Consider the following 56204-nt stretch of genomic DNA (forward strand, 5'->3'; position numbering starts at 1 on the left):
GTTGTCCGGTGACGTCCGGCTCGACCTCGCGTGGCGCCACGACCCGCCCGCGGACGACCCCACCGTCGCGACGTTGGCCGCGCTCGCCGTGGTCAACGGACGGCGGTGGACCATCCGGTTGGCTCCGGCCGCGGCCCGTGACGCCCTCGGCCGGTTGACCGCCGGCCCGGCGTTCGCCGCGCTGGACGATTTCAGTCTCGCCACCCCCTCGCTGGAGGACGTGTACCTCACCCTCGGCGGCAGGTCGCGGGACCTGGAGCGCGCATGATCGTGATTTTCCGGTGACCGTCGTTCCGGACGCGCGCGGGGCACCCGGTGGCGGGGCACCCGGGGTGCCGGCGCCATCGGTCGCGGATGGCCGCCCGGCTCCCGCCACGCGGCCGGTGTCGGCCTCCGCCCCGCCGAGCAGTGCCCCGCCGCAGCTGCCGCCGCCGACGTCGTTCCGCACCGCGTTCGGTGCGGTCTACCGCGGGCAGCTCGCCCGCTCCAAGGTGGGACGGATCCCCCTGTTGTTCGTCGCGTCGTTCCAGTCGGTCGGGATCCTCGTGCTGCTGCGCGGGATCCTCGACGTCGGCGACACCACGGCCGCCGGGCAGGTCGTGGCGGGTTCCACGGTGCTCGTGGTCGCCTTCGTCGCGTTGAACCTGCTGGCCCAGCGGTTCGGGGCGCTGCGGGCGGCCGGTGCCCTGGACTACTACCTCACGTTGCCGGTGCCCGGCGTCGCGGTGGTGCTGGGCACGGCGGCCTCGTACGCGACCTTCGCGGCGCCCGGCACTGTCGTCACCGCGGTGCTGGGGGCGCTGCTCTACGGGCTGCCGCTGTCCGGCCTGTGGCTGCTGCTGCCCGTCGTGGCGCTCGCCGGGATCTGCCTGTCCGGGCTCGGGGCGGCGATCGGCCTGCTCGCCCCTCGGCCGGAGCTCGCGACCGTCGCCGGCCAGCTCGGAATGAGCATCGTGCTGTTCTTCGGTGTGATCCCCTCCGGCCGGCTGCCCGAGGTCGGCCGCTGGGCGCGGGACGCGTTGCCCAGCAGCTACGCGGTGGACGCCCTCGCGGCCGCCTTCCAACCCGGTGTCGACTGGGCGAAGGTGGTCCTCGACCTCGGGATCTGCGCCGCCGTCGGGATGGTGGCGCTGTCTGTCGCGGCGATGGCACTGCGCCGTGTCGGCACGTCCTGAGGGCGTCATAGTTAGCGGGGCCAGCGTAGTAGCAGGACTGCTGCGGGACCGACCGGCGCGGTAGGGTCAACGGCCTGCGGCCGGTCGGCGACAACGCGCTGGTAGGCCGGGGATGCTGGTAGGCCGGGGATGCTGGTAGGCCGGGGACGAGGAGACAGACAGCCAGTGGCAGAAAGCGCGTCATGATGGAGCGGTCGTCGGGCATCCGCGGAGTCGAGCCGGTCGCGCTGTCCGTCCCACCCGGGGACGTCCCACCCGGGGACGGGCCGCACCACCCTGGTCAGCCGACCCTCGATCCGGCGATCGCCGTCCCCGCGGCCGGTGAACCGGCGCCGCCCGGGCGGAACCCGGGCCGGGCGTTCGGTGCTCGTTCGGCGGCCGTCGCCGGCCTGATCTGCGCGGCGGCGATGGCGCTCGCCGGCTTCCCGCTCGGCCTGCTCTGGGCCGCGACCGCGCCGCATCTGGATCTTGCCGTGGCGTTGGACGGGCATGAATCGGCGTTTACGGTCCAGAGCGACATCGACGTCCGGTTCGCCCTGATCTGCGCGGTCGCCGGCGTGATCGGCGGTGCCGTGGCGTGCTGGCGGGTCCGGGACGCGGGATGGCCGGTCCCGGTCGGGCTCGCCGCGGGCGGTATCGGCGGCTCGCTGATCGCCGGCTGGATCGGCCACCTGCGGCGCTCGCCCCAGCTGCTGCACGCGCTGCCGAAGGACGCCTCTCCGCTGCTCACCGACCTGGTGGACATGAAGGTCCGCGCGGGCGGGCTCTACTTTGTCATGCCGGTGACCGCCCTGCTCGTACTCCTCGTCGGGCTGTGGGTGACCTCGCGGGCCCAGTCGGACGCCGCCGAGGACAGGCGGGGTCCGACCGCGCCCGGCGACGCGCCCGGCCACGGGGCTGGGGCTGAGGTCGGGGCTGGGGACTGAGCGTCGATCCCCCGGGTGGCGAACGTCCCACGGTTCGGGCTGGGGTCAGTTCGGGCGGGGGTCAGTTCGGGCTGGGATCGACCCGGCGCAACTCGCTCGATCCGATGGTGGTGATCTTTTCCAGGAGGCCGATCTCCCGGCGGAGCAGCGCCCGTTCGGCCCGCAGTCGGTTGGCCGCGTCCGGCGCGGCGAGCAGCCCCTGACGTTCGGTGACGTCGGTGACGGCGGCGGCGGCGATCACGTACGAAAGGGCGATCGGGTCGTCGGGGAGGTCCGGCAGCGAGATCTGCACGGTGCCGGTGGCGGCGAGCCGGTCGGCGTAGGTTCGGAGCAGACGCTGGACTGCCGGAACGGTGTCGTCGGTGTCGTCGGTGTCGCCGACGTCGTCCGGCAGGTAGTCGACATCCCCGACGAGGTAGGGCTCGCTGTGCCGGTCCACCGTGCGGATCCGGAACCGGTCACCGCCCACCGTGATGAGCGAGAACCGCCCGTCGGAGTGTTCCTGGACGCGCCGCAGCACGGCGGTGCAGCCCACGTCGTGGATCGCCGGCAGGGCCGGACCCACCTCCCGGCCTCGCCGGATGGCGATCACTCCGAACCGTCGGACCTGGTCGGCGGGCTGCTCGAGCAGTTTCCGCACCAAGATCCGGTACCGTTCCTCGAAGATCTCCAGGGGTAGGACCAGCCCGGGGAGCAGGACCGTCCCGAGCGGGAACAGAGGAAGCCGCTCGCTCAACTGCGGTGCCTTCTTCCTGCCCTGCCCTCTCCGGCCCCGGACGGGACCGGAAGCGGCCGGCGGCGGTCGGGCGAGGACCGCCTGGGGCGGGTCCACGACCAGGAGTCGGACGTTTGTCCCAACCCTGTCCCCCGGTAGCCATGGTGTCCATCCACGAAGGGCTGTGATTCTCACCGGGCGCGGGTTCGGGCGCGGGTTCGGGCGCGGGTTCGGGCGGTGGACCGTCGGTGCCTGGGGACCTTCCATCCGGGTTCGTTCGCGGGACAATGGCCCGGTGTGGGAAACCGAGCCGGAGCTACTGGTCGTCTTCCATCGGCCGGACCGGGGCTTCTCGACCGGCACGGGTGTCGACCCACTGGCCGAACTGGCCGTCCTCGGCACCGTGACCTCGGCCTTGCGCCCCCGGCTGGCTCTCGTGGCGCTGCCCCCCTCCCGGGCGCCGGAGGTGGCTGCCCTGCCCGGGGTGTGCGGGGTCTTCATCGATCAGGTTCCCCCGGCGCTGCGGGAGACCCTCACCGCAGCCGAGAGCCTGTTCGTCGACGGCTGGCTGGCGCGGAGGGGCGCCAAGCGCCGCGATCCCGCAGGTGGTGAGCCCTGGGACACGCCGGGGTACCTCCCGCCCGACCGGCCACCCGGGGCGGCGCCGGCCGGATGACCCCGCGCGGCGGCTCAGAACACGCGCGGCGGCTCAGAACACGCGCGGCGGCTCAGAACACGCGCGGCGGCTCAGAACACGCGCCGGGGGACCGACCAGCTTGCACCGGGGCCCGACGAACGCCAGACCATGTGGAGCCGGTCGCCGACGCGGGCGAGCACCTCCAGATGCCCGTCGAAGTTGCTCTGGATCATCGAGACGGCGTCCACCCGGCCCAGCTCCGGTGCGAACGGCCGCGGTCCGCTCCAGCCCGGGGAGGGCGCGCCGTTGTTCCGGTAGAAGTGGATGAGCCCGCGGTCCGCGGCGGGGACGACCACCTCGAAGTTGCGGGAGCCGTCGGGGAAGGCGCTCTGGATGAGCGCCGGATTGCCCGTCACGCCCTCGGCGAAGACGGGGCCGGTGCGCCAGACCGCCCCGTTGTCGCGGGTGAGGTGCACGAGCCGGTTGCCGACCCGGGCGACCGCTTCCAGCATCCCGTTGCCGCCGCCCAGCGTGCCGTGGATGAGGCTGACGGCGTCGACGCGCCCGAGGTTCGCGCCGAACAGCTTCGGAGTGCTCCACGGAAATCCGTGGATGTCATGGTTGCGCCACAGGTGCAGGATGCCGACGTCCGCGGCGGGCACGAGCAGTTCGAAGTTGCCCTTGGTGCCCAGCCGGCTCTGCACCAGCGACGGAACGCCCCCCACCCCCTGGACGAGGCGGGTCGGCGGGTGCCAGGCGAAGGCGCCGGTGGAGTCCCGCCACAGGAAGTACAGCGTCGAGCCGACCCGGACGGCGACCTCGAGGGGTCCCGGCCTGGCCAGGGTGCTCTGGATCATGGTGGCGGCATCGATCCGGCCGAGCTCCTGAGCCGTCTGCCACGGGGCCATCCAGGGGAAGCCAGCCGCGTCGTTGTCCCGCCAGACGTGGGTCAGCCCGGCGAAGGCCGACGGGACGACGGCGTCGAAGTTGCCGATCTGGCCGAGCCCCCTGGCCTGGACGAGCGCCGGGTTGCCGCTTACTCCGTGGCCCCAGCCGATGTGGCTGGGGGTGTAGCGGCACAGCGCGAAACTGTTCGAGCGCATCAGGCAGTCGACGGGCGCGGGCGCGCAGGCGTCGCAGTTGCCGTTCGGGGCGTGGAACGCCCCCCACCGACCGCCGCAGTCGCACTGGGCGCCCGCGTACTCGTCCGGAGCGCCGAAGATGTGGCCGGTCTCGTGGGTGAAGACCCGGTCGATATTGTCCGGTCCCCAGCCGTCGTTGTCGACGGACATCACGAGCCGGGGGCCACCCACCGAGGAGTACGCGAAGTATCCCAGCGGATACTTGGTGAAGAACGCGCAGTAGGCGGACCGGGTGCCGAGCCGGGACCGGAGCGCGTCGACGTAGTCGTAGACGCCGTCGAAGCTGGCCGCGTAGCCGAGCCGGCTCATGGTGGGGTCACGCCACAGCGCCTCGAGGTCGGGCGCGTTCGGGTCCGGTGGGACGGACAGCCGCACGATCTGGATGTCGTAGTGGAAGGTCAGGTCGGCAGCCGGGTTCGTGGTTGCGTACCAGGACAACCCGTTCTGCACCTCAGCTACGATCTTGGTGCGTTCCGCGGCGGTCAGTTGCAGCGCGGTGGTCGGCCCTTCCACGAGGATCAGCCCGACGGCCACCGATCCCTCCAGCGCCGCGCTGGTGGGGGAGGACGCCTGGGCGATCTGCGCGGTGGCCCGGGTGTCCGTGGCCCGGGTGTCCGTGGGCGCGGAGGTCGGGCTCTGGGCCTCGGCCCGCCCGTTCGGCTGGGCATGCGGTGTCGGCTGGGCATGCGGTGTCGGCTGGGCATGCGGTGTCGGCTGGGCATGCGGTGTCGGCTGGGCATGTGGTGTCGGCTGGGCATGCGGTGTCGGCTGGGCATGTGGTGTCGGCTGGTCCGGACCAGGCGAGCTGCCCCGGGGCGGCGGGATGTCGGTGCAGGGCCGGTCCATGTCCCATGGCCGGCCGTCGCGGGGACGTTCCTGCTTGAGCTGCCGGTAGGCGGCGCTGGCCCGCAGGCGGAAGGCGTCCAGCCCGAGCGTCTCGGCGCGGTTCAGCCCGGGCGACACCCCGGTGGTCGACACGACGCTGCCGTCCGCGGGGGGGAGTACCGCCGCCGCCAGCCGGGCGGCGGTGCGCTCCGCCGTCGCCGTGGAGGTGCCCCGAGGCTGGCCCAACACGTGGACCCTGCCGTAGCGGTGCAGCGGCCGTCGTTCGTTGGCCAGGGTGGGATCGGCTGGCGAGCCGTCGCCCTCGGCGGTCTGGTCTACCCCGTCATCCGAGGACGCGTCGGTGGGTGCGATCGCCGCGAACGCCGCACGGAGTGCTCGGCCCGTCTCCCCTCCGGCCGAGATGATGAGCGCGTGTTCGTCGGCCGGTACGTCCCCCGCCATACTTGATCGTTTTCCTTTCGGTGGGGATGGCTGTGCGGAGTTGTATCGTGTTGCGGCTTTGTTGTGCCGGCTTTTGTGAAAACAAGTACGCAGAGTGCCGATCTGGTGCCTTCGCCTGCTTTGTTCAGAGGGATTGCGCCAACATAGCCGGCGGCGGGCGTCCACCCGGCCGGAGCCGGGCAGCCGCCCGGGTGGCTCGGCGTCTCGGCGTCTCGGCGTCTCGGCGTCTCAGCGTCTCAGCGTCTCAGTGCCTCAGCGCCTCAGCGCCGGTCCGGAGCGAACGATGCCTGCGCCGATGGCACGTCGGGCCACATGGCCCCGACGGCGGGCCGTTCCGGCGCACCCATGGCCTCGGCCACCTTGCGCATGATGGCTTCCACCAGCCGGACAGCCTGCGGGGTCGCGAGGTTCAGCACGATCTCGGCATCCCCCGCCACCTGGAATCGCACCGAAACGTCCGCCATGACGACTGCCCTTTCCTCGCGGCTCGCCAGCACATCGCAGGCGTGTTGCCACCGGTGACGTTACGGGGCCGGAACGACCGCCCCCACGGCGCCCGGGTGTGGCACCGGACAGCGTGACCGGCTGGCAGGTCGCTGCGACGAAGCGGGTAGGGTCACGGTGGTGACCTTTCCGTCAGCGACAGTGCGTGACTGTGTGGCCGTGCTTGAGCGTTTCTTCCCTCCGTCCTGGGCCGAGTCCTGGGACGCGGTGGGACTGGCGGTGGGTGATCTGGACGCGCCGGCCTCGGCGGTCCTGTTCGCGGTGGATCCGACCCCCGAGGTGGCGGCCGAGGCCGTCACGGCGGGAGCTCAGCTGCTCGTCACCCACCACCCGCTGTTCCTGCGGGGAGTGCACGGCGTCGCCGAGACCGGTCCGGGCGGGCGGGTCGTTGCCACCCTGATCCGGGCCGGCGTCGCCCTGTACACCGTGCACACGAACGCCGATGTCGCCGCGCCGGGCGTGAGTGACGCGCTTGCCGACGCGCTGGGGTTGCGTGACGTCGCCCCGCTGTCCGCCCCGGCCCCGCTGTCCGCCCCGGCGAACGTCGGGGCCGACGAGGGCGGTGCCGGGGCCGACGAGGGCGGTGCCGGGGCCGACGAGGGCGGTGCCGGGGCCGACGAGGGCGGTGCCGGGGCCGACGAGGGCGGTGCCGGGGCCGACGAGGGCGGTGCCGGGAGCAGCGCCGGTGATGAGGGTGGTGTCGGTGATGAGGGCGGTGTCGGCGGGGCGAGCGTGTGCTGGGGCCTCGGCCGGATCGGTGACCTGCCCGCGGCCGAGTCCCTGGAACGGTTCTGCGCCCGGGTCGTCCGAGCGCTGCCGGCGACGGCGGGCGGGGTCCGGGCGACGGGTACCGCGGACCGGCTCGTCCGGCGGATCGCGGTGTGCGGCGGCTCGGGGGGAGAACTGGTCGCCGCAGCCGAGGCCGCGGGAGCGGACGTCCTCGTCACCGCGGACGGCCGGCATCACCACGTCCTCGACGCCGTCGGTGCGCATGGGGTCGTGGTGGTCGATGTCGCCCACTGGGCGAGTGAATGGCCCTGGCTGAGCCAGGCCGCCACCCGCCTGCACACCGGTCTGCGTGCGAGGGGACGTACGGTGAGCACGTCGGTATCCGCTATCGTGACCGATCCCTGGCGGGTGCACGTTCCGTCCCGGTAGGCGGTGCCGGCGGCGCGGAGGCCCGGGTCACGCGGAGGCCCGGGTCACGGAGGGCGCCGCGTCGGGTCTGGTCAGGTCGGCCAGGTGTAGTCGTTCAGGCGTACCAGTGAGGAATCGATGAAGGCCGATCCAGCAGTTCAGCTCCGCCTGCTCGATCTGCAGGCGCTCGACACCGGTATCGACCGGTCGGTGGCCCGCCGACGCGGTCTGCCGGAGCACGCCGTCATCACCGAGCGCACCGCCGCGCTGACCTCGTTGGACGGTGAGGTCGTCGGGGTGCGGACCGAGCTGAGCGACGTCGCGCGTGCCCAGCGCAAGCTGGAGAACGAGATCGACCTCGTGCGGACCCGTTCGGCCCGTGACTCCCAGCGGCTTGATTCCGGCGCCGTCTCGACGCCGCGTGAGCTGGAGAACCTGCAGGCGGAGCTCGCCTCGCTGACCCGTCGTCAGGGCGTGCTCGAGGACGACGCGCTCGAGAAGATGGAGATCGTCGAGGGCCTGGAGAGCCGGCTCTCCGCGTTGTCCCAGCAGCGATCAGCCCTGCAGGCCGAGCTCGACGCGGCGGTGGCCGCGCGGGACAAGGCCTACGCCGAGCTCGATGCCGAGGTGGCGCGGCTGCGCCATGACCGCGACGCTCTCGTCCCGGAGCTGCCCGAGGCGCTGGTCACGCTGTACGAGCGGATCCGGGCGTCCTCCAGCGGAGTGGGCGCCGCGGCCCTGCTGCGCCGCCGCTGCCAGGGCTGCCATCTTGAGCTGTCGGGCGGCGACCTGCGCGCCGTGGCGGCGGCGCCGGGGGATGAGGTGGTGCGCTGTGAGGAGTGCCGGCGCATCCTGGTCCGTACCCCCGAATCGGGGCTGTAACACCGTCGGCGGGACCCCCGCCTCGGGGGTAGACGAGGGGAGCATGTAGATGGGCACCGTGCGCAGGCTGGTCATCGAGGCCGACGGCGGGTCGCGGGGTAACCCGGGCCCGGCGGGCTACGGGGCCGTGGTCCGCGACGCCGGCTCGGGGAAGCTGCTGGCCGAGCGCGCGGACTCGATCGGGCGCGCCACGAACAACGTCGCCGAGTACTCCGGGCTGATCGCCGGGCTGCGGGCCGCCGCTGAGATCGCCCCGGACGCCGAGCTGGAGGTCCGGATGGACTCCAAGCTCGTCGTCGAGCAGATGAGCGGCCGGTGGAAGGTCAAGCATCCGGCGATGCGGCCGCTGGTGGCCGAGGCGACGGAACTCGCCGCCCGGTTCCCCGCGGTCCGTTTCCAGTGGGTGCCCCGCGCGCGCAACGCCGACGCCGATCGGCTCGCGAACGAGGCGATGGACGCCGCCGCCGCCGGGCGGGCCTGGGAACCCGCGGTCCCGCAGTCCCCGGACCCGGTCCCGCACCACGCGCCGACGACGAACCGGCTCTCCGGCTGGATGGCGCCGCCCGCACCGCCGACGACGACCGTGCTGCTGCGTCACGGGCAGACCCCGCTCTCGGTGGAGAAGCGCTTCAGCGGGACGGTCGAGGCGGCCCTGACCGACGTCGGGCTCGGCCAGGCCGCGGCCGTAGCGAACCGGCTGCGCGACGAGCCGTTCGATCTCGTCGTCAGTTCGCCGCTGAAGCGGGCCCGGCAGACCGCCGAGGCCCTCGGCCGCGACTACGTCGTCGTCGACGATTTGCGGGAGACCGACTTCGGCGCCTGGGAGGGGCTGACCTTCGCCGAGGTGCGTGAGAAGTTCCCCGATGAGCTCAATGCCTGGCTCGCCGACCCGCACGTCCCGCCGCCCGGCGGGGAGAGCCTGATCGCCACCGTGGCCCGGGTAGCGCGGGTGCGTGACCGGCTGCTCGCCGAGCAGCCAGGCGGGCGGGTCCTCATCGTCTCACACGTCACGCCGATCAAGGGGTTGGCCCAGCTGGCGCTGGCGGCGGAACCGGCCGTGCTCTACCGCCTCCACCTGGATCTGGTGTCGATGACGACCATCGACTGGTACTCCGACGGCCCGGCGGTGCTACGCGGGTTCAACGACACCCATCACCTGGCGGGCCAGACGATCTACGGCGAATAGGGGCAGCTCAGGCGGGTTGATGCGGGGTCAGGGCCGAGGCTGCCGGCCCCGCGGCGCTACCGCGCCCGCAGGGCCGCCGCCGCGGCGCTGACCTGTTCCTCCGTCGGCGCCACATACGTGAAGTCCCGGCCGCGGAGATAGTCGAGAAACGCCGGCTCCGGCGGAAGATCGTGCTCCTCCAGATAATAGGCGATCGATGCGCTCCACACCCATTCCCCGTCTGTCAAGAACACGATGGGAACTTGCTTCCCGCGTGACTCGTCCAAACGGTCCACCGAGAGGCCCGCCGCGCGCAGGATGACTTCACCCTTGCAGAGATAGGCGAGAAATGCTGCCCGTTCGCGGCCGGCGGGAAGCTTCGGACGATCGGCGGCGAAGGGGGTGCCGTCCTGGGTGCCGTCGAACAGTTTCGCTATCTTAATGTTGCCGAACACCTCAGGCATTCTGTTTGCCCTCGCCTCTCGGATGAAAATTGATCCAGGAGCCGTCATGGGGAACGGTTTGCACCAGACGACCGTACTCATTTTCGGTCATTGATGTCGTCCACACGTTACCGCGGTCGTCGGCCCAGGCCAGCTCGGTCGGTGCCGTCACCGCGACCCCGAGTTCGTCCGCGACCTTCTGGGCCACGGGGTTGTCGCCCTGCCCGGTCTCGCAGGACAGCAGCCGCACCGGTCGGCCGCGCCAGTTCTCGTCGGCGCGGATGAGCGCGCCGAGCTGCCGGGCGTCGAGCGCGACCTTGCCGACCCGGAATCCCGACGGGTCGCCATGCAGGTCGGCTGTGTAGGTTCCCGGGACCGGCTCGGCGGCCATCGCGGTCCTCCGCATGTCCGTGTCGGACTTCTCGAAGAAGGCGCGTCCATCTCGAGTCGGGAGGCTTTCCCGCCAGATCCTCGTGAGCCGCCACCCCAGCTTCTCCGGTCCGGCCGGCCGATCCTGCTTCCTGGCCGCGTCCATCTCACCGCCGGGCCCGCGGTCGAGCAGCGCGAGCTTGCGTTCCACCGGCGAAGGATCGGCGGACCGCGTGTCCTCTACCGACCGACGGTCGGCCGGCCACGGGGCACGATCATCCGAGGTGTTCCGGCGGTCGAGCGCGTCCAGCTTGGCGTCGATCCTGGAACGTTCCGTCTCCGGCCGCGCCGAGCCTTCAGGGGCCGAGCCTGCGGATGCCAAGCCATCGGATTCGGTGCCGTCGGCGGAAACGGGGGAGCCTGCCTCCGGTGATGTGAGCCGGTCGAGCAGCCGCGCCTTCACCTCGGCCTGGCTCGGCCCAGCCCCCGGTCTCCAGGGAGCGGCCGGCGCATCGACGCTCGCATCCGGCCGTTCGATCGACATTGCCACCTACCGTAGCAGTTTCACCACATCATGGCTAGAAACGACCAGTCAGGTGAGGACGGCGACCCAGCGTTTCGATCCCTCCAGAGATGATCAGCGCCGAGTGTCGGAGGAGGGTTGGTGGTCGGCTCTCTCCAGCCTGGCGATCTGGGGCTGCACCAGGCCGACGACAGCCGCCAGCTGACGCTGACTTAGACCGTGCTCGGTGCGGTATCGCACCACCTTGTTCGCAACGTCGCGGGCGAAAGCCCTGCGGTCCGGTGCGTCACGGAACTCGGCATCCGCGCGGTTGTCCTCAATGACCTGGTCGAGAGGCTTGAGAGCTGCGAGCTTCATGCGTCACCCTCCACGTCGTCGAGACGTTCTTCGGCCGACCTGACGGCTTTTCGGATCGGTGTCGGCCTCGACACCGATGACCAGGTTCGGCCCGATCCGTCGATAGAACGCGCGCCATGGACAGCGGCCCTGTCGTGGACGTAGGCAGGTGATGGGCGATCTTGATATCACTGTGTCGAGTCGCTCGGGTCAGAGGTGCCGGTACACCTCACGTCGATGGGCGACGTGAACGATCGTGACGAGAACGCGGGTGTGGTCGACTTGGTAGATCACCCGATATTCACCAACTCTGATCCGCAGTATCCCGGTGGGTTGGCCGGTGAGGGCCCGGGCCCCGGAGGGGCGGGGTTCCGCCGCGAGTCGTGTCACCGCGATCAGGATCCGTCGAGCGGCGGAGGCGTCGAGCTTGCGCAGCTCTCGCAGCGCCGCAGTCGCCCACTCGACGGTGTGCGCCACGTCAGTTCAGGCCGAACTCGGCGAGGACGTCGGCATGGGGTACGCGAGGCTCCTCGGCGGCCAGCGCCTCTCGGGCGACGGCGAGATCCGCTTCGTCCTCTGCCGCTTCCAGCTCACGGAGATCTTCTATGGAGATTACTGCCGCGACCGCGCGACCGTGACGGGTCAGGACGATCCGCTCCCGGGCGTGCTCCGCCTTGGAGACGATCTCGCCGAGGTGGTCGCGTGCCTCGCTGATCGGCATCTCACTCATCCCCAGATTGTACAAACCGGGGAGCGGTCGGGCCGCTGAGGCGGACGAGGTGGCCTATAAGCCGGGTCCTGTACCGGCTCGCCTCACGGCTCGCCGGCGGCGACCATCTCTCTCGGGCTGCCGTTGCCGGCAGCCTCCAGCGGTCCACCCGCAGGCTCGGGCGGGCAGCCCTCGAACGCCTGCGCGGTCCGCGACCTGTGACGGCCACGGGCCTTCTGACCTTGCTCCGGGCGGGGTTTACCGAGCCGCCCAGGTCACCCTGGGCGCTGGTGCGCTCTTACCGCACCGTTTCACCCTTACCGGCGCCGGGACCGGCACCGGCGGTCTGTTTTCTGTGGCACTGTCCCGCGGGTCACCCCGGGTGGGTGTTACCCACCGCCCTGCCCTGTGGAGCCCGGACTTTCCTCGGCGACGCCGGACCGGCCGGCGCCGACGCGGCCGCCCGGCCAACTCGTCCGCTTCCTTCAGTATAGAGTGCTTCCCGGTCCACGCTTCCTGGGCGTAGGGCTGATCGGGCTGTCGGTGCGCGGAGCCGGCCGATCGGGCGGGATGGCGGCGGGTCGAGGAACAGGAAGATCATGACGGGACCGAAGCAGCCGGGCCAAGGGTTCGGCGACGCGGGGCGTGTGGCCTCTCCGTCCGCCGTTCCGTCCGCGCCCGCGGCGCCTGCGCCGGCCGGGCAGACCCCCGCGGCCTCGCCTCCTGGAACGCCCGCCGGCCAGGTTCCGGTTGGTTCGGTTGGTCGAGCCGGTCCGGGCGGTCCGGGTGGTTCAGGCGAGGTGGCGCCCGTGCCGCACCAGCCGGTCCACCCGGGCGCACCGGATTCTCCCGGCGTCCCGGGTGCGCCCACTGGCGGCGCCCGGCCCCCGCGTCGCGGGGTTGCCTACACCACCTATGCGATCACCGTGCTGGTGCTGCTCATCGCGATCGCTGTCGTGGTCTTCGTCGTGCAGAACGACGCGCGCGTGAGCATCTGGCTGTTCGGTTCGACCAAGCAGATGTCGGTCGCGGGTGCACTGGCCGCCTCGGCCGCCGCCGGTCTCGTCGTTGGCCTACTCATCGGTGTCATTCCTCAGATCAGGCTGCGCCGCGAGTTGCGCCACCTGCGTCGCGCGGCCAGCCGCCGGTAGCTGAGCGGAGTCCTTGGCCGCGGGTCGGCCGGTAGCCGGTTGGTGTAGCCGGTTGGTGGAAGGGACGTCGGCAAGATGCCAGGCGGATCCCACCGCGTCGGTACAGTCCGGGTCGTGACGCCGTTGCGAACAGATCTGCCACCGGGAGCACAACTCCCGCCACGTCCAGCGAACGCACCGGCGCCTGGCACCGTGCTGCCGTCCCACTACGTGCGGTGCTTCGCCTGCGGTGACCAGTCCGCCCACGGACTGCACCTACGGGTCGACGCCGATGCCGGGCTCGCGCTGTGCGCGACGTTCGAGGTGACCGAGCATCATCAGGGAGCGCCGGGCCTCGCCCACGGGGGCCTGCTCAGCTGCGCCCTCGACGAGGCGTTGGGTGCGCTCGGGCATCTGACCCGGACCAGCCTGGTGACCGGCCGGCTGGAGACGGACTTCCTGCGGCCGGTACCCGTGGGCACTGTCCTGCACCTGAGCGCGCGGGTCGAGGGCGTGCTCGGCCGGCGGGTCTACGCCAGTGGCGAGGGACGGTTGAACAGCCCTACCGGACGGGTCGCGGTCCGGGCCCGAGGGCTGTTCGTCGAAGTACCCATGGAGCACTTCGTCACCCATGCCCGGGCCGAGGACATCCAGGCGATCGAGCAGGATCCGGACCTGATCCGGCTACGCGAACATCAAACTATTTTCTGATCTTCGAATCTCCTGATCTCCGAATCTCGGAATCCGCTCACGGGCAGGACTCGTTTGCTCGCTGTGATTCGACCGCGCGGACCGTCACATCTCCGTCACAGATCCGTCACAGATTTAGCTGGCACGGTGGACGTGGCAACCGGGATCGAGTCGTTGGGTCGGCTCCCCGGAACTGATTGGAACCGGCAGGCCAGGCCGATCGGTCGGGATCGACCGCTTGTGCCTCGGCCGGGAGCTCCGGGCCTGTCGGGATGCTCCATCGACCGTTGCCTCGGCCACTGCGTCGGAACGTTCGGAGCTGCGGTCGGCCCCGGCGGCCAATCCTCGCCGGCTGTCGGTCGGCTCGCGGCGGAAAGCTCGACGGAAGGGAGGGCGCGGTGCCGGCGATGTCGCTGCGCTCTGGCGATCCGGAGCGGATCGCCCGGTTCACGCTCACCGCGCGGCTCGGCTCCGGCGGTATGGGAGTCGTCTACCTCGGCATCGACGACGAGACCGGAGGGCCGGTCGCCCTCAAGGTGATCCGGTCGGACTTCACGGCCGATCCCGAGTTCCGCAGCCGGTTCCGTCGCGAGGTCGCGGCCGCCCGGGCGGTCGACGGTGCCTGCACCGCGAGGCTGGTCGATGCCGATCCCGACGCCGAGGATCCGTGGATGGCAACCGAGCACATCCACGGCCAGAGCCTCGCCGAGGCGATCGCCGACCGGGGCGCGCTGGCCATGCCGGTCGTCATGGCGCTGGCGACCGGGCTCGCCGAGGCCCTGAAGTCCATCCACGACGCCGGCATCGTCCATCGGGACCTGAAACCGGGCAACGTGATCCTCAGCGAGGACGGCCCGAAAGTGATCGACTTCGGCATCGCGGCGGCGGTCGACGCGACGGCCGCTACCAGGACGGGGGTGTTGCTGGGCAGCCCGGGTTACATGGCCCCGGAGCAGGTCACTGGACGCGGCGAGATCGGCCCGCCGGCGGACGTCTTCGCCTGGGGCCTGACGGTACTGTTTGCCGCGTCGGGGCGACCCCCCTTCGGCGCCGGCCGGCCCGACGCACTGCTGTACCGGGTGGTCCACGACGAGGCCGACACCGGGGATGTTCCGCCGGCCCTGCGCCCAGCGGTCCGCGCGGCGCTGCTCAAGGAGCCCATGGCCCGGCCGAGCGCCCACGCGTTGCTGCGCGTGCTGATCGGGTCTACTGGCGACCCGGGGCGCGAGACACGCCGGATACTGCGGGACGCCTGGCTCGCTCCACCGGTGGCGACCCGTGTGAGGAGCCTTCTGCCGGCCGTGGAGGAGGATACCCACGACGCCAAGACGCAGATCCGCCTCGATGCGCCGGAGAGCGCCGGCGCGGGGACAAACGGCGCGGGGACAGCGGACCGGGCGCCACTCGGGACCGGTGGTCCGGCGGGCGAGTCCGGGCAGGTTGGCGAGTCCGGGCAGGTTGGCGAGTCCGGGCAGGTTGGCGAGCTTGGGCGGGTCCGCGGGTCCGCGCCCGGCGAGGATGACGGTCCGGCCGGTGGCCGGCCGACTGGAGATGATCATGATGTGGCCGCTTCCGCCGAGGTAGCTTCCGCCGGGGCGAAGCGGCCCCTGTCCGGCCGGCGGGCCCGCGCCCGACGCCACCCGCGCCGGACCGCGGGTCTGGCCGCCCTGGCCGCGACACTCGCGGGCCTGGCCGCCCTGAGCGCATCCGAGGCCGCCAGCGACCTCGGTCCGCGGGCCCCCGGGACGGCCGCCAGCTCCCGGGCGACGGGCGGGGAACTGGAGCCCGGCCCGCACGACGTGCCACCCACCCCGTCGTCGCGTGACGACGTCCCGGCCCGATCGGGACGTACTCCTGGGCCACTGGGGCTCCCCTCACCCTCTGTCATCGTTCCTCCCGCCGGTTTGTCGTCGGGGCGGCCGATCCCCGGGTTCCGGGGCACGGTCGGCCAGCTCACACAGGCCAAGGCGTTCACCGACTTCGTCGCCGCCCACGACACCCAGATCATCTTCCTCGACATCTCCACCCTCGCCGAGGGTAACGAAGGGGCCTTCTACCCCGGACCGGACTTTGGGGGGGACAACCGGCCCAACTTCACCCTCTTCGACGCGTGCGGGGCGCTCGGGCCGGGGGAGCCGCCCGGCTTCGAGCCGGGGAAGGAGTGCTTCGGGAGCACGTACCGCCTTGCCGAGATGGCGCACAGCGGTGCTTCCTTCGGCTACGTGCAGGGTTCCTACCGGCTGCGTGGTTATTTCTGGGTCGACCTGGTACCCGGAATGCACCAGGGATTCGCGAACATCAATCTGCGGGCCGTCGACGTCCGGGATCTTCCGCGTTGACGGACGGGCGGCGTTCCGCCGGATTGGGCCTATTTTCCAGGAAAAAACCAAATAAGGAAGGTTTGTGCATCCGGTGCAGGTCGGGTGCCCGCGGTGTTTGTGCAGCCGGGTTCATGGAGACGAAGAGGAGGCAGACTCAGGCTCTGGAGGGTGTTCGGTGTTCCAAATTCTCTGGATCGTTCTGGCCGGTCTGGTGATCGGTCTTCTGGCCCGTCTGATCGTCCGGGGTCGGCAGAACATCCCACTCTGGCTGACGGTCGGGTTCGGTATCATCGGCGCGCTGGTGGGTAACGTAATCGCGAGCGCGCTCGGCGTGCGCCACACCGGCGGCTTCGACTGGATCCGGCACATCCTGCAGGTTGGTGTCGCGGTCGCGCTAGTCGCGATCGTCTCCCCGATGTGGGCGGCGCGTCGCGGGCAGAGCAGCGGCACCCGGCGCACCGCGGGCCGACTCTAGCCTGGTGCGCACACCCGGGGTCCGGTGCGCACACCAGGCGGTGATGCGGGGAAGCGGCCGGTCAGCGGCCGCTGACCGGCTCGGTCGTGCCCGCGCCGGTTGCGCCCGCTCGGTGGCCGCTCAGTGGCCGCTCAGTGGCCGCGGCTCACCCAGTCGTCGTAGTCGATACCCTCCTCGCCGATGGTCGTGTCGTCGCCGTGACCGGTGTGCACGACGGTGTGCGCGGGCAGGGTGAGCAGTCTGGTACGGATCGAGGCCAGGATGGTCGGGAAATCGGAGTAGGATCGCCCGGTCGCCCCGGGACCCCCGCGGAAGAGCGTGTCGCCGCTGAACAGGACCGGGTCGCCGTTGATCTCCCCGAACAGGCAGATCCCGCCGGGAGAGTGGCCCGGGGTGTGCAGGACGCGCAGCGCTCCACCTTCGGGCAGGCTGATGAGCTGTCCGTCCGCGAGCGCGTGGTCGGGCGCCCGGTGCGGATAGATCGCCTTCCACAGCACCACGTCGGCGGGGTGCAGCGCGATGGGCGCCCGGACCAGGTCCGCGAGCTCCGTCGCCGCATTGATGTGGTCGTTGTGACCGTGTGTAGCAATGATCGATGTGACCACGCGGGTGCCGATGGCCGCCGCGATCACCGACGGGTCGTGCGCGGCGTCGATGACCAGTACCTCGTCGTCGTTTCCCACGAGCCAGACGTTGTTGTCGACCGTGAACGACTGACCGTCGAGCGTGAAGTCGCCGCGTGTGATCACCCGATCCACCCGAAGCCCGGTATTGACGATCATTGCGTCCCCTCCTCGACCCGATCGGTCTGCCCGCTGCCCGCTGCGCGTGTCGCGGGTGCCGTCGGACGGCGGTGCACCCGGTGGGGTCGACCGTATCCGGCGGTTCCCGGCTCCGGGTGGACCCGCCGCCAACGAAGCTCGCCAGTGAGCAAAGGCTTGGTGAACGATGGTTCAGTAGATGGCGGCCCGGTGAACGACGACTCAGAGGATGACGACGCTGCGCAACACGTCGCCGCGCTGCATCCGGGTGAACGCCTCCTCGACGTCGCCGATCCCGATGGTCTCGGTGACGAAGGCGTCGAGGTCGAGTCGGCCCCGGCGATAGAGGTCGATGAGGATCGGGAAGTCGCGGCTCGGCAGGCTGTCGCCGTACCAGGACGACGACAGGTGACCGCCGCGGCCGAAGACCTCGGCGAGCGGCAGCTCCACGGTCATCGTCGGGTCGGGTACACCCACCAGGACCAGCCGCCCCGCCAGGTCGCGGGCGTCGAAGGCCTGGCGGTAGGTCTCCGGGCGGCCCACCGCATCGATGACCACATCGGCGCCGAAGCCGTCGGTGAGCGCCCGGATGGCCGCCACCGGATCGTCTGCCGTGGCATTCACGACATCGGTGGCACCGAAGCGTCGGGCCCAGGTGAGCTTCCGGTCGTCGACATCGACCGCGATGATCTTCCGCGCTCCCGCGATCGAGGCGCCGGCGATCGCCGCGCCGCCGACCCCGCCGCAGCCGATCACCGCCACCGTCTCACCCCGGGTGACCCTGCCGGTGTTCACGGCGGCACCGAAACCGGCCATCACCCCGCAGCCGATCAGCCCGGCCGCCTCTGGCCGGGCCGCGGGGTCCACCGGCACGCACTGGCCCGCGGCGACCAGGGTCAGCGGCGTGAACGCGCCGATGCCCAGCGCCGGCGCCAGCGGCGTCCCGTCCGCCAGGGTCATCGGATTTCGCGCGTTGCGGGAGTCGAAGCAGTACCAGGCCATGCCGCGCCGACAGGCCCGGCAGGTTCCGCAGGGGGCCCGCCAGGCCAGCACCACGTAGTCACCCGGGGCCAGACCCACCACGCCCTCGCCCACCGATTCGACGGTGCCGGCCGCCTCGTGCCCCAACAGGAACGGATAGTCGTCGTTGATCGCGCCCTCGCGGTAGTGCAGGTCGGTATGGCATACGCCGCAGGCGCGCACCCGTACCCGTGCCTCGCCTGGACCCGGATCTGGAACAACGATCTGCTCCAGCGAGACCGCGGCGCCCTTCTCCCGGGCCACCACCGCTTCCACCGTCTGCGCGCCCATCCCGGATCCCTTCTCCTCGAGTCTCCTCGAGCACTGATCGGAGAGATGAATCCCTCGTCGAACCGGAGCGGTCACCCCCCGGTGTCTGATTTCCTACCTCCGTTGGTGGGGTCCGTCCAACACAGGTGGGGTCCGTCCAACGTGGTCACGCCGCTCATGGCGCGACACGCCGCTTTACGGCCACCCGGCGCCACCGAGAACGGGTCGGTGTCGGTACGCTCCTACCGGTCCGTTTCTGCTCTTTGTAGAAGGAGCAATCCCTCAGTGGTCCGTTTCACCGACACGTCGTCCGTCGCCTCACCGACCCGCCGCTTCTATGGGGAGGTGACGGTCGGTGATCCCCGCCTGTCCGAGGACGGGCGGCTCGAGGCCGGCGGTGAGAGTGTCGATGCGGGGGTGGGCGAGCCCGGACCCACCGGACGGCCGCTGCCGTCGTTTCCCGTCCCGCCCCCGCTGACGTCGCACGGTCCCGCCTGGATCGTCGCGATGTGCAACCAGAAGGGCGGGGTCGGCAAGACCACCAGTACGATCAACCTGGGTGCCGCTCTCGCGGAGTACGGCCGGCGGGTACTCCTCGTCGACTTCGATCCTCAGGGTGCGCTGTCGGTCGGGCTCGGCGTCAACCCGATGCAGTTCGACCTGACAGTGCACGACCTCCTGCTGGGCGGGGACGCCGACGTCCGCGAGGTGATCGTCGAGACCCAGGTCGATGGGCTCGACCTGCTGCCGAGCAACATCGACCTGTCCGCCGCGGAGGTGCTGCTGGTCACCGAGGTCGGCCGCGAGCACAGCCTCGCCCGCGCGCTGGCGCCGATCCTCGACGAGTACGACGTCATCCTCGTCGACTGCCAGCCCTCGCTCGGCCTACTGACCGTGAACGCGCTGACGGCGGCGGACGCCGTCATCGTCCCGCTGGAATGCGAGTACTTCGCGCTGCGGGGAGTGGCGCTGCTGTTGCAGACCATTGACAAGGTGCGCGAGCGGCTCAACTCGCGCCTGGAGCTCGCCGGCATTCTGGCCACCATGTACGACGCCCGCACCCTGCACGCCCGGGAGGTGCTGGCCCGGGTCGTCGAACGGTTCCCGGACGAGGTGTTCCACACTGTGATCAACAGGACGGTTCGGTTCCCGGAGACCACGGTGGCCGGCGAGCCGATCACCACCTACGCCCCGACGTCGGTGGGGGCTGCCGGCTACCGGCGACTCGCCCGGGAACTGATGGTCCGGCACGACACGCCGCCAGCCGTCGGCTGAACCGGGACAACGAGGCGATCGGGGCGAAAAGGTAGCGACGTGCTGTTCCACCTTGCCGAACCCGCGGCGCTTCTCGGGATCCTCCTCGCCTTCCTCATCGGGATCTTCGCCCACGACGCCGCCCAGGTGCTCGTGGCCCGGCTGGTCCGTGACCCGACCCCGATGCGCTCGGGGCGGATGATGACGGGCCTGAAGGACCGGCTCAGCCCGTTCAGCGCAGTCGCCGTCTTCGTCGTCGGCTACGGCTGGGCCGAGTCGGTGCCCATGAACGACGTGTGGCGGCGCCGCCGGTTCCACGTGGCCGCTGCCGTCCTGGCCGGGCCGCTGACGTATCTCCTGCTCGCCCTGGCCTCCCTGGCGGTGTTCCAGCCGCTCGGCGAGCCGGGGCTGGTGCGACTCGGTGACCGCGTCACCGAGGTGACGGTGCCGAACAGCTTCGGTGCCGAGCTCGCGTTGTGGATGGCCGTCACGTTCGGGTCGATGTTCATCATCAGCCTCGTCCCGGTCCCCCCGACAGACGCCGGGCGGTTGCTGTTCCTGCTCGGTCCGACCACGGCTGGCTGGCGCAACGCCCGGTACCAGTTGGCCGAGCGCAACATCGGGTTGGGCATCCTGCTGGCGTTGTTGCTGCTGCCGGTGCTGTTCGTCGGATTCCCCTCGGTCGTCGGCCAGCTCATCGGCCCGTTGCTGCGGGGACTCGCCTCGCTGATAGGCCTCAACCTGGGGTGATGATGATCACGTCGACGCCGCCGGGGCGTAGCGTGGCGCCATGACCCGGTCTCGCGCCGCCCCGGCTGACCAGGCCGCTCCGGCTGACCAGACCGACGGGAAGGCCGCCCCGCGCACCGGCGTGCCGACGGGTCGTGGTGGGCGCACGGAGACCTTCGTCGTCGAACTCGACAACTTCACCGGCCCCTTCGATCTGCTGCTCTCGCTCATCGCCAAGCATCGCCTCGACGTGACCGAGGTCGCGCTCTCCCAAGTCACCGACGAGTTCGTCGCGCACATCCGGCGGCTGGGGGACCGGTTCGACCTCGGCCAGGCCACCGAGTTCCTGGTGATCGCGGCGACCCTGCTCGACCTGAAGGCGGCCCGGCTGCTGCCGGGCGCCCTGTCCGAGGACGAGTCGGCGGACCTGGCCCTGCTGGAGGCCCGCGACCTGCTTTTCGCCCGGCTGCTGCAGTACAAGGCGTACAAGGAGGCTGCGGCGCTCTTCGCCGGCCTCATGGCCCTGGAGGCGCGCCACACCCCCCGGGCGGTACCCCTGGAGCCCCGTTACGCCGCCGCGCTGCCGGAGGTCCAGATCGGCATCGGCCCGACGGAGCTCGCGGCGCTCGCGGCCCGGCTGCGTGAGCCGCCGCTGCCGCCGCTGGTTGCGACCGATCACGTGCACCTGCCCCGGATCAGCGTGCGGGAGCACATGCTCGCCGTCATCGCGATGCTGCGCGAGGTGGGCACCGCGACCTTCGGGATGCTGTGCGTCGGCTGTCGGCAGACCATCGAGGTGGTGGCCCGGTTCCTGGCGCTGCTGGAGCTCTTCCGCGAGGGCCGGATCTCCTTCGACCAGCAGGTCCCGCTCGGCGAGCTGACGGTGCGCTGGATCGCCCTGGATCCGGCGGTCGAGGCGGACGCCCCGCCGATCGGCCACGGGCTGTTCGGATCTGATCGGTACGGTGGGGACGCGCAGGAGGAGTCGCGGGAGGTGGCGTCGTGACCAGGGAGGCCGGGGCTGCCGGGGAGGCCCGGCCGCCGCTGGGCGCGTTGCTCGAGGCGGTCCTCATGGTCGCGGAGAAGCCGGTCGGCGTCGCGGAGCTCGCGACTGGCCTCGGCGCCCCGGCGCTGGAGGTCGAGCGGCTGCTCGCGCAGCTCGCCGAGCAGTATGTCCGCGACGGCCGTGGCTTCCGACTGCGGCACACCGGTGGCGGCTGGCGCTTCTACACCGCGGACGAGTGCGCCCCCTGGGTCGAGCGCTTCGTGCTCGCCGGCCAGTCGGCCCGGCTGTCGCAGGCCGCGCTGGAGACCCTGGCCGTCGTCGCCTACCAGCAGCCGGTGAGCCGGGGGCGGATCTCGGCGGTGCGGGGTGTCTCCGCCGACGGCGTCATCCGCACCCTCACCGCCCGCGGCCTGGTCGAGGAGGTGGGGCACGATCCGGAGACCGGCGCGATCCTCTACGGCACCACCGACTACTTTCTCGAACGGATGGGGCTGCGCGGGCTCGACGAACTGCCGCCGCTTGCCCCCCTGCTGCCCGGTATCGATGAGATTGATGACATTGTTACGTCATGAGTACCAGGTTCCCGTCATGAGTATCGGGCTGCTGTCATGAGTACCAGGTTCCCGTCATGAGTAGCGGTGACCGCCCGGACGGGCCCCAGGACCAGGGCATCCGGCTGCAGAAGGTGCTGGCCGCCGCCGGGGTGGGCTCCCGCCGGCACGGCGAGGAGTTGATCGCTGCCGGTCGGGTCCGGGTGGATGGCACCGTGGTGCGCGAGCAGGGCCGCCGGGTCGATCCCGAAACCGCCCTCATCGAGGTCGACGGTGAGCGGATCGTCACCCGGACGGGCCTGGTCCACTTGGCGTTGAACAAGCCGCGCGGGGTGCTCTCGGCGATGTCGGACGACCGGGGTCGGCCGACGATCGCGGATCTGCTCACGGAGTTCGGCGGCGGGCTGTTCCACGTCGGCCGGCTCGACGCCGACAGCGAGGGGCTGCTGCTCGTCACCAACGACGGAGAGCTCGCGCACCGGCTCACCCATCCCTCGTTCGCCGTCCCCAAGACCTACCTCGTCGAGGTGTCCGGTCCGCTGCGCCGTGACGTCCTGCGCCAGCTGCGCGCGGAGGTCGAACTCGACGACGGCCCGGTGCGCGCGGACTCGGCGCGCATCGTCGACAACGCGAACGGACGGGTGATGGTCGAGGTCGTCGTGCACGAAGGGCGCAAGCACGTCGTCCGCCGGATGATGGACGCCGTCGGCCACCCGGTGCATCGACTGGTGCGCACCCGGTTCGGGGCGGTGTCGCTGGGAACCCTGCGCGCCGGGCGGGCCCGTCACCTCACCCGTCACGAGATCGGCGCCCTGTATCACGGCGTCGGTCTCTAGGCCCGAGGCTTTAGGATCAAGGCCATGGTCGGGTTGGAATGGGATGCCGCACGCCTTCCGCGCCTGCGCCGGGTCGGGGTCGTCGGCACGGGCCTGATCGGGACCAGCATCGGTCTCGCGCTGTCGGCAAGGGGCGTCGAGGTCCTGCTCCGCGACGTGGACGAGGCACAGGTCGCGCTTGCCGAGAAGATGGGGGCCGGGCGGCCGTGGGCGGGGGAGCGGGTCGATCATGCGGTCGTCGCCACCCCACTGCCGAGTGTCGCGGTCCAGGTACGCGCCCTGGCCCGCTCCGGCCTCGCGGACACGATCAGCGACGCCGGCAGCGTCAAGGTCCGACCGTTGGTCGAGGGAGTCCAGCTCGGCTGCGACCTCACGACGTGGTGCCCGGCCCACCCCATCGCCGGCCGGGAACGGCACGGGGCCGTCTCCGCCCGGGCGGACCTGTTCGCCGAGCGGGTCTGGGCGGTCTGTCCCGTCCCCCACACCGGGTCGGCCGCGGTGCACGCCACGGTGGCGCTGGCGTTCGCCTGCGGGGCCACGCCGGTGCGGACCACCCCGCAGCGTCACGACGCGGCGATGGCGTCGGTCTCCCACGTGCCCCAGATCGTCGCGAGCGCGCTCGCGGGGGCGCTCGTCGGGCTGCCGGAACGGGACGTGCCCTTCGTCGGGCAGGGGTTCCGCGACACCACCCGGCTCGCCGACAGCGACGCCGAGCTGTGGTCGGGGATCATCGAGGGTAACCGCGGCCCGATCGCCGAGCGGGTGCGTTCCCTCGGCGCCCAGCTCACCGCGCTCGCCGACGTCCTCGACACCGGTTCCGGTGACGAGGTCACCGCCGCGGTCTCCCGGCTCATGCGGGGCGGCCAGGCCGGCCGTGCGCTGCTTCCGCGCAAGCCCGGCGCCCCGGCGCAGTCCTGGGGCTGGGTGGGGGTCGTGCTCGACGACCGACCCGGCCAGCTCGCCGCGCTCGTCGGCTTCATCAGCCAGTGGCAGATCAACATTGAGGATGTCGGGCCCTTCGAGCACAGCCTTGACGCACCCGCCGGCATCGTCGAGCTCGCGGTGGATCCGACGGCCGCGGACGAGCTCGTCGACCGGTTGACGCTCAACGGCTGGACGGCATACCGGCGATCCTGATGCCGTACCGAGTAGCCTGATCCGGGTTGCACATGTCGGCATCCGCGGGGGCGCGATCCGACGACTCTTTATGTGACCGGGACGGAGGAATCGGGTGAAGCCCGACCACGGGTCTGCGCTGTCGGCGGGAAGCACGGTCACCGACAGCCGGGAGGGAACGTCTGCGCCGCTCGGGTCCGAGGGAGATGGTCCCGCGGTCCACGAAGGCGGGGCCGAGGGTCTGATCGTGGCGGTCGACGGTCCCGGAGGGTCGGGGAAGAGCACCGTGGCCCGCGAGATCGCCCGCCGCCTCGGCCTGCGGTACCTCGACACTGGGGCGATGTACCGCGCGGTCACCCAGCTCGCGCTGGAACAGCGGATTGACATCGAGGACTCGGCGGCGGTCGCGGAGCTGGCCGAGCGGGCGGTGATCTCGGTCGGTACGGACCCGGACGAGCCCTCGATCGCCATCGACGGTGTCGGGGTGGACGCCCAGATCCGCACCCGCGCGGTGACCAACGCGGTCAGTGCGATCGCGGCGGTGCCGGCGGTGCGGGCGTTGCTCGTCACCCAACAGCGTCAGGTGATCGCCGCCGCGTTGCCGGCCGGCGGCATCGTCGTGGAGGGTCGCGACATCGGCTCGGTCGTGGCGCCGGGCGCCCAGATCAAAGTCTTCCTCACCGCCTCGACCGAGGTCCGTGCGCTGCGTCGCTCCCGCCAGCTCGGGGAGAAGGGCGTCGACGACGTCGCCCGGACCCTCGCCGAACTCGACCGGCGCGACGCGCTCGACAGCAACCGGGCGGCGGACCCGCTGGCCATCCCGCCCGACGCGGTGGTTCTGGACTCGACGGCCCTGTCGGTGTCCGAAGTCGTCGACGAGGTGCTTCGGCGTTGCGAGCAGCTGCCGAACCGGACGAGATGACCACGTCGAACCCCCGCGTTGAGGCGCCCCGCGTTGAGGCCGCTCGGCCGGACGACGGTGCCGGCGAACGTGCCGCGGAGGCGGCCCGGCGGGCCGCCCGGGTGGCGCGTGGACCGGTCCACCGGGGTGCCGCGTCACCGATCTACAACGACCTCCCGCACCGCGTCCTCAAGCCCGGGGTCCGCTGGTTCCTCAACCGGGTGGTCATGCAGATCAGCCTGGAGGGGCTTGAGAACGTCCCCTTCGACGAGCCGTTGATCTTCGCTGGGAACCACAGCAGTTGGCTGGATGGCCCGTTGGTGGTGATCGAGTCCCCACGGACCGTGCGCTGCCTGAGCAAGGTCGAGATGTACCGGGGGGTGCTCGGCCGGGCGCTGCTGTTCAGCGGTCAGATTCCGATCGATCGTGATCGGGCCGACCGGGAAGCCCTGCACACCGCGCTGGACGAGCTCTCCCGTGGCGGGGCGATCGGGCTGTTCCCCGAGGGCACCCGGGGCAGCGGGGAGATGGCGGCGGTCCAGCACGGCATCGCCTACCTCGCGGTGCACGGCCGCTGCCGCGTCCTACCGGTGGCCTGCATCAACACCGGTGCCGCCCTGCCCCGGGGGGCGCGCTGGCCGCGCCGGTCGGTGCCGATCCGGGTGGTCTTCGGTGCGCCGTTCGCGGTGGAGGTCCCGGCGAACCCACGCTCGCGCAAGGCGCTGGCCGCCGTCGCGGAGGACATCCGGGTGCGCCTGCTCGACCATCTGGCGACCGTCCGGGCCGGAAAGGCCTGCGGCGAGGCGGGCGGGACCGGCGGAGCTGACCGGGCCGGCGCCGGGTAATCTGAGCAAGATCGCTGCTCGCTCCGGACGGGCGGGTGAGAGCCCCCGGCGATCCGACCACGCTCGCGTGTCCGGCGCCGAGCCCGGGAATCACAGGCGATCCCCGTCCCACGATGACAGTTGGCAGTGACAGTGATGAGCGGACAAGACCTATCAACGGACCTCGGCGCGGCCGGGTTCGACCGGTTTGCCGACGGTGGCCTCGGCGATGACGTCGGCGGCCCCGATGGGTTCGCGGGCGAGCTCGACGGCGAGTTCGCGGGCCCCGGGATCGGTCAACCGGTGGTGGCCGTCGTGGGGCGACCCAACGTGGGCAAGTCGACGTTGGTCAACCGCATCCTCGGCCGGCGGGCCGCGGTCGTCGAGGACGTCCCCGGGGTGACCCGTGACCGCGTCGCCTACGACGCGGTCTGGAGCGGGCGGCGGTTCACCCTCGTCGACACCGGCGGCTGGGAACCCGACGCGACGGGGCTGGCCGCCCAGGTCTCCGAGCAGGCCCGCGCGGCGCTCGACACCGCCGATGCGGTGCTGTTCATCGTGGACGTCGTCACCGGTGCCACCGACGCCGACGAGGCGGTCGCCCGGGTGCTGCACCGCTGCGGGCTGCCGGTGATCCTGGTGGCGAACAAGGTCGACGACGTACGATTCGAGGCTGATGCGGCGGCGCTGTGGAGCCTCGGGCTCGGCGAGCCGCACCCGGTCTCGGCCCTGCACGGCCGGGGCAGTGGAGACCTGCTCGACGCCGTGCTCGCCGCGTTGCCCGAGGCGCCGCGCGAGATCCTCACCGAGTCCGACGGCCCACGGCGGGTCGCCCTGATCGGCCGGCCCAACGTCGGCAAGTCGAGTCTGCTGAACAAGCTCGCCGGCAGCCGGCGGTCGTTGGTGCACGACGTCGCCGGCACCACCCGGGACCCGGTCGACGAGCTGGTGACGGTCGGCGGCGAGGAGTGGATGTTCATCGACACCGCCGGGCTGCGCCGTCGCGTCCGGGAGGCCTCCGGCGCCGAGTACTACTCGTCGCTGCGCACCGCCTCGGCCCTGGAAGCCGCCGAGGTCGCCATCGTCCTGCTCGCCGCGGACGAGCCGGTGACCGAGCAGGACCAGCGGGTCATCTCGATGGTCGTCGACGCGGGACGGGCCCTCGTCCTCGCCTTCAACAAGTGGGACCTGGTGGACACCGACCGCCGGCTCACCCTGGAACGGGAGATCGTCCGTGACCTCGGCCGGGTCGCGTGGGCGCCGCGGGTGAACGTCTCGGCCCGTACCGGGCGTGCGACCGACCGGCTCGCCCCCGCGCTGCGCACCGCGCTGGAGTCCTGGGGTACCCGGATCCCGACCGGCCGGCTGAACACCTGGTTGGGTGAGGTCGTCGCCGCGACCCCGCCGCCAGCACGTGGAGGGCGGGTTCCGAAGGTCCTGTTCGCGACCCAGGCCGGAGTGCGCCCGCCGCGGTTCGTGGTGTTCACGACGGGTTTTCTGGAGTCGTCCTACCGTCGATTCCTGGAACGCCGGCTCCGGGAGGACTTCGGCTTCGCCGGTTCGCCCATCTCGATCTCGGTGCGGGTGCGTGAACGCGGCGACCGCAGGGGCGGCGGCTGACGGTTGGACCGGGTTCCGGCCGTCAGCCGGGTGGGCTTTCCGGTCCGGCCGGACCGGCGTGACGGCGGCTTACGACGAAAAAACCCGTTGAGCAGGCTCACCTGCCTGAGCAACGGGTTTTACCACCTCTGTCGGGACGACAGGATTTGAACCTGCGACCCCCAGACCCCCAGTCTGGTGCGCTACCAAGCTGCGCCACGTCCCGTACAGCAGCCACATTACCGTACCGGCGACCACTACGGTGACCGGGGGTCGCGTCGTTGACGACGCGACCCCCGACCCTCGTGCGTGGGCCCCGCGTGGGACCAGGCCGAGGCCGTCACCCACGAGGGTGTCCGCACGCCGCAGGGCCGCCGAACAGCAGGGTCAGCTCGCACCCTGGGCGCGCCGTCGGGTAACCCCGGCGCCGATCAGCAGGGCGCCCACTGCCGCACCGGCCAGCGGGAGCAGGGGCGAGGACCCGGGGTCGGCCATCCCGCCGCCACCTGCGGCGACACCGCCCCCCGGCCCGCCCCCCGGCCCGACGCCGGCACCGACGCCGGCACCGACGCCGGCAATGGCGCAGTCGCGCTTCTTGTCGTCCCAGTTGAACCAGTCGTCCTTGCCGTCCTTGCCGTCCTTGCCGTTCTTGCCGTCCAGACCGTCCTTGCCGTCCAGACCGTCCTTGCCGTCCTTGCCGTTCTTGCCGTCCAGGCCGTCCCTGCCGTCGTCGATCCGATCGGCCCGGATCCGCTTGTCGCCGTCGATCTTGTCATCGCGGTCGCGGTCCTTGCCGTCCAGATTGTCCTTGTCGCCAAAGAGGCCCCACCCGTCCTTCTTGTCGTCGCACCGGTGGTTGTCCTTGTCGTCGAGGGCGTGGGCAGCGGCCAGGCCGGGCCCGAAGGTTAGGGTGACGCTCGCCGCGCTTGATATCGCGAGAACGGCGGCGCTTCGACCCATACCTTTCTTCATCTGGTCCCCTCTCTCACGTACGGTGATCTATTCGTTACTGCGAGTGATACCATAGCGACTGAGTGTGGGGATGCGGGTTAACCGCCCGGGCGTGGTGCGGCCGGATCGACCTCCTTGTGGCGGCGATCGGGTTGCTTTTTCGGTCTAGTTCGTCCAGTTTTCGGTGATCTCGGAATCGTTGAGACCGGTACACCTCGCTCACAAGCATGCCGCTCACGGAAAGTATCTTCACTGATTGGTAGAGTCACCGTCGGTGGTTTCGTGACCCTGGCACGTGACGGTTCGGAGCCGCGGGCGGGGCGCCGGACGATCCACCTCGGGAGCGATCCGCACGCGTACGTGGACGATCGACGGGCGGGATGGCGGGAGGAGCTGTGAAAGGTGGGACGGGCGGCGGTAACCAGCGGCCCGCGAACGGCGCACCGACGGCCTTCTCCGTCCGGACACCCGTCGCGGGTCGGCGCATCCCGCTCTGGCGGTGGCTTCTCCTCGTCGGGGCGGTCCTCGTCCTCGGCAGCGGTTTCCGGCTGGCGGAACCGGCGTTCGATGCCGTCCATGGCGCTCCCGGGGCGGACGCGACGGCCGACATCGCCGACGTCCCGCCGCCGCCCACCCCCGTGCCGACGACCGGCCGGTTCGGGCTACCTCCCGCCGTCCCCGAGCAGCCAGTGGTGGTCGTCAACAATCCGTCCCGGCTGCGCATCCCCCGGATCAGGGTGGACGCTCCGATCATTCATCTGGGTCTGAACCCGGATGGCACGCTCGGGGTGCCCAAGGCATGGGGAGATGTCGGCTGGTATGACCGCGGTCCGGCGCCTGGTGGCATCGGCCCTGCCGTGCTCGTCGGCCATTACGATTCCACCACCGGCCCGGCGGTCTTCTACCGGCTGCACGAGCTCGTGCCCGGCGACCGTATCGAGGTCGCTTCGCCGACCGGCGTGTCCACGACGTTCGTCGTCGATCGCGCGGAGAACGTGGTGAAGTCGAGGTTCCCGACGAACCGGGTCTACGGACCGGTAATCCGCCCTGAACTGCGCCTGATCACCTGCGGGGGCGCCTTCGACCGGAAGGCCAGGCACTATCTCAACAACCTGGTGGTGTACGCGCACGCCGAATCCTCGGCAGGAGCCGCGCCCGTCGTGCCGGCCCGGTCTGCGGCGAGCGTGCTTCCGCCGGATCCGTCGCGGGGGCCCGTGCCCGCGCACCCATCGCCCGGGCACCCATCGCCCGGGCAGCCGTCGCCCGGGCAGCCGCCGGCGCAGGTCGGTTCCGTCCCGAGCGTGAACCCGCCGCCCGCACCCTGACGACCCGGCCCGTTCCGCTGCCGGATCGCCGACGAGACAGCCGGCGAGATCTACGACACGTCGATGCTCGGGGCGTCGTGACGACCTGACGCGAGGTGGCGTGATCAAGCCGCCGACGGACACCCGGCGTGACGGCATCCGTACTTCTTGCCGAGTAGCGACGGTCTTCTGGTGCCGTGTTCAAGCGTTGGGGTGGGGGTGATTGCGAGCCGCCCGGGTATGTCCACTATGGTCATCAACGGCACTTCTGTTCTACCGATCCATAGGTGTCCGGATTATGAAGTGTCTGCTACATGTCATACAGATATACCTATTTTGATAGAGATACCCGTCGGACCGATGTGCCTGGTCCTGCCCCCGGTTCGGCGGCCCCTCCGAGTATGTCGGGGCAGGTGCGGGGAGCCGTGGTTCCGGGTGTGGCCGGCGGATCCGGCCGCGTTCTGGCGGTGACGGCACTGACCGGGTCGTCGGCCGCCGGGCTGGCCAGCCCGAACCCGACAGCTCCCTCGTAGGCGCACGGGAAGGACACGTCTTGCCCCGTCGTGGTATGGCCTGGCTTCCGGAGGACTGGGACCAGTTCGTCCGGAATCGTCAGCGCCCGCCGGCGCCCCACGGCTCCTCAGGCTCCGGCGCGGCTCGCCGCCGTACCACTCCTCCTCCGCGACGCGCGGTCACCATCGCCGCGTTCACCACCGGGACGATCGCGGCCTCGACCGCCGCCTTCGCGGCCACCGTCCCCGGGGGCGCCGACGGAACCTCGTCACTGGAGTCGAACTCCCTCACCCAGGAAGCCGCGCTCGTCCCGGGACACCACGCCACCGGCGGCGATGCGGCCTCGGCCCGCAGGCTCGCCCCGTTGGCCACCGCCATCGCGGACCACGACCCCGTCTTCACCAGCGTCTCGATCGCCGCGGACAAGACCTCGGTCGCGCCCAACACCCCGGTGGTGCTCACGGTGCGGGCGTTGGAATCGGACAGCGGCACCCCGCTCGCGAACCAGGACGTCCGTATCGTCGTGGTGAACGGTCCCCAGTGGCAGACCTCCACGAGGTTGCGGACCGACGCGAACGGCGCCGCGCAGATCACCGCGCGCCTGCTCTCCACGACGACGATCACCGCGGTCTTCGACGGATCGAACGCCCTGCGTCCCTCCGTGGCCGGTGCCGCCACGGTGACGATCGCGAGTCCGACGGGTCCGGGACGGTCGGGTTCGGGAGGGTCGGGTTCGGGAGGGTCGGGTTCCGTCATCGACCAGGCGATCCCAAAGGTCATCCCGGGTAGCTCGATCGGGGAGAAGGCCGTCTACCTCGCGTCGTTGAACAAGGGTAAGCCGTATGTCTGGGGCGCGGAGGGTCCGTACTCGTTCGACTGCTCCGGACTCGTCCAGTACGTCTTCAAACAACTCGGCCGCTCGCTGCCGCGCGTGGCCGAGGACCAGTACCGGGTCTCGATGAAGGTGCCCCAGTCCGGCAAGCAGCCCGGCGACTTGATCTTTTACGGTACTCCTGGGAATATCTACCATGTCGGCATCTATGCCGGGAATGGGTATATGTGGGCTGCCCCGCAGACCGGCGGTGTCGTGTCGCTGCGGCCCATCTACAGCTCCACCTACAAGGTCGGCCGCATCCTCTGAGCCCGGTCCCATCCGACCCGGTCCGAACGCCGGGGTACCCCGCCGGCGGATCCCTCTCCGCTCCCCGTGTCCCACGATCCGCTAGCGTCAGCGATGTCCGGCCCGTCGGCGGGGCGTTGCGGCCCCCACCGGGCCCGGACGTCCCCACTGGCGCCGAACCCGTCGGGTGGGGACCTGCGGGAGCGCCGGGTGCGGTGGGCTGCCGTTCACCGCCTTCGCGGCGCGTCGCGCCGCCCAACCGGTGGAGGAGAGACGGCCGCATGACCATGCCCACCGCCTCGGACCGGATCTGGACGGTTCCGAACGCGCTGTCCGCCCTGCGGCTGCTCGGCGTGCCGGTCTTCCTCTGGCTGGTGCTGGGTCCGAAGGCGGACGGTGCGGCGCTCGGCGTTCTCGCGTTCGCCGGAATCAGCGACTACCTGGACGGCAAGCTCGCGCGGGTGCTGAACCAGACGAGTCGCCTCGGCGTCCTGCTGGATCCCCTCGCCGACCGGTTCTACATCCTCGCCACCATCGTCGCTCTGACCCTCCGCGGGATCGTGCCGGTCTGGTTCGCGGTTCTGCTCCTTGCCCGCGACGTGGCGCTGCTGGCGCTGCCGCCGTTGCTGCGCAGGATCGGGGTCGGCGTCACGCTGCCCGTGCACTACCTGGGCAAGGCTGCGACGTTCAACCTGTTGTACGCCTTCCCTCTCCTGCTGCTGTCCGCCGGGGATTCCTGGCTGGCCACCGCGGCACGCCCGGTCGGATGGGCGTTCGCGATCTGGGGTACTGCCCTGTACTGGTGGTCTGGTCTTCTGTACTTCGTCCAGGCCGGCCAGCTCGTCCGGCGCTTCCGGGCGGACGCCCGGACCAGCGCAAGTGGGAGGTGACCGGTGAGAGCCGTCGTCATGGCCGGTGGCGAGGGCACCCGGCTGCGTCCGTTGACCGCGAACCTGCCCAAACCACTGCTCCCCGTCGTCAACCGGCCGATCATGGAGCATGTGCTGCGCCTACTCAAACGGCACGGCTTCGACGAGACGGTGGTGACCGTCCAGTTTCTGGCCTCGATGATCCGGACATACTTCGGTTCCGGTGACGAGCTCGGGATGCACCTGTCGTACGCCACCGAGACGACCCCGCTGGGCACCGCCGGCAGCGTGAAGAACGCCGAGGACGCCCTGCGGGACGAGGCGTTCCTGGTCATCAGCGGGGACGCGCTGACCGACATCGACCTCACCGACCTGGTTGCCTTCCACCGGCGTCAGGGCGCGCTCGTCACCGTCGCGCTGAAATCCGTCCCCGATCCGCTCGAGTTCGGCATCGTCATCACCGGCGAGGACGGACGGATCCAGCGCTTCCTGGAGAAGCCGACCTGGGGGCAGGTGTTCTCCGACACCGTCAACACCGGCATCTACGTGATGGAGCCCGAGGTGCTTGCCCAGGTGCCGCCCGGCGAGGCGGTGGACTGGTCCGGCGACATCTTCCCCCGGCTGGTCGAGGCGGGTGCCCCGGTGTACGGCTACGTGGCGTCCGGGTACTGGGAGGACGTCGGCACCATCGCGAGCTTCCAACGGGCCCAGGCCGACGTGCTCAACCGCCAGGTCGACGTGGAGATCGGCGGTTTCGAGGTGTCCCCCGGGGTGTGGATCGGTGAGGACGCCGAGGTCCATCCGGAGGCGATCCTCAAGGGGCCGCTCGTGGTCGGTGACTACAGCAAGGTGGAGGCCGGCGCCGAGCTGCGGGAGTTTTCCGTGCTGGGCAGCAACGTGCTGGTGAAGAGCGGCGCGTTCCTGCACCGGGCGATCGTCCAGGACAACGCGCTCATCGGCCCGCAGACGAACCTGCGCGGCTGCGTCATCGGCAAGAGCACCGACGTGCTGCGGGCGGCCAGGATCGAGGAGGGCGCCGTCGTCGGAGACGAGTGCGTCGTCCGCGAGGAGGCGTTCGTCTCCCATGACGTGAAGGTGTATCCGTTCAAGACGATCGAGGCCGGCGCGGTCGTCAACACCTCCGTCATCTGGGAGTCCCGCGGCCAGCGGACCCTGTTCGGGCCGCGCGGGGTGTCCGGCCTGGTGAACGCGGAGATCACCCCGGAGCTGGTGGTGCGCCTCGCCGGCGCCTACGCCACGACCCTGAAGAAGGGGGCCACCGTCACCACCGCGCGGGACGGTTCCCGCGCCGCCCGGGCCCTCAAGCGGGCCGTCATCAGCGCGTTGACCGCCGGCGCCATCAACGTCCGTGATCTCGAGGTGGCACCGATGCCGGTCACCCGCTTCGACGTCCGCTCGTCCAACGCCGCCGGGGGGATCATGCTGCGCACCACCCCCGGAGACCCGGAACGCATCGACATCATCTTCCTGGATGCCGACGGCGACGACCTCTCCCCGGTGGCACAGCGCAAGCTAGACCGGGTCTTCTCCCGCCAGGAGTTCCGCCGGGCCTTTCCCGGTGAGATCGGTGACCTGCGTTTCCCGGCCCGTACCATGGATCTCTACATCCAGGATCTGCTCGACCGGGTCGATACCGCCGGCGTCGCCGAGGCGGATCTCAAGATCGTCGTTGATTCCTCGGGTGGCTCGGCGTCCCTGGTGCTGCCGACACTGCTCGGCCGGCTCGGCGTTGACGTGCTCACCGTCAACGGACGCGTTGACGAGACCATCCCGCCCCGCAGCGCCCTGGAGGATCTGCGGGCCACCGACCGCCTGGGCGCCCTCGTCGCCAGCTCCGGGGCGGCCTTCGGCGTGCGGTTCGATCATGTCGGCGAGCGCGTCACGATCGTTGACGAGCGGGGGGACCTTATCGACGATGACCGGGCCCTGCTGGTGTTCCTCGACCTCGTCGCGGCGGAGAATCCCGGCGCGGAGGTAGCCCTCCCGGTGACCATCACCCGGGTAGCCGACCAGGTCACCCGCTTCCACGGGCTGACGGTACGCCGGACCTCCCTGTCGGCGGCGGCGCTGACCGGGGTCGCCCGTGACGACGGCATCGTCTTCGCCGCCGACGGGCGGGGCGGCTTCATCGTCCCCGAGTTCGCCCCCGCGATCGACGGGATCGCGGCGTTCGTGAAACTGCTGGCCCTGGTGGCACGGACCCGGCTGACACTCAGCACCATCGACGCCCGGATACCTTCGGTGGCGATCCTGCGCCGTTCAGTGCCCACCCCGTGGGCGGTCAAGGGCACCGTCATGCGTCGCGTGGTGGAGTCGGTCGACCCGGATACGGGGTATGTCATCGACACCACGGACGGGGTTCGGATCGTCGGTCCGGACGGCTCCTGGATCCTGGTGTTGCCTGACCCGAGCGAGGCGGTCACCCACCTGTGGTCGGAGGGCGCCGACATCGAGGAGGCCCACGTGCTGCTGCGGCGCTGGGTCGAGGTGGTCGAGGCGCGGTAGCCGCGGCACGCGCGGCGAGGCCTTGGTCGGCGGCGCTCGGTGTCCGGTCGGTCAGAATGCCGAATGTGCGAGAACGGACCGGATGGCCACGCCGAGGGCCGGTATGCCCCGGGGCCGCCGGCCCTTCGGATCCCTGCGGCGTCTCCGGGCGGCCCCGTCGCCCCTGGCAGCGTCCCCTCGCCTTGGCCCTCGTCCTCGGCCTGCTCGGCCTGGTGATCGCGACCGGGGCCCGGCGTGCCGCGACGACGGCCGGGGAACGTGCGGAGCTCGTCGCGGCCCTGCGCGCGAAGATACATGAGCGATCCGCCGTGACCACTGCGGCCGCGACCCGGGTCGGCGAGCTGCGCCTGCGGGTGAAGACGGCGCGGGAACAGCGCGCCCGGGCCGAGCGTGAGCTGGCCTGGGCCACGGCGGCGCTGTCGGATCTCGGGCCGGCGGCAGGCTGGTCCCCCGTGCGTGGACCGGGTGCCCGGATCGAGCTCGCGGACCGGACCGCCCCCGGGCCGTCGGCACCGTCGGCACCGTCGGCACCTCGTGCGTCAACGGCACCCACCCCGCTGCGCCCGTTGACCGGGCTCGCCGGTCCCCACCCCGCACCGGCGTCCGGCTGGACCCGGATTCAAGATCGAGATCTTGCCGATCTCGTCAACGTGCTGTGGATCTCGGGTGCCGAGGCTGTCGCGGTCAACGGCGTCCGCCTGACGGCTCTCAGCGCTATCCGGGCGGCCGGTGATCTCATTCTCGTCGGATTCGTACCGATGATCGCGCCGTACACCGTCGAAGCGGTGGGTGATCCGGACGATCTCGTGCGGCGTCTCGAGGAGTCCGCCGTGATCGACCGGCTGCGGCATCGTCCCGACTCACCGGTGACCTCCCTGTCGGTCGTCACCGTCAGAAACCTGACCCTGCCCGCGGCCTATCCCCAGGTGCTGCGGCATGCTCGACGGAGCGAATCATGATCGCCGTGGTAGCCCTTGCCCTGGGCGTGACGGCCGGCCTGGTGCTGGGCCCGACCGTCCCCGACTGGATGGATCCCTACCTCCCAGTCGCCGTGGTGGCCGCGGTGGACGCTGCTCTCGGCGGCGCGCGGGCCGTTGCGGAGAGGGTGTTCGACGACCGGGTGTTCATCGTCTCGTTCGTCTTCGACGTCGCGATCGCCGTCCTGATGGTGCTGCTCGGCGACCTGATCGGGTTCGGCGGCGCGTTGTCCACCGCGGTGGTCGTGGTGCTGGGCATCCGCATCTTCACCACCGCGACCGCGTTGCGCCAACATCTGATCAAGGTCTGACGATGGCGGTGACATCGACAGGCGACCCTTCGGAATCCGGGCCCGGACGGAAGTCCGCATCCGATCCGAAGCCCGATCCGGTGCCGGTCTCCGATGCGCCGGTCTCCGATGCGCCGTCGGACCCGCCCACGTCGCCCGTCGTGGTCCCTGTCGCGTCGGAGCCGACACCGAGCCCGGTTCCGGGGCACGTCCGGCCGGGTCGTGCCCGGACGCGGCGTGCCCTGAGTCTGGTCCTGCTCGCCGGTCTCGGTTTCGCCGCGGTCGCCGCGACCCGGTCCGCGCAGCCGTCCTTCGGACTCGCCACCGCGCGGCCGGACGAGCTCGCCGCGACCCTCGGTGCGATCGGCGCCGTCGACCGGTCCCTGGCAGCCCGGGAGCAGCAGCTCCGCCGGGAGGCGGAACCGATGATGCCGCCCGTGCCGACGTCGGTGCCGGCCCCGGCGGCCGGGCCGGACGAGGTGCGTCGCGAGGCCGACCGGCTGGCGATCCTCACCGGCATGGTGCCGGTCACCGGATCGGGGCTCGAGCTGACGATCCAGGACCCTCACCGCGCGGTCGACGCCTCGATCCTCGTCGACGCCCTGCAGGAGCTACGGGACGCGGGCGCCGAGGCGATCGAGATCGCCGGGGTCCGAGCGGTCGTCTCGACCTACGTGGCCGACGAGCCCGGGCGGGGGTTGGTGGTCGACGGCACGTCGATCGCGCCGCCGTACGTGCTGCGGGTGGTGGGCGACGCCCACACGCTGGACCAGGCGATGCGGATCCCCGGCGGGGTGCTCGATACGGTAGCGGCACGGGACGGGGCGCAGGCGACCGTTCGGACCTCCGAGCACATCGAGATCCGTGCGCTGCGACCCGCTCCGAGTCCTCGCTACGCCCGTCCGGCCGGATAGGAGACCCCCTGTCCCCGGGCCAGCCGAGGAACGTGGTTCCTGGTGGAGTTCACGGCGCGGCGCGGCACGGTATGGCGTCGGGCCGGGCGGCGCAGAGCGGTCCGCGCAGTGGTCAGAGCAAGGGGAGGCGATCTCCGGTGTACCCGGACGACCTGAAGTACACCCGTGAGCACGAATGGATCCGGCTCGACGGGAGCACGGCACGGGTCGGCATCACGTCCTACGCGCAGGAGGCGCTGGGCGACATCGTCTTTGTCTCTCTGCCCGACCTCGGCTCCGCGGTCCAGGCCGGTGAGTCCTTCGGAGAGGTCGAGTCGACCAAGAGCGTGTCCGAGATCTACGCGCCGATCGCCGGAGAGGTGACGGCGCGCAACGAGGCACTTGCCGGTGCGCCGGAACTGATCAACTCTGATCCCTATGGGGAAGGCTGGCTCGTCGAGCTCACGGTCGCGGATGTCGTCGACGTCACCGGCCTACTGACCGCCGAAGAGTACGCGGAGCACGTGAAGGAAAACTGAGAGTATCTGGTTGGTGCTTCTGGTGGGTGGTGGGCCACGCCACGCCGAACAACACGGGTCGCACTCTTTTCACGACCGTGCCCGCGATGCACTAGCCTCGGAGTGCACCGGGGCACGATCGTGGACGGCCCGACCGTCGCCATGTGATCATCCTGGTGATGGGGGTGGGCTGCGGACGTCTGGCTACCACCATCGCAGTGTTGGCAGAGACGTTCCCGCCGCCCGTCCGGTGGCGGCCGAAGCGGCTGGGGTACCCCGCCCGTGCGGGATCCCGGCAGGAAGCGGACGCGACTGTGTTCTGCACGAGGTGCGGACAGCAGAACCCGTCCGACGCGCTGTATTGCGCGCGGTGCGGGTCTCCTCTGGTACGTCCGGGTGAGCCCGTGGCGCCGGAGAGACCCGCGGAGCAGACGTCGACGCTGAACCTGGCGGCCGCGCTGTCCGGCATCGAGGGCGATCACGTCGACGAGTCGACCGAGCGGGACGCCGTGGCCGCCGTTGACGCGCTACCTCCCGGCTCGGCGTTGCTCGTCGTCAAGAGGGGGCCGAATGCGGGGAGTCGTTTTCTGCTGGACGCCGACATGACGACCGTCGGCCGCCATCCCGAGAGCGATATCTTCCTCGACGATGTGACCGTCTCCCGTCGGCATGCGGAGTTCCATCGCTCGCCGTACACCAAGGGCTTCTCGGTTCGCGACGTCGGGAGCCTGAACGGTACCTACCTCAACCGCGAGCGGATCGACTCGGCTGAGCTCACCAGCGGCGACGAGGTGCAGATCGGCAAGTTCCGACTGGTGTTCCTGACTGGCGCGAGCTACGGGGGGTCAGCGGCACGGTGACGAGGAAGGACCCACGGTGAGCGGCGGCCTCGCCGCGGCATCGTCGGCCCCGCGTTCGGGCGCAACGCGCTCGGACCAGGCCGGACAGAACGCGAAGGTGCTCAACATCGGCCAGGTTCTCGACCGTCTGCGGGCGGACTTCGCCGACATCACCCTGTCGAAGATCCGCTATCTCGAGGCGGAGGGACTCGTCGAACCCGCCCGTACCAGCGCGAACTACCGCAAGTACTCGGTCGACGACGTCGCCCGGCTCCGTTACGTCCTGCACGCGCAGCGGGAGCGCTTTCTTCCGCTGCGCGTGATCAAGGAGGAGCTGGCGTCGCTCGACCGCGGTGAGACCCCGGTGCATCGGCCTGGACCCCGCGCGCTGCCCCCGCATCCGGCCCCTACCGGCCTGGACGCGTTCCTCGGGGCGGAAAGGGTCAGAATGTCGCGCCGGGAGCTTCTCGCCGCCGCGGGGCTCGGCGACGAGGCCCTGACCGAGCTGGAACAGCACGGCCTGGTGGGTCCGATCGCCGGCGGCGGGTACTACGATTCCGACGCCCTGCTCGTCGCGCGGACCGTGGCGCTGCTGGCCGGCCACGGCGTGCAGCCCCGGCATCTGCGGGCCGCCCGTACGGTGGCCGACCGTGAGGCTGGTCTCATCGAGGCCGCCGTCGCCCCGTTGCGGGGCCAGCGCGGTGGTGAGGGTTCGGGACGGCACGCCGAGACCGCCGATGAGCTGGCGGCGTTGCTGGTCCGCTTGCACGCGGCCCTGTTGCGCTCCCGGCTGGCGGCGGGACGATCGAGTTGAGACCAAGGTGAGGAGGCTGTCGGGGCTGCGCTCGGAGTGCCTTGCCGGACAGCCGAACCGGTGGGCGCGCTGACGCCGGACGGAAGCGGGGATACTGTCTCCCCTGTGGGGTTTTCTGGCTCCGGTCACAACATCCCGCCCCGCCCCACCTGCGAGGAGGTAGATCGGTGCATCGGCTGGACATCGTCGGCGTGCGAGTCGAGCTTCCGTCGAAGCAGCCGATCGTCCTGCTCAAGGAGGTGGGCGGTGAGCGGTATCTGCCTATCTGGATCGGTGCTGTCGAGGCGACGGCGATCGCCTTCGCCCAGGAGGGCATCACGACGGCTCGACCTATGACCCATGACCTGATGCGGGACGTGTTGCGTGCGCTGCAGACGGACCTGACCCGGGTGACCATCACCGACCTTCAGGACGGCGTCTTCTTCGCCACGCTCGTGTTCGGCAACGGGGTGGAGGTCTCCGCCCGGCCGTCCGACGCGATCGCGTTGGCGATGCGGATGGGAGCGCCGGTCTACGGGGTCGAGGCGGTCCTGGCCGAGGCCGGGATCACCGTTCCCGAGGAACAGGAACAAGAACAGGAGAGCGAGCTGGAGAAGTTCCGGGAGTTCCTTGACACGATCTCCCCGGAGGATTTCAACACCCCCGGCTCCTGAGGTTTCCCGGCCCTTGGCGTGCCCGCCTGGGAGCAGGTCGGCCGCTGAGACTTTCAGCGAGCCGTGGCCGAGGTCGGCTGTGATCCACTGTGATCCACAGTGCGGGCAGTATCGGGGCGAGCTTCCGATTTGACCGATCTGTTGAATGGCGTCCGCTGGACTCCAGACACGCCGGCTTAGATCATTGAAGGAACCGCGCGTCGCTCCTACGGTCGGGAGAGCCCGACCGTAGAGTTCGTGCCCCTGCCCGCGGTAGACGTGGCGGAACGGGCTCTCTCCGGCTCTGACCTTGCCGGGCTGTGGCAACGGCGTGATGTGCTCTGCCCGGTTCCGTGCCGACGGGTGGACGGGCGGTCCCGGATCACGGGCACAGGGGTGCCACGTCGCGGCCTCGCCGGCCGTCGGTGGTCGGGGAGTCGTGCGGTCGAGGTGATCGTGGCAGGCCGCACGACAGTGGAAACGGTTCGATCGGGCCGGGTGTCCGGGATGGCGGCGTCGGGTGACGTCGGCGGTCGGGACGGATCCGGAACGGTCCAGAGGATGGGGCTGGCATGGCGGCGAAGTGCGTACAGCGATGATCGAACAGGGCCAGCTCTTTCCGGATGAGATTCCCGAACCGCCGGGGGACGACGTCGGGTACCGGGGGCCGACGGCTTGCGCCGCGGCGGGCATCACCTACCGCCAGCTCGACTACTGGGCTCGGACCGCTCTGGTCGTCCCCAGCGTCCGCGACGCGTCCGGTTCCGGCAGCCAACGGCTGTACTCCTTTCGTGACGTCCTGGTGCTGCGCGTGGTCCGCAAGCTGCTCGAGGCCGGTGTGTCGCTGCAGAACATCCGGGTGGCGGTGGAACATCTGCGTACCCGCGGCGTGGACGACCTGGCGCAGCTCACCCTGATCAGCGACGGCTCCACCGTGTACGAGTGCACCTCGGACGATCAGGTGATCGATCTTGTCCGGGGTGGACAGGGCGTGTTCGCCATCGCCGTCGGCCGAGCCCTGCGCGACATGCGTGGCCAGCTGGCCGAACTGCCCTGCGAGCGGCCTGGTCATCCGCCGGCGACCCATCCCGGCGACGAGCTGGCCAGTCGTCGGACCCGGCGGAGCTCGGCCTAGCCCCCCGCCCTTATTCGGTTCCGAACTGTCGGTGGTTCGTCGTACGGTCCGCCTCGTGACAGACAACCCGACGGTCCTCACCGAGGGCCTGCAGAAGAGCTACGGCGGCAAACGAGCGCTGGTGGGCCTGGACCTGCGGGTCGATGCCGGCACCGTGCACGGTGTGCTGGGGCCCAACGGAGCCGGCAAGACGACGGCGGTACGCATCCTGTCGACCCTGCTGCGCCCGGACGGCGGCCAGGCCAGGGTCCTCGGTCTGGACGTCGTCCGGCAGGCGGACGCGCTGCGTGCCCGGATCGGTCTGACCGGCCAGTACGCGGCGGTCGACGAGCGGCTCACCGGCCTGGAGAACCTGGAGATGTTCGGGCGGCTCTACCGTCTGCGCAGCCGCGTCGCGCGGGCCCGCGCGGTCGAGCTGCTCGAGCGGTTCGAGCTCGCCGAGTCGGCCGGTCGGCAGGCGCGTACCTACTCGGGCGGGATGCGGCGGCGGCTCGATCTCGCGGCCAGTCTGATCATCAACCCGGCGGTGCTGTTCCTCGACGAGCCGACCACCGGACTGGATCCCCGCAGCCGCTCGGCGATGTGGAGGGTGATCGCCGATCTGGTGCGGGACGGCACGACGGTCCTGCTCACGACGCAGTACCTGGAGGAGGCCGACCGGCTGGCCCACCGGATCTCGGTGGTCGACGGCGGCCGGGTCATCGCGCGGGGTACCCCGAACGAGCTGAAGTCGCAGGTCGGTGGCGACCGGCTGGACATCGTCGTCGGTGGTGACGCCGCCGAGGATGTCCAGGCCGCCCGGGCGGTGCTCGCCCGGTTCGGATCCGGCGCGGCGACGGCCGACGGGGAGACGCGTCGGGTCAGTGTGCCGGTACCGGGCGCGAGCGTGCTGTCCGATGTGGTCCGGGGTCTCGACGAGCTGGGGGTGCCGATTTCCGACGTCGCCCTGCACCGGCCGTCGCTGGACGACGTCTTCCTCGCTATGACCGGGCGCGCTTCGGCCGGCAGCGAGACGCCGCCCGCACGTGCGGGCGGCGACGGCCGTGGCGACACCGGCAACCCTGATGACCGGGACGACCGGGACGACCGGGACGACCGGGACGACCGGGATGACAAGGACGACCGGGATGACAAGGATGACAAGGATGACAAGGACATGGTGACCATATGAGCACCATCGAGCTGACTCCGGCGGGGCGCGGGCGGCTGTCGTGGGCCGTCGCTGACGCGTGGGTGATGTGCCGGCGCAATCTGATCCAGACCTGGCGGATACCCGAGCTCGTCATCTTCGCGACCATCCAGCCGGTCATGTTCGTCCTGCTGTTCACCTACGTCTTCGGTGGCGCGATCAACGTGGGTGACGGGGTCAAGTACGTGGACTACCTGATGCCGGGCATCTTCCTACAGACGGTGATCTTCGGGTCGATGTTGACCGGCGTGGGGCTGGCGGAGGACCGTCAGCGGGGCCTGATCGACCGGTTCCGTTCCCTTCCCATGAGCCGGTCGGCGCTGCTCACCGGCCGTACCCTGGCCGATCTCGCCCGCAACGTCTTCATCGTCGTGGTGATGCTTCTGGTAGGTCTGGCCGTGGGATTCCGGTTCGGGGAGACCACGGTGCCGGCGGCGCTGGCCGGGTTCGGGCTGATGCTGTTGTTCTCGTACGCCTTCTCCTGGCTGTCCGCCGTCATCGGGCTGTCGGTGAGTAGCGCGGAGGCGGCGCAGTCGGCGGGATTCATCTGGATTTTCCCGCTGGTCTTCGCCAGCTCGGCCTTCGCCCGGGTGGAGACCATGCCGGGCTGGCTGCAGGCGTTCGCCCGGCATCAGCCGGTGACGGTGACCGTCGACGCCGTGCGGGCGTTGTTCCTCGGCGGTCCGGTCGTCTCCGTCCTCCTGCAGTCCCTCGCCTGGTGTCTGGGTCTGTTGGTGGTGTTCGGGCCGTTCGCCGCGCGCGTGTACCGGCGGTCGGCCTCGCGCTGACCGGCGGGCCCGACCGCCGGACGCGGGCCGTACCCGACATCGCCGAGGCGCGGCTCATGGTCAGGTGCGGCCCTCGGTCTCCTGGGCGTTGCCCAGCGTCGCCTCGTAGGCGAGCCATTCGGCCCGCAGGACCGGCCAGCCGTCGGCGCGCAGCAGGTCCACCACGGCGGGGTCGTCGTCGACCACGACGGCGACCCGACGGCCGGCGCCGAGCTCGCGAAGTTCGGCGCGTTTGAACACCCGAGCCGGCCGACGGTCGGCGTCCGGACGCATCCGCAGCTCACCCGGCGGCAGATCCTGCTCGGTCAGCCAGCGCCGCGTCGCCTCTCTGGAACGCTCCGGCCGGCCGGTCAGCCATACCACCTCGTGGTCTCGGGCCAGCTTGCGGGCCAGTTCCACCCCTTCGGCCAGGGGGGGATCGGCGGGCGCCGCCGCGAAGAACGCCTCCCAGTCGCTGGGACTGGCGCGCAGGAAGCGCAATCGGTGTCGGACGTCGGCCACCACCCCGTCGACGTCGATGACGGCGAGCGGTCGCTGTTTCGCCGCCGTACCTGCCGTACCTGCCGTACCTGCCGGACCCGCCGTCTCCGTGCGGCCCGCCGTGTCAGCCGTGTCAGCCGCGTCCGTCACCGACGTTCCCTTTCCACCTGCTCATCGCCGACCTTCGCCCCTTCGATCGGTGCGCTGGCTTACCTGACCGGGACGGTTGCCCCGACGGATCATTGAACACGCGCGGCGCCGTTGGTTTGGTGCCGGTCGGGGGTGGCCCGCTCGGGTGGTCCCGGCGTCGCCGTCGTCCGGAACGGCCAGGCGGCGGGTGGTTGTACCGATAACGTCGCCGATGTCGTCGCATGCTTTCGTCCGGCGATGTCCCTGTGTCCAGACCGTCGCGCCGGCAGGCCAGTTCGGCCGGTCGGCGCGTTCTGGGATGTTTGCTCCGTCGGACGTGTCATGGTCGTCGGGGGGCTCGACGCCGAGCACGGCAACACACAGTGTGGGGAGGTCGACGTGTCGGGTACCCGGCGGGCGCGCACGCTCGTGGCCGGCATCCAGTCCTCGCTGGGGGCGGCACTGGCGCTCGCCGACCGGCTGGATGAGCAGGCGGACCGGATCGAGACCGAGGTGGGCTCCGGTGCTTCCGGGAAGGCCGGTGCCTCGGGGAAGGTCGGTGGCCCCGGTGAGTCCGGCGCGGGGCGGCTCGACGTCGCCGGGGAGCTCGCCCGGGCCGCCGTGATCGCCCGTTCCCGGGCGCGTGGATTCGCCGGCGCGTCCTGGGCGGCGCCCGACTGGCGGCACGGCCCCTTCGGCGTCGCCCCGGTCGGCGACCGGGCTCGTTTCCGGCCCGCTCTGTGGCAGGTCGGTCAGGTCATCGTGCCGCCCGACGATCCCACGGCGCAGCACCGGACGGTGCCACTGGCCATCCCGCTGCTGGACGGCCTGAACCTGCGGATCGAGACGACCCGGTCCAGCCGGCCCGCCGCGGTCGACCTCGTGCGTGGCCTGCTGACCCGCGTCCTCGCCGCGGCGCCGGCCGGGTGGGTCCGACTCGTCGTCTACGATCCCCACGAGTTCGGTGCCGGGCTCGCCGGCTTTGCGCCGCTGCGTGCCGCCGGTGTGGCCACCCCCACGCTCACGACGCGGGCCCGGCTCGAGGAGGTCCTCGCGGAGCTGTCGGCGGAGGTGGGAAGAATCACCGTGGACCGGCTCGGTGGCCGGTTCGACTCGTTGCGGGAGCGGGAGGAGGCCGGGCTTCCGCGTTCGGAGCCCTGGCGCGTCCTGGTGCTGCTTGGTGAGCCCCGGCTGCACGACGAGGGCGCGCGGGCGCTCGCCGCCATCGCGGCCCAGGGCCCGTCCTGCGGGGTGGTGGTGATCTCCATCGTGGAGGTCCGGCCGTCCGGCGTGGAGCCGGTCCTGGGCGGCTCGCGAGACGATCCCGATGCGGTGACGCCGCTGGATCCCGACGTCGGCGGTCTGGGAGCCGACGAGGACGAGGACTCGGTGACGGAACCCCTGCCGAGGTCGGTGGTGTTCACCGCGGTCGAGCTCCTCGCCGATCGGCCGGGATGGCGCGGGGCCGCCGCGGGAGGCTGGCGCACGTCGCTGACCGGTCTGCTGCGGGTCGAGCTGGACCCGCCGCCGCACTCCATGCTGGTCGCAGCGGTCGCGGCTCAGGTCGCCGCGGCGGCCACCCGGGAGGCCGCCCGCCCGCCCGCCATCAGCGACATGCTGCCCCGCGGCCTGTGGGAGTTCGACAGCGCAGCCGGGGTGGGTGTCGAGGTGGCGCAGGGCCCCGACGGGCCGGTGGGGTTCACCTTCGACGACGACACCGTGCACGCCCTCGTCGGCGGCCAGGCCGGGTCGGGCAAGTCGACGTTGCTCCTCGACGTGATCTACGGGATCGCCGCGCGTTACGGGCCCGACCAGGTCCGCTTCCATCTGCTCGACTTCAAGGAGGGGCTGGAGTTCGCCCAGTTTGCCGCCGGTCCGACGGACCCGTTCTACCTGCCGCACGCCGACACCGTCGGCATCGAGAGCGACCGCGAGTTCGGCGTCGCGGTGCTGCGGGCGGTCCGTGAACAGATGCGCCGCCGCGCCGTGGCGATGCGCGCGGTCGGCGCCCGCGACCTGCGAGGCCTGCGGGCGGCCGACCGGAGCTCGGCCTGGCCGCGGATCATCGTCGTGGTCGACGAGTTCCAGGTGATGCTCACCCCGATGGACTCGGTGGCGCGGGAGGCCGTCGCGCACCTGGAGGTCCTGGCCCGCCAGGGCCGCGCCTACGGGGTCCATCTGCTGCTCGCCAGCCAGACGCTGTCCGGTATCGACGCGCTCGATGCCACCGCCGGGAAGCGTGGTTCGATCTTCGGGCAGTTCGCGTTGCGCGTGGCGCTGCGTACCTCGATCTCGGAGTCACGGGTCCTGCTGTCCACGGCGAACGAGGCTGCCGGCGCGCTCTCGGGCGTCGGGGAGGCTATCGTCAACCGGCGCAACGGCCATCCTGCGGGCAACGAACTCGTCCGGGTCGCCTTCCCGGATCCGGCGGCGATAGGCGTGCTGCGTGGGCGGCTGGCGGCCACGACCGCGCGCAGTGTGCCGAATGCGAGGCCCCCGCGGGTCTTTGCTGGTCACGCCCCCGCGGTTCTTGACGACAACCCGATCTACCAGGCGTTGGACGGGCGTCCGGCGCCGACGGCCGTCGAGGCGGTTGCGGCCGAAGCGATCATCGGCGACGGTGGCGAAACCGGTCCGAGCCTGCTGGCGGGCGATGCGTCGCCGGGGCGTGCTTGCGGTTCCGGGAGCGGCTCAGGGGACGGTGCCGAGAACGATGTCGATCCCCTCGCGCTGGTTGGCGTGCCCCTGGACCTCGCGCCGCCCGCGGTCGGGGTACGGCTCGCCGCGCTGCCCGGCCGGCATCTCGCCGTGCTCGGTCCGCTGCGTCGGGAGGCGGTCGGCATCCTGCAGGCGGCGGCGGCCAGCGTCGCCGCGCAGGTCCCGGCCGGTGGACTGGTGGTCGAGATCATCGTCGCGGAGCCGATGGCGCTCGCCGCCGCGGAGGTGCTCGCGGCGCGCGTGCGCCGGGCCGGGCATCCCGTTCGGGTCGCCGATGTCACCGGCCTGCGGTCGGTGCTGGCCGGTGCCGCCGACGAGACCCGTGTCCGGGAGGAGTCCGCACTCACCGGCAGCGTGGGCCCGGTCGCGCCGCCGCTGCGGCTCGTCGTCGTCTTTGCGATGGACGCTGGCCGGGCCGGGCTGGAGGCGCGTGACCCGGTGACCCGTCGCACCGGACTGGACGACCTGCGCACGCTCACCCGCCGGGGACCGGCGCAGCGCGTGCACCTGCTGGGCTGGTGGCGGGGAGTGTCCCGGCTGGCCGAGGACCTCGGTCCGGGTAACCGGGACGACATCGCCGCGTGGGTGGCGGCCGGGGTACCCGGCAGCGACCTGTTCGTCCTGGCCGGACACCGGTCGGTGACCGGTGGGACCATGCCGAATCGGGCGGTCCTGTTCGACCGGCACGTCCAGGCCGAACCGCGCACCGTGGTGCCGTTCGCGCCGTTGGATCAGGGGTAGTCCGATGCGGACCGACGACGGGGCGGGAAGCGACGGCGACGTGGCGGCTGTCGGCGACGTGGCGGCTGTCGGCGACGTGGCGGCTGTCGGCGACGTGGGGATCGACGGCCGAGCAGGCGCCGGGAGAGGACGGAACGGGATCGTGGCTGGATCTGTGCCGGTGGATGCGTCCGATCTCGCCGACCTGTTCGGCGACGCGGGCCTTGGCGACGCGGGCCTTGGCGACGCGGGCCTTGGCGACCCGGATCTTGACGATCCGGCCAAGGCGGCGATGCAGTACCGGCGCCTGCTCGGTGCGTCCGACGAGGCCCGGGCCCGGGCCGGCCGCGACGCCCGCGACCGACGGCAGGACGGCCGGGCGGCCGCGCGTCGGCACCGGGACGCCGCCCAGGACATCCGGGCCAGGGTCCGCAGTGTCTGGGACCAGGTCGCCGAGCCCCTCGCCCAGTATGGGCTCACCGAGCTCGACCAGCTGCGCTCGGCGGCCGGCGACGCCTCGGCCGAAGCGGCTGCCGCCGTCCCGCGGGTCGGCCTGGCGAAGAAGGGGACGGCGGATCGCGGCCTCTACCGCGACGGGGGCGGGTACGTCCCGGCCGAACCGGGCGATCGGCGGGGCCGATCATTGGCACAGGCCGGACGGGAGGCCGACCGCACGGGACGGGGGCTCGCGCGGCAGCGGCACCGGTCGGATGGCCTGCCGCTGGGGGCGGGCCGGGCTGCGCGGGATGGCCGCGCCGGCGGCCCGCACGAGCCGTCCGCCGCGCAGGTGGACCCGCGGACCGCGCCGCGCCAGGCATACGAGCTCTGCCTGGACGCGATGAGCAAGGCCGCCGAGCTGCGGGCCGTCTCCAAGGGCACCGGCCCGGCGTCGGCCGGGCTGCTGACGGCCCTCGCCTGCCTGCTCATCCTCGGGATCGTCGGACTTCTGCGGGCCTTCGTCGCCGCGCCCGCGCTGCCATGCCTGGTCGGGTCGACAGTGGCCGCCGCCGTTCTGGTCGCCCTCGGGGCCGGCGGCGAGGATGGGGCGAAGGCGGTGTTGCGGGCGGGCACCCTGGGAGCGGGCACGGCCGCGGTGATGGTGCTGGCTACGTTCCGGCTCGCCCCGATGGAACCGGTCGGGGTGATCGCGTCGCTGGCCGCGCTCGCGGTGGCGGTCCGCTTCGGTCTCGGCCTCGGCGGCGGGCAGGCTTCGGCCGGCGCATCGAAGAGCGGTGGTTCCAGAAGCGGTGGTTCCAGGAAGGGATGAGGACGGGTGTCAGGCACGATCGCCGACGTCAAGGCGCAGCTCGACGAGGCGTTCCGGCGCACCGAGGAGGTGGCCGGGCAGTTGGAGGGCGCGCTGAGCATGATCGAGGAGGCGCAGGCGATGGTGATCGCGGCGACCGACGGCAGTGAGCACCGTGCGGTCGAACAGTTGACCAGCGCGCTGGTGGAGACACGCGACACATTGCAGACGTCGCTGGCGTCGTTGGGATCGGCCGTGCAGGAGGTTCGGGACTACCGGGACGGTCTGTAGACGGCTGGGGTGAGGCACGGCACGCCTCCCGACGTGGGACGGGATCTCCCCGTTGCGGCTTGCCGGGGCATCTGATTACAGGAGGACACCTTTCGGGTGAGAGCAGTAACCAGATGAAGGTCTGGGTAACAACGTCCTAGCCGCGTTGCAACGCGGTGCATCCGAAAGCCGGGCTTACTACAGTCCGGATTGTCCCCGTGCGCTCGGGCGCTCGGGTTCAGCGGTGCCGGACGCCGAGTACCGCCCGTGACCAGGAGGCCGCATCCGCCGTGTCGGACTTCAACCCGCTCGACCTGTCGCTCGACCTGCCGCTCGTGCTGCTGTCCAATCGCGGTCCGGTCAGGTTCGACCGGGACGCCACCGGTCGTACCGTCACCAGGGGGGCGGGCGGCCTCGTCTCGGCCCTGTCCGGACTCGCCGAGCATCTCGACGACGCGGTGTGGGTGTGCGGCGCAGCCAGCGAGGAGGACGTCGCCGTCGCCGGGGAGAGCGCCGGGAGCTCCATCCTCGTCCAGACCTATCCCTCGCCCCGGCTCGTGGAGGGCGACCCGGACGGCCCCGCCATCCGGGTCCGGCTCGTCGTTACCGATCCGACCGCCTACGCCGACTTCTACAGCGTGTGGTCCAACCCGGTCCTGTGGTTCATCCAGCACGGCCTCTACGGCCGATCGCTGTCACCGGTGTTCACCCGGGCCGAGCACGACGCCTTCGAGAACGGCTACGCGGCGGTCAACCGGGCCTACGCCGACGCGGTGGTTGACGAGGTGCGCGCGCGGGGTGGCAAGGCGCTCGTCCTGCTGCAGGACTACCACTTCTACCTCGTGGCTGACTGGGTGCGGGAGCAGTGCCCGGATGCGGTGCTCACGCATTTCATCCACATTCCCTGGCCGGGGCCGGACGAGTGGCGCATCCTGCCCGCCGACATCCGGGAGCGACTACTGCGCGGGCTGCTCGGTAGTGATGTGGTCGGTTTCCATACCCGGCGCTACGCCCGCAACTTCGTCCTGTGCGCCCAGGAGCTGCTCGGCCTGCCGATCGACCTGGAGCAGCTGACGGTGACGGTGGCGGACCGGGTGGTCCGCGCCCGGTACCACCCGATCTCGGTCGACCCGGCGGCGCTGGACGCTACGCAGGCCTCCGAGGAGGTGGCGGCGCATGTGGCGATGCTGCGCTACATCTTCCTCGACGATGACCGTCAGCTCATCCTGCGGGTGGACCGCACCGACCCCAGCAAGAACGTCGTGCGTGGCTTTCTGGCCTTCGGCACCCTACTCGATCAGCATCCGGAGCTGGTGGGCAAGGTCAGCTTCCTGGCGCTGCTGCAGCCCAGCCGCACCGACGTGCCGGAGTACGCCGACTACATCGCCCTGATCGGCGCGGTCGTCGCGGAGATCAACGCCCGGCATACCAAGGAGGGGCGCCAGCCGATCGACCTGCGGATGGTCGAGGACTTCCCGCTCGCCGTGGCGGCCTACTCCATCTGTGACGTTCTGATCGTCAACGCGATCGCCGACGGGATGAACCTGGTCGCGAAGGAGGTCGCGGTCGTCAACCGGCGTGGCGGCGTGCTGGCGCTGTCGGAGATGGCCGGGGCGCACGAGGAGCTGGGCGAGTTCGCCGTTACCCTGCACCCCTTCGACGTGCAGCAGATGGCCGACGCCCTGTACACCGCGCTGACGATGCCGATGGAGGAGCGCCATCGTCGGCTCGCCGCGGCAGCCAGACAGGTCCGCACCCACGACGTGCGGCGCTGGCTCGACGACCAGTTGGTGGACTTGCGGCGGGTCGCCGGATTCGGGTGACCGGGCTCCCGGCGCGGGAAGGGAATGGCAAGATCGGGCAGAATGGCGAGATTGGGCAAAGGTACATCGCCATCCGGGATCGGACATGCCGATCGCGGGTAGTCTCGCACCGGAAAACGATGTGCATCGGGTCGCCGGGCGGCCCCGATGAGGACGGACGGGAGTGGACGTGGCTAGTGAGACCGGTCACCACAAGGCCAACACGGGTTCGTGGGCCGCGGTACTTCTGATCATCGTAGGCTTTGTTGTCGGGACGTTCGCCCTCCCGCTCGCCTCGGTGCCGTTGTGGATCGCGGCTGGCGCACTGCTGGTCGTTGGCGGCGTCTTCGCCCTCGCATCCAAGATCATGGAGCAGGCCTACTGAGTGCAGTGCCGATCTGGTTCACGAGGCCTGGCGCGGCACCTACCAGTTCATCGGGCTGCCGCGCCGCGGCGCTCGGCCGCCGGCCGAGCTCAGGTCGGCGGCGTTCCCGACTCAGGCCGGCGGGCCGGGTTTCGGGGCCCCTGCCGGTCCGACGGCCTCCCGCAGGCCCCGCGGCGTGACGAAGGAGACGAGCCGGGCCGAGTCCTGACCCAGCTCCGCCCAGCGCGTAACGGTCAGATCCTGGATGGCGAGTGCCGCCGTCGGAAACGTGGAGATCCGGTATCGCTCGGCCGGGGGCAGCAGGGCCACGGCCAGCGTGTGGATACCGGGATTGTGCCCGACGAGCATCACGCTGGGCACTCCGTCGTCGATCTCACGCAGCCGGTCCAGCAGGTCCTGCGCCTCGGCCAGATAGAGCCGGTCCTCGGTCAGGACCGGGACGTTCGGGGGGAGCGCATCCGCGAGGCCCTCGACGGTCTGCCGGGTCCGCAGCGCGGAGGAGCACAGAATGAGGTCGGGCGCGAGCTTGTTGTCCGTGAGATAGCGCGAGATGAGCTCGCAGCCCCGCCGGCCCGATCCGGACAGCGGTCGATCGGCGTCGTGGATTGACCCTTCGGCCCAGTCCGACTTTGCGTGCCGCAGCAGAAGAAGGCGCCGCCGTGGTTTCACGAGCGAACTCTCCGCCGTACGGGGAGGAAATCGACGGCGCGACGTCCGTCGCGTTCCAGCCGGAATTGCCGTTCCAGCCGGAGTTGCCGGGAATCCGTACCTGGCGTGGCGGGCGCGGAACGGCGAGCAGGACCCTGCAGGGCTGGTTCGATATAAAGTATGATATTCAGGGAAAAGAATTTTCCGGCGAATTTCCCAGGGTCTGTCTGTGGCAGCACGGCCCGGGGTTTCTTGCCGCCACCGCCCGGATCGTCGAATCCGGTCCCGCCGGGAGCCATACCCGTGCCCACCGCGCCCTCCCGCGTCCGGTCCCCGCGCCGCCGCGCCGCACGCCCCGCGGCGTGAGGTGATGACATGCAGACTGCCCAGGATGGGCCGGGTCCGTCAATGAGATATGGCCCGACCGGATAGCGAGGGCGTCGCGGCCGAGTCGTCTGGAACCATGATCCTGATCATCGCCGCCGATATCCGGGCAGATCGGCCGGCGTGAGGAGCCACCGCGTGACCAGGGGGGCGATCATCGCTGCGGGACGCGCCCGGGGTCACCGGGCGCGGTCCGCTCAGCTCGCGACCGACACGGACAGCAGCAGCCGGTCGGCGAAGACCAGGGCGTCGTCCGCGCTCAGCCGCCCGCGGGGGACGACGGAAGCACGCTCGTCCGAGGTCAGGCCGCCCCACACCCCGTGCTCTTCCTGACAGAAGATCGCGGTGGCCAGGCATGGGCGCTGCACCGGGCAGTCGGAGCAGATCTTGCGGGCCCGCCTCTCGGCCGCGGCCCGGGCTTTCGTGTTGCGGCCGTCCGGCGGGAAGAATGCGTCCGGGTCGCCGTCGCGGCAGGCCGCTTCCTGGCGCCAGTAGGCGGGCCAACCAGCTCCGAACGGCTGTGGCGGCAGATCACGGCCGGGAAGAACCGGGACGCCGGCGCTCATCGTGCACCGCCGGACACGTGGTGACACGCGGCGGACAGGGAGCTGAGCGTGGCGAAGCTTCGAGCGGGTAGCACGCTGGGCTGACTGGGCATACCGTCTCCTGCTGACGTTGCAAAGGCGGACACACTGCTTTTCCAGACCGCCGAATCCGGTGTTGCCTACACCCAGACAGGCAGGTCAACCTGGTCGAGCCGAGAAGCCCTCGGGCGTTCCGGGTGGAATCCGTCGACGCTGCCTTTTCGGTTGGCCTACCGTGGCCGGAGCTCCGCTCGGAAACGATCCCGTCTCGTCTCGTTAACCGAGGAACGTAGACGTCTCTCGACCGGATAGCAAGGGTTCCGGAACGCGGACGTCCGGGGCTCCGTACCGGCGTGTGCCGAGGTAGATGGTCACGCACCGTGCGCGTTCCGAGATGACTGCCGTCGGGCGGGATCGGTGTTGCCGTCGGTCGGGCTCGGTCGCCACGGCGGCCGGGTCCGGGCTCGCCGGGTACCGCCGGATGGGCGGGGAAGCGCTACTGGACAGCGGAAACAGCCTGTATGAAGATCGTTGCCGGATGACCGGTGCGGCCCGGGAGGGGCGTCGGCGGGGCATTGTCGATCAAGGTTGGAGCGGTACCCGGGTTCGATTGCGTACGGGTGACGATCCCGCGAAGGTCCGCTTACCCCGGTTCTCGGGGGATGATTTCGGTAGAGAAATGTGCGCAGAACCACATCCGATGCTTTTGCCGCTGCATGCGCCCCTGACCTCTGCGGGGTGCAGGGGCGGCGATGACGTGGCCGGCACGACCGGGATCCCCCGGGGGACCCCGGGTAGACCCCCTGGGTAAACCCGCCGGCCCGGTCGAAGCCGGTCGAAGCCGGTCGAAGCCGGTCGGGGCCTCGGCCGGGCCGGCGGGTCGCGGCGGTCAGCGGGCCGGGCAGGTGGGGAGTCCGGTCGCCGCCCAGCCGTGGAATCCGCCGATCACGTCGGTGGCGCGCCACAGGCCGAGCTGTCGCAACGAGTCGGCTGCGAGGCTGGAGGTGTAACCCTCTGAGCAGATCACGATGACCTGCAGATCGTCCCCCGTCGCCAGTGGCAGGCACGCGTCGCTGGTGGGGTCGAACCGCCATTCGAGGACGTTGCGCTCCACTATGACGGCGCCGGGGATCTCCCCCTCCGCGGCGCGTTGCGCCGCGGGTCGGATGTCGACCAGCACCGCGTCGCCGTTCTCGGCCAGGGCACGCGCGGCCTGCGCCGGTTCGAGTCGGTGCAGCCGGGACCGGGCCGCCGCGAGCATCGCGTCAATCCGGCTCGGTGGCGTGGCTGTGGCGTGCTCGGTTGCCGTCATGCGCCGCTCCCGGCCACCGCGTGGGTCGGAGCCCCGCGGTCGCCCCTCCCCGCCTCCATCGGCGCGGTGGCCGCGCCGATGGTGACGGCCGGGCCCAGGACCGTCGCGGCTGCCGCGGCCGCGGGTGGGATCTCGACGGCACGCGGATCCTCCGCCCGGCCGCCATCGGCCGGCGCCGGCGCGAACCGCATCGACAGTTCCGGTGGGGAGTAGGCGTGGATCGTCGTCGCGACCTGCCGGCCGCGGTTGGCGACCCGGTGGATGTGGGTCGGGTCGAAGCCGACCACGGCCCCGGTCCCGTGCCGGTGCATCTGGGAGCTGGTCCAGCTCCGGTCGTACTGGTCCTCCTCCACGAAACCCTCGGCGACCGTCAGCGCCCCCAGCGCGCCGCCGTGATCGTGTACCTCCGTCTGCTGCCCCGGATACCAGCCGATCAGCCACACCTCCACGGTCGCGGAGAGCAGCAGCCGGGTGTACCACCGGCGGTCGGGACGGTGACGGATGACGGGACGCCAGACCTCGGGTGTCGCCGCGAGCGCGGCGGTCAGTTCGCACAGGGTCACCAGGTCGATGAGGCCCGGCTCATCGCTCAGGCACGAGGCCGGCACGAAGGGGTCGGCGAGGCGGGTGGGGTCGGCGATGCGGGTGGGGTCGGCGATGAGGACCGGGTGGAGGAGGGGCACGGGTCACTCCCAAGGCGCGGGTGATGCCGGGACGCGGGTGGTGCCGGTGGCGTTCGCCGGCACACTGCCGGACACGGCCGGGCGGGGAGAAGCGGTGCCGCGCGCGGGACTGAGGCGCCAGGTCACCGCGTCGAATGAGCACGATGGTGATGTCCTGCCGGCGTTGGCCCGCCGCGACGCAGGCACGGAGCGCGACGGCACGAAGCGGTGGAGATCACGGTGCGAACGGGCTGAGCGTGGCGTCGCGCGGCCGACGGATCGTCGGGGCGGGGCGACGGAACTGCCAGCTGGACCAGCCGATCAGCCAGCCAGGGACGGCAGGCGACGCGCCACCGGCGCCGCCGGTGGCGCCGCGGGAGGATGACGCTGGCTCAGGCCCGCCCGGTACACGCCGCGCTGACGACCCGGCTCAGGTCCGTCACACGGTCGCGGTGCAGGAAGAGGTGGGGCACTGCCATGAACGATACTCTACGTTGGAGGTAGCCCGGCGCGTTATGGCCTCCCGAGACCCGGCCGGTGCCCGTCATGGCGTTCCGCCCGCTGCTCCACGGAGTGGGTGTTTGCCGGATATCCTGCATGGCAGGCAATCCTTCCGCCTGGGCAGGCGCCCGCGTCACCCTGCTGGAGCGAGGGACCGGAAATGAGGTGCCACGCGCGGTGGTTTTCGTCGAATTCCGTCGATACCCGGACGAAGGTTCGGTCATTGCCCTGGACCAGGGCCTGGGCCGATGAGCGGACCCGTCCCCGATGTCGATCGCGCGCGGCTCGAACAGCTTCTGATCCAGCTCTCCGAGCAGGTGAACGAAGTGGCGTCCGTGCAGACCCGGATGCGTGGCCTACTCGACGCGGTCGTCGACGTGGCCCGGGAACTGAGCCTGCCGGTCACCCTGCGCCGGATCGCGCAGGCCGCCTGCCAGCTCGTGGGGGCCAAGTACGGCGCCCTCGGGGTGATCGGCGACGACGGGGAGATCTCGGAGCTTATCCACGTGGGCTTCCCTGACGAGGTGCCCACCATGATCGGCAGGCTTCCCGAGGGGCGCGGCCTGATCGGGGAGAGTCTGCGCCACCCGCGGCCGTTGCGGGTGGCCGACGTCGCCCGTCATCCCGTCGCGATCGGGTTTCCCAGCGGGCATCCGCGGTTCGACACCTTCCTCAACGTCCCGATCATGGTGCGGGGCGCGGCGTTCGGAACGCTGTTCCTCGGCGCGAAGCGCGGCGGCGGCGAGTTCACCCAGGAGGACGAGGACCTGGCGTGCGCGTTGGCGGCCGCGGTCGGTTTCGCGATCGAGAACGCGCGGCTGTACGAGGAGACCAGGCGCCGGCAGGCCTGGCTCTCGGCCAGCGCGGAGATCACGACCGCGCTGCTGTCGGTTGCGGAGCCCGAGAAGGCGCTCGACCTCGTGGCCCGGCGGGCCCGTCAGGCGACTGCGGCCCGGCTTGCCGCGATCCTCGTCCCCGACGAGGTCGGCCTGGTGGTCGGGGTTGTCGACGGGGAGGGGGACGACGACCTGCGGGGCCGGGTCTTCGCCGACAACCGCCGCCTGAACGAGGCCATGCGCACCGGCCGGGCCGTGCTCGTGCCCGTCGACTCCCCGGGCGGTCCGCTGTTCGGCGCGGACCATGCCGACCTCCCGGTGAAGGTCGGCATGGTGGTGCCGCTGATGGCGGGTGGCCGGGCGCTGGGCATCCTTGTCCTCGGCTCGGGTGGGCGTTCGGCCTCCTTCGGTGGTCTGGACCTGGAGATGGCCGCGGCTTTCGCCGGGCAGGCCGCGCTCACCCTCGAACTGGCCCGGGTGCACCGCGACCGGGAGCGTCTGGCTGTCTTCGAGGAACGGGACCGCATCGCTCGGGACCTGCACGATGTCGTGATCCAGCGGTTGTTCGCCACCGGTCTGCACCTGCAGAGCCTCGCCCGGGCCGTGGACAGCCGGGCGGCCGAGCGGCTGGACGCCGCCGCCGGCGAGCTTGACCAGACCATCTCCGACATCCGTCAGACGATCTTCTCGTTGACCTCCAACGCTGCTGAGGAGACCGATCTGCGCGCCGAGATCC

The 56204-nt window shown here is 71.2% G+C and carries 56 protein-coding genes, 1 tRNA gene and 1 other RNA gene (2 of these 58 cut by a window edge); 40 read left to right on the plus strand and 18 right to left on the minus strand.

The features are described from left to right. The 3 genes from FRANCCI3_RS07185 to FRANCCI3_RS23270 all read left to right on the plus strand — a co-directional run. A protein-coding gene (locus tag FRANCCI3_RS07185) for an ABC transporter ATP-binding protein (RefSeq protein ID WP_011435871.1) crosses the window boundary here: on the plus strand, positions 1 to 268 show its final stretch. 695 nt of this gene lie to the left of the window's left edge; only the last 268 of its 963 coding nucleotides appear in the window; the start codon falls outside the window, past its left edge; its stop codon occupies positions 266 to 268. Between the two features lie 13 nt (positions 269 to 281). Then, positions 282 to 1175 carry an ABC transporter permease gene (locus FRANCCI3_RS07190; protein WP_076804224.1) on the plus strand — a complete coding sequence of 298 codons (894 nt, stop codon included), beginning with the start codon at positions 282 to 284 and terminating at the stop codon, positions 1173 to 1175. A 182-nt stretch (positions 1176 to 1357) separates the two neighbouring features. Continuing rightward, positions 1358 to 2101: a hypothetical protein gene (locus tag FRANCCI3_RS23270; RefSeq protein WP_011435873.1), complete on the plus strand. Its 744-nt coding sequence runs from the start codon at positions 1358 to 1360 to the stop codon at positions 2099 to 2101. A gap of 61 nt (positions 2102 to 2162) precedes the next feature. Here FRANCCI3_RS23270 and FRANCCI3_RS07200 read toward each other — a convergent pair whose 3' ends face one another. Further along, on the minus strand, positions 2163 to 2837 hold the full coding sequence (locus FRANCCI3_RS07200; RefSeq protein ID WP_011435874.1) for an LON peptidase substrate-binding domain-containing protein: 675 nt from the start codon (positions 2835 to 2837) through the stop codon (positions 2163 to 2165). 274 nt (positions 2838 to 3111) lie between these two features. On the opposite strand from FRANCCI3_RS07200, the gene FRANCCI3_RS07205 reads away from it, so the two are divergent. Next, positions 3112 to 3492 (plus strand): hypothetical protein, encoded by a 381-nt coding sequence (locus tag FRANCCI3_RS07205; RefSeq protein WP_023840530.1) that lies wholly within the window; start codon positions 3112 to 3114, stop codon positions 3490 to 3492. Between the two features lie 71 nt (positions 3493 to 3563). Here FRANCCI3_RS07205 and FRANCCI3_RS07210 read toward each other — a convergent pair whose 3' ends face one another. Further along, complete coding sequence (locus FRANCCI3_RS07210; RefSeq protein ID WP_011435876.1) at positions 3564 to 5882, minus strand: hypothetical protein; 2319 nt, start codon at positions 5880 to 5882, stop codon at positions 3564 to 3566. A 260-nt stretch (positions 5883 to 6142) separates the two neighbouring features. Next, entirely contained in the window at positions 6143 to 6346 is a 204-nt protein-coding gene (locus FRANCCI3_RS07215) for a hypothetical protein (RefSeq protein WP_011435877.1), read from the minus strand. A gap of 160 nt (positions 6347 to 6506) precedes the next feature. Here FRANCCI3_RS07215 and FRANCCI3_RS07220 point away from each other — a divergent pair, with 160 nt between their 5' ends. The 3 genes from FRANCCI3_RS07220 (at position 6507) to FRANCCI3_RS07230 (ending at position 9591) form a co-directional block, all read left to right on the plus strand. Beyond that, positions 6507 to 7544: a Nif3-like dinuclear metal center hexameric protein gene (locus FRANCCI3_RS07220; RefSeq protein WP_041257824.1), complete on the plus strand. Its 1038-nt coding sequence runs from the start codon at positions 6507 to 6509 to the stop codon at positions 7542 to 7544. A gap of 117 nt (positions 7545 to 7661) precedes the next feature. Continuing rightward, the gene (locus tag FRANCCI3_RS07225) at positions 7662 to 8405 is read left to right on the plus strand and encodes a zinc ribbon domain-containing protein (protein WP_011435879.1); all 744 of its coding nucleotides are present in this window, start codon (positions 7662 to 7664) and stop codon (positions 8403 to 8405) included. A gap of 49 nt (positions 8406 to 8454) precedes the next feature. Further along, positions 8455 to 9591, plus strand: a complete 1137-nt coding sequence (locus FRANCCI3_RS07230) for a bifunctional RNase H/acid phosphatase (RefSeq protein WP_011435880.1) — start codon at positions 8455 to 8457, stop codon at positions 9589 to 9591. Between the two features lie 56 nt (positions 9592 to 9647). Here FRANCCI3_RS07230 and FRANCCI3_RS07235 read toward each other — a convergent pair whose 3' ends face one another. The 6 genes from FRANCCI3_RS07235 to rnpB form a co-directional block, all read right to left on the minus strand. Beyond that, positions 9648 to 10034, minus strand: coding sequence for a hypothetical protein (locus FRANCCI3_RS07235; RefSeq protein ID WP_011435881.1), 387 nt, complete (start codon positions 10032 to 10034; stop codon positions 9648 to 9650). After that, the gene (locus FRANCCI3_RS07240; protein WP_011435882.1) at positions 10027 to 10926 is read right to left on the minus strand and encodes a hypothetical protein; all 900 of its coding nucleotides are present in this window, start codon (positions 10924 to 10926) and stop codon (positions 10027 to 10029) included. Before FRANCCI3_RS07240 ends, FRANCCI3_RS07235 begins: the two co-directional genes overlap by 8 nt. Before the next feature lie 93 nt (positions 10927 to 11019). Continuing rightward, positions 11020 to 11262 (minus strand): helix-turn-helix transcriptional regulator, encoded by a 243-nt coding sequence (locus FRANCCI3_RS07245; RefSeq protein WP_023840525.1) that lies wholly within the window; start codon positions 11260 to 11262, stop codon positions 11020 to 11022. A 189-nt stretch (positions 11263 to 11451) separates the two neighbouring features. Then, entirely contained in the window at positions 11452 to 11718 is a 267-nt protein-coding gene (locus tag FRANCCI3_RS07250; RefSeq protein WP_023840524.1) for a type II toxin-antitoxin system RelE family toxin, read from the minus strand. A 1-nt stretch (position 11719) separates the two neighbouring features. After that, positions 11720 to 11971, minus strand: coding sequence for a type II toxin-antitoxin system Phd/YefM family antitoxin (locus FRANCCI3_RS07255; RefSeq protein ID WP_232234943.1), 252 nt, complete (start codon positions 11969 to 11971; stop codon positions 11720 to 11722). A gap of 41 nt (positions 11972 to 12012) precedes the next feature. Further along, positions 12013 to 12425, minus strand: an RNA gene (gene rnpB, locus FRANCCI3_RS23760) — RNase P RNA component class A. A gap of 334 nt (positions 12426 to 12759) precedes the next feature. Between rnpB and FRANCCI3_RS27880 the strand changes: the two genes are divergently transcribed. The 4 genes from FRANCCI3_RS27880 (at position 12760) to FRANCCI3_RS07275 (ending at position 16566) form a co-directional block, all read left to right on the plus strand. Then, complete coding sequence (locus tag FRANCCI3_RS27880) at positions 12760 to 13101, plus strand: lipopolysaccharide assembly protein LapA domain-containing protein (RefSeq protein ID WP_023840523.1); 342 nt, start codon at positions 12760 to 12762, stop codon at positions 13099 to 13101. 75 nt (positions 13102 to 13176) lie between these two features. Continuing rightward, positions 13177 to 13791: a PaaI family thioesterase gene (locus tag FRANCCI3_RS07265; RefSeq protein ID WP_011435887.1), complete on the plus strand. Its 615-nt coding sequence runs from the start codon at positions 13177 to 13179 to the stop codon at positions 13789 to 13791. A gap of 386 nt (positions 13792 to 14177) precedes the next feature. Further along, the gene (locus tag FRANCCI3_RS23275; RefSeq protein ID WP_236701449.1) at positions 14178 to 16109 is read left to right on the plus strand and encodes a serine/threonine protein kinase; all 1932 of its coding nucleotides are present in this window, start codon (positions 14178 to 14180) and stop codon (positions 16107 to 16109) included. Between the two features lie 157 nt (positions 16110 to 16266). After that, complete coding sequence (locus FRANCCI3_RS07275; RefSeq protein WP_011435889.1) at positions 16267 to 16566, plus strand: GlsB/YeaQ/YmgE family stress response membrane protein; 300 nt, start codon at positions 16267 to 16269, stop codon at positions 16564 to 16566. 131 nt (positions 16567 to 16697) lie between these two features. On the opposite strand, the gene FRANCCI3_RS07280 is transcribed toward FRANCCI3_RS07275, so the two are convergent. Beyond that, positions 16698 to 17348 carry an MBL fold metallo-hydrolase gene (locus FRANCCI3_RS07280; protein WP_011435890.1) on the minus strand — a complete coding sequence of 217 codons (651 nt, stop codon included), beginning with the start codon at positions 17346 to 17348 and terminating at the stop codon, positions 16698 to 16700. Between the two features lie 201 nt (positions 17349 to 17549). Further along, entirely contained in the window at positions 17550 to 18638 is a 1089-nt protein-coding gene (locus FRANCCI3_RS07285; protein WP_011435891.1) for an S-(hydroxymethyl)mycothiol dehydrogenase, read from the minus strand. Positions 18639 to 18902: 264 nt separating this feature from the next. Between FRANCCI3_RS07285 and FRANCCI3_RS07290 the strand changes: the two genes are divergently transcribed. The 9 genes from FRANCCI3_RS07290 to der all read left to right on the plus strand — a co-directional run bounded on the left by FRANCCI3_RS07290 (position 18903) and on the right by der (position 27454). Then, entirely contained in the window at positions 18903 to 19892 is a 990-nt protein-coding gene (locus tag FRANCCI3_RS07290) for a ParA family protein (protein WP_011435892.1), read from the plus strand. Between the two features lie 39 nt (positions 19893 to 19931). Further along, a complete protein-coding gene (locus FRANCCI3_RS07295) occupies positions 19932 to 20621 on the plus strand; it encodes a M50 family metallopeptidase (protein WP_011435893.1) in 690 nt (229 codons plus the stop codon). Positions 20622 to 20661: 40 nt separating this feature from the next. Then, on the plus strand, positions 20662 to 21606 hold the full coding sequence (locus tag FRANCCI3_RS07300) for a segregation and condensation protein A (RefSeq protein ID WP_011435894.1): 945 nt from the start codon (positions 20662 to 20664) through the stop codon (positions 21604 to 21606). Then, entirely contained in the window at positions 21603 to 22178 is a 576-nt protein-coding gene (gene scpB / locus FRANCCI3_RS07305) for an SMC-Scp complex subunit ScpB (RefSeq protein ID WP_011435895.1), read from the plus strand. The genes FRANCCI3_RS07300 and scpB overlap by 4 nt, the downstream gene beginning before the upstream one ends. Positions 22179 to 22234: 56 nt before the next feature. After that, positions 22235 to 22993, plus strand: a complete 759-nt coding sequence (locus FRANCCI3_RS07310) for a pseudouridine synthase (RefSeq protein WP_011435896.1) — start codon at positions 22235 to 22237, stop codon at positions 22991 to 22993. A 24-nt stretch (positions 22994 to 23017) separates the two neighbouring features. Next, positions 23018 to 24130, plus strand: coding sequence for a prephenate dehydrogenase (locus FRANCCI3_RS07315; protein ID WP_011435897.1), 1113 nt, complete (start codon positions 23018 to 23020; stop codon positions 24128 to 24130). A gap of 94 nt (positions 24131 to 24224) precedes the next feature. Then, positions 24225 to 25031 carry a (d)CMP kinase gene (cmk, locus tag FRANCCI3_RS07320; RefSeq protein WP_011435898.1) on the plus strand — a complete coding sequence of 269 codons (807 nt, stop codon included), beginning with the start codon at positions 24225 to 24227 and terminating at the stop codon, positions 25029 to 25031. After that, positions 25028 to 25855: a lysophospholipid acyltransferase family protein gene (locus FRANCCI3_RS07325; protein WP_011435899.1), complete on the plus strand. Its 828-nt coding sequence runs from the start codon at positions 25028 to 25030 to the stop codon at positions 25853 to 25855. Before cmk ends, FRANCCI3_RS07325 begins: the two co-directional genes overlap by 4 nt. Positions 25856 to 25990: 135 nt before the next feature. After that, entirely contained in the window at positions 25991 to 27454 is a 1464-nt protein-coding gene (gene der, locus FRANCCI3_RS07330) for a ribosome biogenesis GTPase Der (protein ID WP_011435900.1), read from the plus strand. 131 nt (positions 27455 to 27585) lie between these two features. Here the strand turns inward: der and FRANCCI3_RS07335 are convergent. Beyond that, positions 27586 to 27659, minus strand: a tRNA-Pro gene (locus FRANCCI3_RS07335). Positions 27660 to 27820: 161 nt separating this feature from the next. Then, the gene (locus FRANCCI3_RS07340) at positions 27821 to 28393 is read right to left on the minus strand and encodes a hypothetical protein (RefSeq protein WP_236701446.1); all 573 of its coding nucleotides are present in this window, start codon (positions 28391 to 28393) and stop codon (positions 27821 to 27823) included. Between the two features lie 371 nt (positions 28394 to 28764). Here FRANCCI3_RS07340 and FRANCCI3_RS07345 point away from each other — a divergent pair, with 371 nt between their 5' ends. From FRANCCI3_RS07345 to FRANCCI3_RS07410, 14 genes are all read left to right on the plus strand, one after another. Beyond that, on the plus strand, positions 28765 to 29709 hold the full coding sequence (locus FRANCCI3_RS07345; protein WP_108913328.1) for a class F sortase: 945 nt from the start codon (positions 28765 to 28767) through the stop codon (positions 29707 to 29709). A gap of 532 nt (positions 29710 to 30241) precedes the next feature. Then, positions 30242 to 31342, plus strand: coding sequence for a C40 family peptidase (locus tag FRANCCI3_RS07350; RefSeq protein ID WP_011435903.1), 1101 nt, complete (start codon positions 30242 to 30244; stop codon positions 31340 to 31342). 260 nt (positions 31343 to 31602) lie between these two features. Then, complete coding sequence (locus tag FRANCCI3_RS07355) at positions 31603 to 32211, plus strand: CDP-alcohol phosphatidyltransferase family protein (protein ID WP_011435904.1); 609 nt, start codon at positions 31603 to 31605, stop codon at positions 32209 to 32211. An 18-nt stretch (positions 32212 to 32229) separates the two neighbouring features. Continuing rightward, complete coding sequence (locus FRANCCI3_RS07360; RefSeq protein ID WP_011435905.1) at positions 32230 to 34716, plus strand: mannose-1-phosphate guanyltransferase; 2487 nt, start codon at positions 32230 to 32232, stop codon at positions 34714 to 34716. Between the two features lie 182 nt (positions 34717 to 34898). Further along, positions 34899 to 35675, plus strand: a complete 777-nt coding sequence (locus tag FRANCCI3_RS23280; RefSeq protein WP_236701445.1) for a DUF881 domain-containing protein — start codon at positions 34899 to 34901, stop codon at positions 35673 to 35675. Then, complete coding sequence (locus tag FRANCCI3_RS07370; RefSeq protein WP_011435907.1) at positions 35672 to 36004, plus strand: small basic family protein; 333 nt, start codon at positions 35672 to 35674, stop codon at positions 36002 to 36004. The genes FRANCCI3_RS23280 and FRANCCI3_RS07370 overlap by 4 nt, the downstream gene beginning before the upstream one ends. A 140-nt stretch (positions 36005 to 36144) precedes the next feature. Further along, the gene (locus FRANCCI3_RS07375; protein ID WP_232234940.1) at positions 36145 to 36897 is read left to right on the plus strand and encodes a DUF881 domain-containing protein; all 753 of its coding nucleotides are present in this window, start codon (positions 36145 to 36147) and stop codon (positions 36895 to 36897) included. Positions 36898 to 37034: 137 nt separating this feature from the next. Beyond that, complete coding sequence (gene gcvH / locus FRANCCI3_RS07380) at positions 37035 to 37415, plus strand: glycine cleavage system protein GcvH (RefSeq protein ID WP_011435909.1); 381 nt, start codon at positions 37035 to 37037, stop codon at positions 37413 to 37415. Between the two features lie 293 nt (positions 37416 to 37708). Further along, positions 37709 to 38254 carry an FHA domain-containing protein gene (locus tag FRANCCI3_RS07385; RefSeq protein ID WP_009739506.1) on the plus strand — a complete coding sequence of 182 codons (546 nt, stop codon included), beginning with the start codon at positions 37709 to 37711 and terminating at the stop codon, positions 38252 to 38254. 16 nt (positions 38255 to 38270) lie between these two features. Then, complete coding sequence (locus FRANCCI3_RS07390; protein WP_011435910.1) at positions 38271 to 39047, plus strand: transcriptional regulator FtsR; 777 nt, start codon at positions 38271 to 38273, stop codon at positions 39045 to 39047. A 167-nt stretch (positions 39048 to 39214) separates the two neighbouring features. After that, positions 39215 to 39700 carry a bifunctional nuclease family protein gene (locus FRANCCI3_RS07395; RefSeq protein ID WP_009739504.1) on the plus strand — a complete coding sequence of 162 codons (486 nt, stop codon included), beginning with the start codon at positions 39215 to 39217 and terminating at the stop codon, positions 39698 to 39700. A 574-nt stretch (positions 39701 to 40274) separates the two neighbouring features. Continuing rightward, entirely contained in the window at positions 40275 to 40814 is a 540-nt protein-coding gene (locus FRANCCI3_RS07400) for a MerR family transcriptional regulator (RefSeq protein ID WP_035958339.1), read from the plus strand. 55 nt (positions 40815 to 40869) lie between these two features. Then, positions 40870 to 41985 (plus strand): daunorubicin resistance protein DrrA family ABC transporter ATP-binding protein, encoded by a 1116-nt coding sequence (locus FRANCCI3_RS07405; RefSeq protein WP_011435912.1) that lies wholly within the window; start codon positions 40870 to 40872, stop codon positions 41983 to 41985. Then, on the plus strand, positions 41982 to 42791 hold the full coding sequence (locus tag FRANCCI3_RS07410) for an ABC transporter permease (protein WP_011435913.1): 810 nt from the start codon (positions 41982 to 41984) through the stop codon (positions 42789 to 42791). The genes FRANCCI3_RS07405 and FRANCCI3_RS07410 overlap by 4 nt, the downstream gene beginning before the upstream one ends. Positions 42792 to 42851: 60 nt before the next feature. Here the strand turns inward: FRANCCI3_RS07410 and FRANCCI3_RS07415 are convergent, their stop codons facing one another. Next, complete coding sequence (locus FRANCCI3_RS07415; RefSeq protein ID WP_011435914.1) at positions 42852 to 43421, minus strand: hypothetical protein; 570 nt, start codon at positions 43419 to 43421, stop codon at positions 42852 to 42854. A gap of 321 nt (positions 43422 to 43742) precedes the next feature. On the opposite strand from FRANCCI3_RS07415, the gene FRANCCI3_RS07420 reads away from it, so the two are divergent. The 5 genes from FRANCCI3_RS07420 to FRANCCI3_RS07440 all read left to right on the plus strand — a co-directional run bounded on the left by FRANCCI3_RS07420 (position 43743) and on the right by FRANCCI3_RS07440 (position 50541). Beyond that, positions 43743 to 46859: an FtsK/SpoIIIE domain-containing protein gene (locus FRANCCI3_RS07420; RefSeq protein WP_023840512.1), complete on the plus strand. Its 3117-nt coding sequence runs from the start codon at positions 43743 to 43745 to the stop codon at positions 46857 to 46859. Between the two features lie 4 nt (positions 46860 to 46863). After that, entirely contained in the window at positions 46864 to 48105 is a 1242-nt protein-coding gene (locus tag FRANCCI3_RS07425; RefSeq protein ID WP_011435916.1) for a hypothetical protein, read from the plus strand. Between the two features lie 6 nt (positions 48106 to 48111). Then, a complete protein-coding gene (locus FRANCCI3_RS07430; RefSeq protein WP_011435917.1) occupies positions 48112 to 48375 on the plus strand; it encodes a hypothetical protein in 264 nt (87 codons plus the stop codon). Between the two features lie 269 nt (positions 48376 to 48644). Continuing rightward, a complete protein-coding gene (locus FRANCCI3_RS07435) occupies positions 48645 to 50177 on the plus strand; it encodes an alpha,alpha-trehalose-phosphate synthase (UDP-forming) (RefSeq protein ID WP_011435918.1) in 1533 nt (510 codons plus the stop codon). A 169-nt stretch (positions 50178 to 50346) separates the two neighbouring features. Next, positions 50347 to 50541, plus strand: coding sequence for a hypothetical protein (locus FRANCCI3_RS07440; protein WP_369807830.1), 195 nt, complete (start codon positions 50347 to 50349; stop codon positions 50539 to 50541). A gap of 111 nt (positions 50542 to 50652) precedes the next feature. On the opposite strand, the gene FRANCCI3_RS07445 is transcribed toward FRANCCI3_RS07440, so the two are convergent. The 4 genes from FRANCCI3_RS07445 to FRANCCI3_RS07460 form a co-directional block, all read right to left on the minus strand. Next, the gene (locus FRANCCI3_RS07445; protein ID WP_011435919.1) at positions 50653 to 51210 is read right to left on the minus strand and encodes a SixA phosphatase family protein; all 558 of its coding nucleotides are present in this window, start codon (positions 51208 to 51210) and stop codon (positions 50653 to 50655) included. A 560-nt stretch (positions 51211 to 51770) separates the two neighbouring features. Beyond that, positions 51771 to 52139: a WhiB family transcriptional regulator gene (locus tag FRANCCI3_RS07450; RefSeq protein WP_011435921.1), complete on the minus strand. Its 369-nt coding sequence runs from the start codon at positions 52137 to 52139 to the stop codon at positions 51771 to 51773. A gap of 907 nt (positions 52140 to 53046) precedes the next feature. Continuing rightward, entirely contained in the window at positions 53047 to 53469 is a 423-nt protein-coding gene (locus tag FRANCCI3_RS07455) for a rhodanese-like domain-containing protein (RefSeq protein WP_011435922.1), read from the minus strand. Continuing rightward, entirely contained in the window at positions 53466 to 54152 is a 687-nt protein-coding gene (locus tag FRANCCI3_RS07460; protein WP_011435923.1) for a cysteine dioxygenase, read from the minus strand. Before FRANCCI3_RS07460 ends, FRANCCI3_RS07455 begins: the two co-directional genes overlap by 4 nt. 728 nt (positions 54153 to 54880) lie before the next feature. On the opposite strand from FRANCCI3_RS07460, the gene FRANCCI3_RS07465 reads away from it, so the two are divergent. Next, positions 54881 to 56204, plus strand: partial view of a GAF domain-containing sensor histidine kinase gene (locus FRANCCI3_RS07465; protein WP_011435925.1) — the 5' portion only. The gene runs 416 nt beyond the window's last position; only the first 1324 of its 1740 coding nucleotides appear in the window; the start codon lies at positions 54881 to 54883; the stop codon falls past the right edge of the window.

The sequence above is a fragment of the Frankia casuarinae genome, assembly GCF_000013345.1.
Lineage (GTDB): Bacteria > Actinomycetota > Actinomycetes > Frankiales > Frankiaceae > Frankia > Frankia casuarinae.

Excerpts from the sequence above, each read along its gene's own strand:
- FRANCCI3_RS23270 (WP_011435873.1), top strand. The coding sequence starts at position 1,358 with ATGATGGAGCGGTCGTCGGGCATCCGCGGAGTCGAGCCGGTCGCGCTG.
- FRANCCI3_RS07210 (WP_011435876.1), bottom strand. The coding sequence starts at position 5,882 with ATGGCGGGGGACGTACCGGCCGACGAACACGCGCTCATCATCTCGGCC.
- FRANCCI3_RS07215 (WP_011435877.1), bottom strand. The coding sequence starts at position 6,346 with ATGGCGGACGTTTCGGTGCGATTCCAGGTGGCGGGGGATGCCGAGATC.
- FRANCCI3_RS07225 (WP_011435879.1), top strand. The coding sequence starts at position 7,662 with ATGAAGGCCGATCCAGCAGTTCAGCTCCGCCTGCTCGATCTGCAGGCG.
- FRANCCI3_RS07230 (WP_011435880.1), top strand. The coding sequence starts at position 8,455 with ATGGGCACCGTGCGCAGGCTGGTCATCGAGGCCGACGGCGGGTCGCGG.
- FRANCCI3_RS07235 (WP_011435881.1), bottom strand. The coding sequence starts at position 10,034 with ATGCCTGAGGTGTTCGGCAACATTAAGATAGCGAAACTGTTCGACGGC.
- FRANCCI3_RS07240 (WP_011435882.1), bottom strand. The coding sequence starts at position 10,926 with ATGTCGATCGAACGGCCGGATGCGAGCGTCGATGCGCCGGCCGCTCCC.
- FRANCCI3_RS07245 (WP_023840525.1), bottom strand. The coding sequence starts at position 11,262 with ATGAAGCTCGCAGCTCTCAAGCCTCTCGACCAGGTCATTGAGGACAAC.
- FRANCCI3_RS07255 (WP_232234943.1), bottom strand. The coding sequence starts at position 11,971 with ATGAGTGAGATGCCGATCAGCGAGGCACGCGACCACCTCGGCGAGATC.
- FRANCCI3_RS07265 (WP_011435887.1), top strand. The coding sequence starts at position 13,177 with ATGCCAGGCGGATCCCACCGCGTCGGTACAGTCCGGGTCGTGACGCCG.
- FRANCCI3_RS23275 (WP_236701449.1), top strand. The coding sequence starts at position 14,178 with ATGTCGCTGCGCTCTGGCGATCCGGAGCGGATCGCCCGGTTCACGCTC.
- FRANCCI3_RS07280 (WP_011435890.1), bottom strand. The coding sequence starts at position 17,348 with ATGATCGTCAATACCGGGCTTCGGGTGGATCGGGTGATCACACGCGGC.
- FRANCCI3_RS07285 (WP_011435891.1), bottom strand. The coding sequence starts at position 18,638 with ATGGGCGCGCAGACGGTGGAAGCGGTGGTGGCCCGGGAGAAGGGCGCC.
- FRANCCI3_RS07300 (WP_011435894.1), top strand. The coding sequence starts at position 20,662 with ATGACCCGGTCTCGCGCCGCCCCGGCTGACCAGGCCGCTCCGGCTGAC.
- FRANCCI3_RS07310 (WP_011435896.1), top strand. The coding sequence starts at position 22,235 with ATGAGTAGCGGTGACCGCCCGGACGGGCCCCAGGACCAGGGCATCCGG.
- FRANCCI3_RS07315 (WP_011435897.1), top strand. The coding sequence starts at position 23,018 with ATGGTCGGGTTGGAATGGGATGCCGCACGCCTTCCGCGCCTGCGCCGG.
- FRANCCI3_RS07325 (WP_011435899.1), top strand. The coding sequence starts at position 25,028 with ATGACCACGTCGAACCCCCGCGTTGAGGCGCCCCGCGTTGAGGCCGCT.
- der (WP_011435900.1), top strand. The coding sequence starts at position 25,991 with ATGAGCGGACAAGACCTATCAACGGACCTCGGCGCGGCCGGGTTCGAC.
- FRANCCI3_RS07340 (WP_236701446.1), bottom strand. The coding sequence starts at position 28,393 with ATGGGTCGAAGCGCCGCCGTTCTCGCGATATCAAGCGCGGCGAGCGTC.
- FRANCCI3_RS07345 (WP_108913328.1), top strand. The coding sequence starts at position 28,765 with ATGGCGGGAGGAGCTGTGAAAGGTGGGACGGGCGGCGGTAACCAGCGG.
- FRANCCI3_RS07355 (WP_011435904.1), top strand. The coding sequence starts at position 31,603 with ATGACCATGCCCACCGCCTCGGACCGGATCTGGACGGTTCCGAACGCG.
- FRANCCI3_RS07360 (WP_011435905.1), top strand. The coding sequence starts at position 32,230 with ATGGCCGGTGGCGAGGGCACCCGGCTGCGTCCGTTGACCGCGAACCTG.
- FRANCCI3_RS07370 (WP_011435907.1), top strand. The coding sequence starts at position 35,672 with ATGATCGCCGTGGTAGCCCTTGCCCTGGGCGTGACGGCCGGCCTGGTG.
- FRANCCI3_RS07400 (WP_035958339.1), top strand. The coding sequence starts at position 40,275 with ATGATCGAACAGGGCCAGCTCTTTCCGGATGAGATTCCCGAACCGCCG.
- FRANCCI3_RS07410 (WP_011435913.1), top strand. The coding sequence starts at position 41,982 with ATGAGCACCATCGAGCTGACTCCGGCGGGGCGCGGGCGGCTGTCGTGG.
- FRANCCI3_RS07420 (WP_023840512.1), top strand. The coding sequence starts at position 43,743 with ATGGTCGTCGGGGGGCTCGACGCCGAGCACGGCAACACACAGTGTGGG.
- FRANCCI3_RS07425 (WP_011435916.1), top strand. The coding sequence starts at position 46,864 with ATGCGGACCGACGACGGGGCGGGAAGCGACGGCGACGTGGCGGCTGTC.
- FRANCCI3_RS07450 (WP_011435921.1), bottom strand. The coding sequence starts at position 52,139 with ATGAGCGCCGGCGTCCCGGTTCTTCCCGGCCGTGATCTGCCGCCACAG.
- FRANCCI3_RS07455 (WP_011435922.1), bottom strand. The coding sequence starts at position 53,469 with ATGACGGCAACCGAGCACGCCACAGCCACGCCACCGAGCCGGATTGAC.